At 46.6% G+C, this 55,959-nt stretch carries 59 protein-coding genes (1 of these 59 running past the window's edge); 11 read left to right on the plus strand and 48 right to left on the minus strand.

The genetic code is table 11. The features are described from left to right. Positions 1–563: 563 nt before the first annotated feature. The 3 genes from Dia5BBH33_RS07775 to Dia5BBH33_RS07785 are packed head-to-tail and all read right to left on the minus strand — an operon-like array spanning position 564 to position 1,973. Complete coding sequence (locus Dia5BBH33_RS07775) at positions 564–1,466, minus strand: RluA family pseudouridine synthase (protein ID WP_143332682.1); 903 nt, start codon at positions 1,464–1,466, stop codon at positions 564–566. A gap of 12 nt (positions 1,467–1,478) precedes the next feature. Continuing rightward, positions 1,479–1,721 (minus strand): hypothetical protein, encoded by a 243-nt coding sequence (locus tag Dia5BBH33_RS07780; RefSeq protein WP_143332683.1) that lies wholly within the window; start codon positions 1,719–1,721, stop codon positions 1,479–1,481. A gap of 24 nt (positions 1,722–1,745) precedes the next feature. After that, positions 1,746–1,973: a hypothetical protein gene (locus Dia5BBH33_RS07785; protein WP_022381714.1), complete on the minus strand. Its 228-nt coding sequence runs from the start codon at positions 1,971–1,973 to the stop codon at positions 1,746–1,748. 303 nt (positions 1,974–2,276) lie between these two features. Between Dia5BBH33_RS07785 and Dia5BBH33_RS07790 the strand changes: the two genes are divergently transcribed. Both Dia5BBH33_RS07790 and Dia5BBH33_RS07795 read left to right on the plus strand, forming a co-directional pair. Continuing rightward, entirely contained in the window at positions 2,277–2,924 is a 648-nt protein-coding gene (locus Dia5BBH33_RS07790; protein WP_143332684.1) for a hypothetical protein, read from the plus strand. 180 nt (positions 2,925–3,104) lie between these two features. Continuing rightward, positions 3,105–3,866 carry a hypothetical protein gene (locus Dia5BBH33_RS07795; protein ID WP_143332685.1) on the plus strand — a complete coding sequence of 254 codons (762 nt, stop codon included), beginning with the start codon at positions 3,105–3,107 and terminating at the stop codon, positions 3,864–3,866. Between the two features lie 54 nt (positions 3,867–3,920). On the opposite strand, the gene Dia5BBH33_RS07800 is transcribed toward Dia5BBH33_RS07795, so the two are convergent. The 3 genes from Dia5BBH33_RS07800 to Dia5BBH33_RS07810 all read right to left on the minus strand — a co-directional run bounded on the left by Dia5BBH33_RS07800 (position 3,921) and on the right by Dia5BBH33_RS07810 (position 6,383). After that, positions 3,921–4,463: a flavin reductase family protein gene (locus Dia5BBH33_RS07800; protein WP_143332686.1), complete on the minus strand. Its 543-nt coding sequence runs from the start codon at positions 4,461–4,463 to the stop codon at positions 3,921–3,923. Positions 4,464–4,636: 173 nt separating this feature from the next. After that, positions 4,637–5,302, minus strand: coding sequence for a vWA domain-containing protein (locus Dia5BBH33_RS07805; RefSeq protein ID WP_143332687.1), 666 nt, complete (start codon positions 5,300–5,302; stop codon positions 4,637–4,639). A gap of 115 nt (positions 5,303–5,417) precedes the next feature. Next, positions 5,418–6,383 (minus strand): macro domain-containing protein, encoded by a 966-nt coding sequence (locus tag Dia5BBH33_RS07810; protein WP_143332688.1) that lies wholly within the window; start codon positions 6,381–6,383, stop codon positions 5,418–5,420. A 418-nt stretch (positions 6,384–6,801) separates the two neighbouring features. Between Dia5BBH33_RS07810 and Dia5BBH33_RS07815 the strand changes: the two genes are divergently transcribed. Beyond that, positions 6,802–6,981, plus strand: a complete 180-nt coding sequence (locus Dia5BBH33_RS07815) for a hypothetical protein (RefSeq protein ID WP_143332689.1) — start codon at positions 6,802–6,804, stop codon at positions 6,979–6,981. 48 nt (positions 6,982–7,029) lie between these two features. Further along, the gene (locus tag Dia5BBH33_RS07820) at positions 7,030–7,992 is read left to right on the plus strand and encodes an ISL3 family transposase (RefSeq protein WP_143332690.1); all 963 of its coding nucleotides are present in this window, start codon (positions 7,030–7,032) and stop codon (positions 7,990–7,992) included. 12 nt (positions 7,993–8,004) lie between these two features. On the opposite strand, the gene Dia5BBH33_RS07825 is transcribed toward Dia5BBH33_RS07820, so the two are convergent. The 5 genes from Dia5BBH33_RS07825 to galU (Dia5BBH33_RS07840) form a co-directional block, all read right to left on the minus strand. Continuing rightward, positions 8,005–8,403 (minus strand): hypothetical protein, encoded by a 399-nt coding sequence (locus tag Dia5BBH33_RS07825; RefSeq protein WP_143332691.1) that lies wholly within the window; start codon positions 8,401–8,403, stop codon positions 8,005–8,007. Further along, on the minus strand, positions 8,382–9,488 hold the full coding sequence (locus Dia5BBH33_RS07830; protein WP_143332692.1) for a hypothetical protein: 1,107 nt from the start codon (positions 9,486–9,488) through the stop codon (positions 8,382–8,384). The genes Dia5BBH33_RS07825 and Dia5BBH33_RS07830 overlap by 22 nt, the downstream gene beginning before the upstream one ends. 13 nt (positions 9,489–9,501) lie before the next feature. Then, positions 9,502–10,263 (minus strand): glycosyltransferase family 2 protein, encoded by a 762-nt coding sequence (locus Dia5BBH33_RS07835; protein WP_332835639.1) that lies wholly within the window; start codon positions 10,261–10,263, stop codon positions 9,502–9,504. Next, entirely contained in the window at positions 10,248–10,436 is a 189-nt protein-coding gene (locus Dia5BBH33_RS11390; RefSeq protein ID WP_269776989.1) for a glycosyltransferase, read from the minus strand. The genes Dia5BBH33_RS07835 and Dia5BBH33_RS11390 overlap by 16 nt, the downstream gene beginning before the upstream one ends. A 347-nt stretch (positions 10,437–10,783) precedes the next feature. Then, entirely contained in the window at positions 10,784–11,656 is an 873-nt protein-coding gene (gene galU / locus Dia5BBH33_RS07840) for a UTP--glucose-1-phosphate uridylyltransferase GalU (protein WP_143332693.1), read from the minus strand. Between the two features lie 156 nt (positions 11,657–11,812). Here galU (Dia5BBH33_RS07840) and Dia5BBH33_RS07845 point away from each other — a divergent pair, with 156 nt between their 5' ends. Next, positions 11,813–12,634, plus strand: a complete 822-nt coding sequence (locus tag Dia5BBH33_RS07845) for a DUF5986 family protein (protein ID WP_143332694.1) — start codon at positions 11,813–11,815, stop codon at positions 12,632–12,634. Beyond that, positions 12,631–13,827, plus strand: coding sequence for a helix-turn-helix domain-containing protein (locus Dia5BBH33_RS07850; protein WP_143332695.1), 1,197 nt, complete (start codon positions 12,631–12,633; stop codon positions 13,825–13,827). Before Dia5BBH33_RS07845 ends, Dia5BBH33_RS07850 begins: the two co-directional genes overlap by 4 nt. Before the next feature lie 51 nt (positions 13,828–13,878). On the opposite strand, the gene Dia5BBH33_RS07855 is transcribed toward Dia5BBH33_RS07850, so the two are convergent. From Dia5BBH33_RS07855 to Dia5BBH33_RS07865, 3 genes are read right to left on the minus strand one after another with little or no spacing between them, the layout of a single operon-like run. Continuing rightward, positions 13,879–14,319, minus strand: coding sequence for a protein-export chaperone SecB (locus Dia5BBH33_RS07855; RefSeq protein WP_143332696.1), 441 nt, complete (start codon positions 14,317–14,319; stop codon positions 13,879–13,881). Between the two features lie 11 nt (positions 14,320–14,330). Continuing rightward, the gene (locus Dia5BBH33_RS07860) at positions 14,331–15,032 is read right to left on the minus strand and encodes a type II TA system antitoxin MqsA family protein (protein ID WP_143332697.1); all 702 of its coding nucleotides are present in this window, start codon (positions 15,030–15,032) and stop codon (positions 14,331–14,333) included. Between the two features lie 12 nt (positions 15,033–15,044). Further along, complete coding sequence (locus Dia5BBH33_RS07865) at positions 15,045–15,401, minus strand: type II toxin-antitoxin system MqsR family toxin (protein WP_143332698.1); 357 nt, start codon at positions 15,399–15,401, stop codon at positions 15,045–15,047. A 626-nt stretch (positions 15,402–16,027) separates the two neighbouring features. Here Dia5BBH33_RS07865 and Dia5BBH33_RS07870 point away from each other — a divergent pair. Next, on the plus strand, positions 16,028–17,659 hold the full coding sequence (locus tag Dia5BBH33_RS07870) for an IS1634 family transposase (protein ID WP_143332699.1): 1,632 nt from the start codon (positions 16,028–16,030) through the stop codon (positions 17,657–17,659). Positions 17,660–17,683: 24 nt separating this feature from the next. Here Dia5BBH33_RS07870 and Dia5BBH33_RS07875 read toward each other — a convergent pair whose 3' ends face one another. The 14 genes from Dia5BBH33_RS07875 to Dia5BBH33_RS07940 form a co-directional block, all read right to left on the minus strand. Next, entirely contained in the window at positions 17,684–18,577 is an 894-nt protein-coding gene (locus Dia5BBH33_RS07875; protein WP_143332700.1) for a glycosyltransferase family 2 protein, read from the minus strand. A 347-nt stretch (positions 18,578–18,924) separates the two neighbouring features. Next, on the minus strand, positions 18,925–19,797 hold the full coding sequence (galU, locus tag Dia5BBH33_RS07880; protein ID WP_143332701.1) for a UTP--glucose-1-phosphate uridylyltransferase GalU: 873 nt from the start codon (positions 19,795–19,797) through the stop codon (positions 18,925–18,927). A 136-nt stretch (positions 19,798–19,933) separates the two neighbouring features. Beyond that, the gene (locus Dia5BBH33_RS07885) at positions 19,934–21,184 is read right to left on the minus strand and encodes a flippase (protein ID WP_143332702.1); all 1,251 of its coding nucleotides are present in this window, start codon (positions 21,182–21,184) and stop codon (positions 19,934–19,936) included. Positions 21,185–21,189: 5 nt separating this feature from the next. Further along, the gene (locus Dia5BBH33_RS07890; protein WP_143332703.1) at positions 21,190–22,164 is read right to left on the minus strand and encodes a glycosyltransferase family 2 protein; all 975 of its coding nucleotides are present in this window, start codon (positions 22,162–22,164) and stop codon (positions 21,190–21,192) included. Then, positions 22,149–23,651 carry an O-antigen ligase family protein gene (locus Dia5BBH33_RS07895; protein ID WP_162501779.1) on the minus strand — a complete coding sequence of 501 codons (1,503 nt, stop codon included), beginning with the start codon at positions 23,649–23,651 and terminating at the stop codon, positions 22,149–22,151. The genes Dia5BBH33_RS07890 and Dia5BBH33_RS07895 overlap by 16 nt, the downstream gene beginning before the upstream one ends. Next, positions 23,635–24,774: a glycosyltransferase family 1 protein gene (locus tag Dia5BBH33_RS07900; protein ID WP_143332705.1), complete on the minus strand. Its 1,140-nt coding sequence runs from the start codon at positions 24,772–24,774 to the stop codon at positions 23,635–23,637. Before Dia5BBH33_RS07900 ends, Dia5BBH33_RS07895 begins: the two co-directional genes overlap by 17 nt. A gap of 25 nt (positions 24,775–24,799) precedes the next feature. Next, entirely contained in the window at positions 24,800–25,867 is a 1,068-nt protein-coding gene (locus Dia5BBH33_RS07905) for a glycosyltransferase family 2 protein (protein ID WP_143332706.1), read from the minus strand. A 185-nt stretch (positions 25,868–26,052) separates the two neighbouring features. After that, on the minus strand, positions 26,053–26,820 hold the full coding sequence (locus Dia5BBH33_RS07910) for a DUF4422 domain-containing protein (protein WP_143332707.1): 768 nt from the start codon (positions 26,818–26,820) through the stop codon (positions 26,053–26,055). Positions 26,821–27,047: 227 nt separating this feature from the next. Further along, positions 27,048–27,413: a four helix bundle protein gene (locus tag Dia5BBH33_RS07915; protein ID WP_143332708.1), complete on the minus strand. Its 366-nt coding sequence runs from the start codon at positions 27,411–27,413 to the stop codon at positions 27,048–27,050. Between the two features lie 21 nt (positions 27,414–27,434). Next, positions 27,435–28,556 (minus strand): UDP-galactopyranose mutase, encoded by a 1,122-nt coding sequence (glf, locus tag Dia5BBH33_RS07920; protein WP_143332709.1) that lies wholly within the window; start codon positions 28,554–28,556, stop codon positions 27,435–27,437. 38 nt (positions 28,557–28,594) lie between these two features. After that, the gene (galE, locus tag Dia5BBH33_RS07925) at positions 28,595–29,611 is read right to left on the minus strand and encodes a UDP-glucose 4-epimerase GalE (RefSeq protein WP_143332710.1); all 1,017 of its coding nucleotides are present in this window, start codon (positions 29,609–29,611) and stop codon (positions 28,595–28,597) included. A 58-nt stretch (positions 29,612–29,669) separates the two neighbouring features. Further along, on the minus strand, positions 29,670–30,548 hold the full coding sequence (gene galU, locus Dia5BBH33_RS07930; protein WP_143332711.1) for a UTP--glucose-1-phosphate uridylyltransferase GalU: 879 nt from the start codon (positions 30,546–30,548) through the stop codon (positions 29,670–29,672). Positions 30,549–30,571: 23 nt separating this feature from the next. After that, complete coding sequence (gene wbaP / locus Dia5BBH33_RS07935) at positions 30,572–31,924, minus strand: undecaprenyl-phosphate galactose phosphotransferase WbaP (protein WP_232518030.1); 1,353 nt, start codon at positions 31,922–31,924, stop codon at positions 30,572–30,574. 119 nt (positions 31,925–32,043) lie between these two features. Then, positions 32,044–33,231: an MGDG synthase family glycosyltransferase gene (locus Dia5BBH33_RS07940; protein ID WP_232518031.1), complete on the minus strand. Its 1,188-nt coding sequence runs from the start codon at positions 33,229–33,231 to the stop codon at positions 32,044–32,046. A gap of 646 nt (positions 33,232–33,877) precedes the next feature. Here Dia5BBH33_RS07940 and Dia5BBH33_RS07945 point away from each other — a divergent pair. Together Dia5BBH33_RS07945 and Dia5BBH33_RS07950 are read left to right on the plus strand one after the other, a co-directional pair. Then, a complete protein-coding gene (locus Dia5BBH33_RS07945; protein ID WP_143332713.1) occupies positions 33,878–34,144 on the plus strand; it encodes a transposase family protein in 267 nt (88 codons plus the stop codon). A gap of 9 nt (positions 34,145–34,153) precedes the next feature. Beyond that, positions 34,154–35,068 (plus strand): ISL3 family transposase, encoded by a 915-nt coding sequence (locus Dia5BBH33_RS07950; RefSeq protein WP_143332714.1) that lies wholly within the window; start codon positions 34,154–34,156, stop codon positions 35,066–35,068. A 16-nt stretch (positions 35,069–35,084) separates the two neighbouring features. Here the strand turns inward: Dia5BBH33_RS07950 and Dia5BBH33_RS07955 are convergent, their stop codons facing one another. From Dia5BBH33_RS07955 to Dia5BBH33_RS07980, 6 genes are read right to left on the minus strand one after another with little or no spacing between them, the layout of a single operon-like run. Continuing rightward, positions 35,085–36,038, minus strand: coding sequence for a poly(ethylene terephthalate) hydrolase family protein (locus Dia5BBH33_RS07955; RefSeq protein WP_143332715.1), 954 nt, complete (start codon positions 36,036–36,038; stop codon positions 35,085–35,087). Further along, the gene (locus Dia5BBH33_RS07960) at positions 36,035–36,997 is read right to left on the minus strand and encodes an alpha/beta hydrolase (RefSeq protein ID WP_143332716.1); all 963 of its coding nucleotides are present in this window, start codon (positions 36,995–36,997) and stop codon (positions 36,035–36,037) included. Before Dia5BBH33_RS07960 ends, Dia5BBH33_RS07955 begins: the two co-directional genes overlap by 4 nt. Before the next feature lie 24 nt (positions 36,998–37,021). Beyond that, positions 37,022–37,588 carry a GTP cyclohydrolase I FolE gene (gene folE, locus Dia5BBH33_RS07965; protein ID WP_022382555.1) on the minus strand — a complete coding sequence of 189 codons (567 nt, stop codon included), beginning with the start codon at positions 37,586–37,588 and terminating at the stop codon, positions 37,022–37,024. Positions 37,589–37,590: 2 nt separating this feature from the next. Beyond that, the gene (gene queE, locus Dia5BBH33_RS07970) at positions 37,591–38,274 is read right to left on the minus strand and encodes a putative 7-carboxy-7-deazaguanine synthase QueE (RefSeq protein WP_108850644.1); all 684 of its coding nucleotides are present in this window, start codon (positions 38,272–38,274) and stop codon (positions 37,591–37,593) included. Then, positions 38,264–38,593, minus strand: coding sequence for a 6-carboxytetrahydropterin synthase QueD (gene queD / locus Dia5BBH33_RS07975; protein ID WP_022382557.1), 330 nt, complete (start codon positions 38,591–38,593; stop codon positions 38,264–38,266). Before queD ends, queE begins: the two co-directional genes overlap by 11 nt. A 17-nt stretch (positions 38,594–38,610) precedes the next feature. Next, positions 38,611–39,300 (minus strand): 7-cyano-7-deazaguanine synthase, encoded by a 690-nt coding sequence (locus Dia5BBH33_RS07980; RefSeq protein WP_232518032.1) that lies wholly within the window; start codon positions 39,298–39,300, stop codon positions 38,611–38,613. 166 nt (positions 39,301–39,466) lie between these two features. On the opposite strand from Dia5BBH33_RS07980, the gene Dia5BBH33_RS07985 reads away from it, so the two are divergent. Further along, positions 39,467–39,769, plus strand: coding sequence for a hypothetical protein (locus Dia5BBH33_RS07985; RefSeq protein WP_108850642.1), 303 nt, complete (start codon positions 39,467–39,469; stop codon positions 39,767–39,769). Between the two features lie 70 nt (positions 39,770–39,839). On the opposite strand, the gene Dia5BBH33_RS07990 is transcribed toward Dia5BBH33_RS07985, so the two are convergent. The 13 genes from Dia5BBH33_RS07990 to gyrB all read right to left on the minus strand — a co-directional run bounded on the left by Dia5BBH33_RS07990 (position 39,840) and on the right by gyrB (position 53,928). Next, complete coding sequence (locus tag Dia5BBH33_RS07990) at positions 39,840–40,769, minus strand: alpha/beta fold hydrolase (RefSeq protein ID WP_143332718.1); 930 nt, start codon at positions 40,767–40,769, stop codon at positions 39,840–39,842. Positions 40,770–41,000: 231 nt separating this feature from the next. Further along, entirely contained in the window at positions 41,001–41,786 is a 786-nt protein-coding gene (gene trpA, locus Dia5BBH33_RS07995) for a tryptophan synthase subunit alpha (protein WP_143332719.1), read from the minus strand. Continuing rightward, positions 41,779–42,969, minus strand: a complete 1,191-nt coding sequence (trpB, locus tag Dia5BBH33_RS08000; RefSeq protein WP_108850639.1) for a tryptophan synthase subunit beta — start codon at positions 42,967–42,969, stop codon at positions 41,779–41,781. Before trpB ends, trpA begins: the two co-directional genes overlap by 8 nt. Positions 42,970–42,974: 5 nt before the next feature. Beyond that, positions 42,975–44,390, minus strand: a complete 1,416-nt coding sequence (trpCF, locus tag Dia5BBH33_RS08005; protein ID WP_143332720.1) for a bifunctional indole-3-glycerol-phosphate synthase TrpC/phosphoribosylanthranilate isomerase TrpF — start codon at positions 44,388–44,390, stop codon at positions 42,975–42,977. Next, on the minus strand, positions 44,387–45,400 hold the full coding sequence (trpD, locus tag Dia5BBH33_RS08010; RefSeq protein ID WP_143332721.1) for an anthranilate phosphoribosyltransferase: 1,014 nt from the start codon (positions 45,398–45,400) through the stop codon (positions 44,387–44,389). The genes trpCF and trpD overlap by 4 nt, the downstream gene beginning before the upstream one ends. 25 nt (positions 45,401–45,425) lie before the next feature. After that, positions 45,426–45,992 carry an anthranilate synthase component II gene (locus Dia5BBH33_RS08015; RefSeq protein WP_143332722.1) on the minus strand — a complete coding sequence of 189 codons (567 nt, stop codon included), beginning with the start codon at positions 45,990–45,992 and terminating at the stop codon, positions 45,426–45,428. Beyond that, on the minus strand, positions 45,976–47,457 hold the full coding sequence (locus Dia5BBH33_RS08020) for an anthranilate synthase component I family protein (protein ID WP_143332723.1): 1,482 nt from the start codon (positions 47,455–47,457) through the stop codon (positions 45,976–45,978). Before Dia5BBH33_RS08020 ends, Dia5BBH33_RS08015 begins: the two co-directional genes overlap by 17 nt. A gap of 431 nt (positions 47,458–47,888) precedes the next feature. Continuing rightward, positions 47,889–48,545 (minus strand): trimeric intracellular cation channel family protein, encoded by a 657-nt coding sequence (locus Dia5BBH33_RS08025; protein WP_143332724.1) that lies wholly within the window; start codon positions 48,543–48,545, stop codon positions 47,889–47,891. A 174-nt stretch (positions 48,546–48,719) separates the two neighbouring features. After that, complete coding sequence (locus Dia5BBH33_RS08030; protein WP_022382568.1) at positions 48,720–49,349, minus strand: site-2 protease family protein; 630 nt, start codon at positions 49,347–49,349, stop codon at positions 48,720–48,722. Positions 49,350–49,429: 80 nt separating this feature from the next. After that, complete coding sequence (gene gltS, locus Dia5BBH33_RS08035) at positions 49,430–50,644, minus strand: sodium/glutamate symporter (protein ID WP_022382569.1); 1,215 nt, start codon at positions 50,642–50,644, stop codon at positions 49,430–49,432. A gap of 187 nt (positions 50,645–50,831) precedes the next feature. Beyond that, a complete protein-coding gene (locus Dia5BBH33_RS08040) occupies positions 50,832–51,290 on the minus strand; it encodes an Lrp/AsnC family transcriptional regulator (protein WP_022382570.1) in 459 nt (152 codons plus the stop codon). Positions 51,291–51,343: 53 nt separating this feature from the next. After that, complete coding sequence (locus Dia5BBH33_RS08045; RefSeq protein ID WP_022382571.1) at positions 51,344–51,724, minus strand: type II toxin-antitoxin system HicB family antitoxin; 381 nt, start codon at positions 51,722–51,724, stop codon at positions 51,344–51,346. Between the two features lie 254 nt (positions 51,725–51,978). Next, positions 51,979–53,928: a DNA topoisomerase (ATP-hydrolyzing) subunit B gene (gene gyrB, locus Dia5BBH33_RS08050; RefSeq protein ID WP_143332725.1), complete on the minus strand. Its 1,950-nt coding sequence runs from the start codon at positions 53,926–53,928 to the stop codon at positions 51,979–51,981. A 302-nt stretch (positions 53,929–54,230) separates the two neighbouring features. On the opposite strand from gyrB, the gene Dia5BBH33_RS08055 reads away from it, so the two are divergent. Next, complete coding sequence (locus Dia5BBH33_RS08055; RefSeq protein ID WP_108850632.1) at positions 54,231–55,145, plus strand: transglycosylase domain-containing protein; 915 nt, start codon at positions 54,231–54,233, stop codon at positions 55,143–55,145. On the opposite strand, the gene Dia5BBH33_RS08060 is transcribed toward Dia5BBH33_RS08055, so the two are convergent. Next, positions 55,131–55,959, minus strand: the 3' portion of a protein-coding gene (locus tag Dia5BBH33_RS08060) for a LysR family transcriptional regulator (RefSeq protein ID WP_143332726.1). The gene runs 122 nt beyond the window's last position; only the last 829 of its 951 coding nucleotides appear in the window; the start codon falls outside the window, past its right edge; it ends in the stop codon at positions 55,131–55,133. The genes Dia5BBH33_RS08055 and Dia5BBH33_RS08060 overlap by 15 nt on opposite strands.

Below are 55,959 nucleotides of genomic sequence, written 5' to 3' on the forward strand. Positions count from 1 at the left end.
GTTTTCCAAGTTCGCGTTTGCCGCGGCTATACGGTTTTCCTGCAATAAAAAACTGAGGAAGTATGACGATTCAGGGTTATAGGACAAAACGTGTTGGTAAAAATTTATATTATGCTTGTATTAAGGGCAGAATACGGGGCATACTGAAATACGCCCGAGCTGCACTGTAATCCATCTCATCACAATTAGCAGCTGGAAGCGTAAAAGCGCCTATATTCTCAGCACTTCCAGGTTTGTGTTCAAATGCGCACTTTTCCGCATCAGCAGCAGATAAAGACACAATAAGGGCATCTATTTTTCATAACGATAATCTTTCCAGAAGATTATTCACACTGAAAAGATAAAATCCCATTTTAGCCTGTATTTATCAGGGGTTTGAGGCTTTTTACCAACACGTTTTGTCCACCCTTTAAGAATTACTGAAAGTCTTAAAATGCCGATGGAGCCCGATAAACGCGGGGCTCATCGACTATAAAAACAACACGAAATGTCCTATAAGCCACGATTCATCATTCCTCAGTTTTTTCTCTTTATCTCTTTATATACTTCTCTTTATATATACATTAATAATGCACGCCGGAGAAGTATTTGTGGACGAAGGCTACTTTCGGGAGGCGGATGGTTTTGCCGGAGAGGTAGGACAGGATGCCGCCTTCCTCAGTGAAGTCGAAGGAGAGCTGGTAGGCACAGAGGAGCTGGCCTCTTTCTTTATATTCCTTGTTCAGCGCTTTGAATCCGTATTTGTCGTCGCCTAAGATCGGGTGGCCGATGTGGGCGAGCTGTGTGCGGATCTGGTGGGTCCTTCCTGTGATGAGATGGCATTTCACGAGGGTAAGGTCGCCTGTGGCTGCCATTCTTTCGTATTCGGTGATGGCTGTCTTGGAGCCTTTTATGCGTTCTTCGGAGACGAAGACTTTGTTCTGCTTGGCGTCTTTGAAGAGCTGGTGCTCGAGGCGGCCTTTGCTGTTTTGTACTCTTCCTGTGACGACGGCGAGGTAGGTCTTCCCTATTTTCCTGTCACGGATGAGGCCTTCCAACACATCGGCAGCGGGCCTGTTCTTAGCGAAGAGGAGGATGCCTTCTGTGTGGAAGTCGATGCGGTGGACCGGGATGGCCGGCGCTTTGCCTTTTCCTTCGAGGTACTTATTGACTCTTGTAAGAAGGGTATCCTTTTCCTTTCCTTCAGGATCAAGGGACAGGAGCCCGGCGGGTTTCACGGCCGCCAGAAGGTTTTCGTCTTCATACAGAATGACGGGCTCTGTATTTTTCTTTTCTTCGAGTACATAGGAAACGACATCATCTCTCCTTGAGAGGCGGAAGGATGCGTCTTCTTTCTTTCCGTTGACTTTCAGCTTCTTGGTGCGGATGGCTTTCATGACAAGGGATCTTGGCCAGTGTTTCTTGTCCTGCATGAACTGGTCCAGGCGTTTTCCTTCGTCCTTGGGGCCGATCTTGAATGTTTCCATGCCTTTCCTTTCTTAGTGGACGGTCGGCAGATTGAAAGCGAGCTCGGGCTGCGGGTGGGCCGCATTCGTTTCGGCGAAATCTTTCAATGCGTTGACGACTTCATTTTCGTGTTCTCCTGCGAAGTCAAAAGCGCCGCAGAATGCCTGGGAGTAGGCAGTAATGACGGAACGGCGGAGCGTCTCGTCGATGGATAATGTCACTTTGCCGTCTGCGTTCACGCGGATCTGGACGGCTGCTTCTTTCATATCACTCATGCTTAACCTCTGTCTTTTATTTGTTTATTGGATGCGGGAGCCTTTTTCAAGGTCTTCCCTTCTGTATTCATCAGCGAGAACCTTTAGGAATGCGGAAATGTCTCTTTCATGGGAGGGGTCGATGTTTTCGGCGCGGCAAAGGGCAGCGGCAAGGATTCCTGCTGTTTCTTCACGGCTTGCGGTCGACCGTATGATGAGGTCTTTTCCCTCATGGCTTTCTATCTCGATGAAATGGCTTTTCGTATTTTCCATAGATTTCTCCTTATCTGTTCTATGCTACACGAAAAGGGGCGTCCTGTAAATCCTTCGATACCGGCAAATTTCCTGCCTTTAAAAATAACGAAAATTTGTTATAAGCTATATGCAATTACTGTATTTTTATTATACGTTACTCAGACTTATAATTAAATTAGAAAAAGGAATGATCCAGGTACACCGGTGAATCGCCTGGCATCCCTTATCCGGATTACATTTCAGCGGCTTATCCGCTTCGTTCATACTTTATATAATTTGGTTCCGCTTCACGATGGAACGGGCAGAAAGGAGACGGTTCAAATGACAGTCAATGATTATCTGGAATTCGTAGGTTCGGGCATGATGATGACAGCCCTGAAGGCGTTTGGAAAGAATACGGGCTGCAGCCTGCGTTATGAGTGGAAGAAGTCCAGGGAAGAGGCCGGCGGAATCGGCTCCAAGGGACCGGCCAAAGGCGAAGTCGATACCTTCTACTGGGAATACATGATCTACAGGCTCCATGTGGCAGGAAATGTGATCCGTGACTGCGAGGGCATGGCTCCTTCCTACAAGAAATCCATCCTGAAAGGACTGCATGACCTGATGGATGATATGCCGATGTACCTCAAGGCAATCGCCCTGAAAAAGGCGCTCGACGGCTGCTTCCTCACTCTGGGAAGGAGCTCCGTCATCCTGACAAGGGAGCACGTCCTCACTCGTCTGAATGAGCTCCGCGCTGTGGAGACGAAGTGCTCCGGCGATCCGGTCCGCGCATGCATCGAGAATGTCGCAAAAGCTTCCGGCATGGAAGTCACTGAAGGGCTCCTCGATTACTTCGATGATGAAACGCACGGGTTTGCGGCAGCTGCAGCAGCCAGGATGATGGAACTCACTCCTGACCGCGTATACATGGAAGCCAATGCAGAGAAGAAATTCGAAGGCGGCGGAAAAAGCGACATGTATGCTTGACAAGGTTCCTTCATAATTCAATATAAACGGGGGAAAAGCCATGGGCCGGTGCCTGTGGCTTTTCTCTTTTTGATTTTCTCACTCTTCCTTTGGCTCTTTACTATGCAAGTGAAGGCTTCCCCTGTCCAAAGTACATGCGGCATAGTACAATAAGGTAACTGACGGGAAGGAGGGATTCCCATGGACAGAAGGATGTACTACAGAAGTGCAGGGCTGTCGGCTGCGCGGCGCGCTTTCTACTCTTATACGGCACAGCCACGTGGAAGCTACGGGCTTCCGCTGATTTTCCTGAAGATGCTCAAAGCGCAGAAGGTCATCACGTTCGAAGAAGACAAGGAACGGTGGCGTTCGTTTCTCTGCGATTACATTGTCTTCCGCCTTTACATTGCCAAGTATGTCCTGAAATCGTATGCCAGGGATTACAGCCCTCTCACCGAGCTTTACGCAGGTTTCAAAAATGCAGAAAAGGACTGGCCCGGGTTTATCCGGTCCTCTTCCGATCCGGGCTGGGAAGCGGCGGGGATTTCCTTCCTGCCCAAAGATCTTTCTTCGTATACGGAAAAGGAAATGGACAATCACCATGAATTCTTCGACAGGATTGCCAAAGAGGCCGAGGCGAAGACACAGGACGGCGGCCATGCACTGAAGGGCCTTGTCTCTGAAAGTCTCACGGCAATTTCCAAGAAGAATCACCTCCCCCTCCTGACGCCTGTCTTCTGGTTCTTCGAGAAGGAAACGGCGGCGTATGCGCAGTACCTTTCTTCCTACTACCGGGGACTGATTCCGGATTCGTATTATGAAACGGTCAAGGCGCATCCCTACCGCCTTCCGAAGAAGGAATCGGATCCTTACACGCAGGGCTTCCGCCTCGCAGGCTTCATCCTGCTTTTCATCGCGGTCATCACCGCCTTCCTTCTGGCGGCGCCGGGAATGCATACATAAAAAGAGCTGTGACGAAATGGGCCATCATTTCATTACAGCTCTTTTATAATTCAATTATTCATTTCCAGTGACTGTCTTGATTTCGCCTACGAAGACGATGTGCGGTTCCCATTCGCCTTTTTCATTCAGCGGGAAGGCCTGCGGTCTTCCTTTGTAGTATTCCTGGATGTCCGGATCCAGGTCTTCCTTTGTGAACATGTGCTGGTAGATCTTTCTGCAGACGAAGGAAACTTTTGCTTCCTTGAAGCCAAGTCCGCCTTCGGGAAGTTCTACGGGCGTAAGGCCGGCTGCCTTTGCCTTGTCTTCGTTTCTGCCGGTATGGGAGCCCATGTAGCCCAAAGCTTTCTGGTATTCCTTTTCAAAGAAGCTGACGGTGAAGGTATCTCTTTCCTTCAGCATTTCGCAGGTATAGCGGGACGGATGGAGGTAGACGGTGATCGTCTTGCCGCTCTTCCCCGGTCTTTCCCAGAGAATGCCGAAGCTTCCCCAGCTGACGGTGCATGCGTTGTGCTTTTCCATAGTTCCGGTGGAAACCAATGCCCAGTGCTTGCTGAACAGTTCAAATACAGGATCGTTTTCAAGTGATGTTTTATCCATATCTTTCACTCCTCTCCATACTTCTATTGTAAAACGAATGGCAAGGGAAAAGGGGCTGTGACGAAATGATTAACCATTTTGTCACAGCCCCTTTCGTGCCGGTATATTCGAGAAGAAGACACTGACACAAGTACATTTATGGTGTTTGAAAACCTTGGCGATGCTTCGCCTTCTTACTTCTTTGCTCTGCGTTTCTTTCCGCCGCGTCTGGCAGCGTCTTCGCGGATTCTTTTGAGGGATTCTTTCGGAGCGCATCCGCAGGTGCGGAACTGGGCGACGGCATCGCTCATGGCTGTGTAATTCAGCCTGGTACCTTCTCTGTCGGCGAGGTAGTCGGCAGTGTTGTCTGCATCGATGCCATACTGAGCAGCTGTTTCGACGGCGTCCATGTTCGCGCCGAGGAAGACGAATTCCCATCCTTTTTCCTTTTCGGCTTCAATCATGGATTTCACTTTCTTCGTGGTGTACTCCCGGCTGGCGTTTTCCATGCCGTCGGTGATGATGACGAACATGACTTTTCCTGCGCGGTATTCTTCTGCTGTTGTTTCCTGCACGTGTTCGATCTTGGAAATGGTCCTCCCCACTGCATCGAGGAGGGCTGTCGATCCCCGGACGTGGTAATCTTTTTCTGTGAGGGGTGATACGGCCTGGATATTGATCCTGTCATGAAGCAGTTCATAGTCATGGTCGAAGAGAACGGTCGTCAGGTTGCATTTCCCTTCCACTTTCTTCTGCTTCTCGAGGAGAGAATTGAAGCCTCCGATCGTATCGCTTTCAAGACCTCCCATCGATCCGCTTCTGTCCAGGATGAATACGAGTTCAGTTAAGTTCTTGTCCATTTTAGGTTCCTCCTTCAATCACTTGGAATTTCGTGTATCTTTCCCTTTCTCTTTCTATTTAAAGGATACATCGAAACGGAGGAGCCGTGGTCGCCCTGAAAGCGACATCTAAGGATCAGCCGCCCAGAAGGGGCTGGTCGTAATGGAAGAGAACTTCATTGATTTCATCGATGTCATACTGCCCTTTGATGATGAAGTACTGTACGATGACATCAAATTTCCTGCTCGGCGAGAAGGCATAGCCCGCCTTTGCAAGGAGGTCTTCGGCCTCGTCAAGGTCAAGCTCAAGAGCAATGGCAAGCGCAAGGATGGCCGGTTTCTTGGGTATATAGCCCTTCCCCGTTCGTATTTTGGAGAAATGGCGGCGGTCAATGTTTGCTTTCTTGTACACTTCTGTATCTGTCATGCCCTTATCGTCAATCAGGCGGAGAAGCGCTTCATTGAATGGCTCATCCAGATGATGCACCCAATGATCGAGCCCGGCTGGCATTTTTAAAGCTTTCGGAACAGCTCTTTCCGGCATGGCGTCGTAGAGAACCGGCACACTTTCGTACGCGCCTTCTGCCATGTACTCTTCCACATCGCGGACAAGGTACTCTTCAGGGACGAACGCTGATTTGTCCGGGAAAGCGAGATAGACGTCCATTTCGTGATCTTCCAGAAAATGGCGGATCGCCCAGACGGCAAGAGAAAGTGCTTCGTCCTTGGGATACCCGTAAATGCCGGCGGAAATCAGAGGAAATGCAACGCTCTTCAACCGATGCTCTGCGGCAAGGGCAAGTGCGCTTTGGTATGTTTTCGTCAGAAGAAGCGCGGATTCGGCCAGTTCTCTTTCCTGATACACAGGTCCTGCCGCATGGATGACGTGCCCAGCAGGAAGGGCAAAACCGTCTGTCATCACTGCTTCGCCTGTCCTGATGGGAGAAAGCTTCTGGCAGGCTTCCGTCATCTTTTCCTCGCCTGCTGCATGGAAAATGGCGCCGCAAACGCCGGAGCCCATATGAAGCTCTGTATTCGCCGCATTGACGATCGCATCCACCTTCATCTTCGTGATATCTTCTTTGACAAATAAAAGCGGCATACCGCCATCCCCTTCCTGTCCTTTTTGTTTCATTATAGCATGATGGGATGGAAACTATATATGGAAAAGGGACTGCCGAAATGTGCGGTCATTTCTGCAGTCCCTTTGGTGGGGGTATGTGATTTTTGGAAAAAGCATTTAACGAATTTATTTGGTTCTTCACGCTTTTTTGTGGGATAAAAATAATAACATATAAAATTGGCATTGAAAAAGAGCATTATCTACTCCAAAATGTAAGTTGCCTAAAACTACGCACGGAGGTCGAATAATGCTCTTTTATTACCATAATGAAATCACTTTTAATTGTCAATATTATCGTACAGAAAATATCACTAACCATCCAAATCCTCATTGCCATACCCGAGTTACCAGTCTACGGACTGCCAGAGATTTTTCCTGTCCGCACTGTCACTCCCGTATGTATAGTTATGGGGCTTTTTCTGTACTCATCAAGGATTTTCCAGATTTTCCTAAGCAAAAGAAGTATATAGAGTTCTCGGGGCACAGATTCCGCTGCACATCCTGCGGGGAGACCATAACGGAAGATATCCCCTGCCAATGCCCTTTCACACGCGTTACTTGGGATATGGCCTTGTAAATTATCCATCTGCTTAAGTGTCATACATCCATTTCTGCCATTTCGGCCATGCTCTCTGTACATTGGAGTACCATACAGAAAATACAAAAGCATATCATGGATAAGGCGTTGGCTGCCTTTGAAACCTGCCTGAAGAAAAGTAACTATCGCCCACGGTATTTGGCCGTAGATGAGTTCGCTATCCATAAGGGCCATCGCTATGCCACCTGCGTTATGGATTTGGAAACGGGATTCATCTTGTGGGCCGGCCTGGGCCGCTCCATGGCAGATTTTGAGCACTTCTTTAAGAGCATTGACCTTTCGCTTCTTTCCAGGCTAAAAGCGGTGGCCATGGATATGAACGCATCCTTTAACAGGCTGTTCCAGAAATATTGTCCGAAGGTCCCCATCGTTTATGACCGGTACCATATGCAGGCACAGTTTGGGCGTGATGTTATGGGAGCCGTGCGCCTGGAGGAAGCACAAAAGCATAGGCAGGAAGCAGAAGCATTAAAGAAATATACGAAAGAAACTAATAATCCAGAGCTCCAGAAGATGGCCAGGGAAAAGAGCCATGAAGAAAGGAAGCTTTATACCGAATTAAAGAAATTCCGATGGATACTGTTAAAGAAGGACGACCACCTGAATGAAAGGCAGAAAACTCATCTGTTGGATATCCTGAGCGAGCATAGGGATTTGGCGATTTGTTATGCCATGAAGCAGGAGATGACTCGTCTGTTCACATTGACTGACTATGAAGAAGCTCTTGCCGGATGGGCAAAATGGATTCAGGCTGGACTGGAGAGCGGGATTCCTGCATTGGTGAAATTTGCCCGGCAAAAACAAAAGCGAATCCAAGGCTTAGCTGCCCATGCACTGCATCCGATTAATACAGGGAAGCTGGAAGGGTTCAATAATAAGATCAAGGTACTAAAAAGAATCGGGTATGGGTACCGAAACATGGATTATTTCTTTACCCTTATCCGATTCCATTCTTTGTCTAAAAATTATTCATCCCCCAAATTTCCGTGAAGAGCCTTTATTTTACGGAATAGGAATATGATATTTTTTATTCATATTGATATCAGGGACAATCTGTATGTCGAAAGTTCTTGAAATAATCCCATCGCGATATAAGGTTTGACAAATGTTCTTTCCCATATAATCAGGATGTGGCCAATTGTCCCGATTGTCGCCTTTCGGCACATGCAATTCCAATTCACTAACATTCCTCTGATCTGCTAACTGGATTTGATTAAGGATATCTATATTCACTGCATAGCAATTACGAGGAGATACTCCTACTAAATTACTTTCCATAAATGCACTTCGACCATTAACTGTTTCCACCAGAACCATAACAGCAATCACTGGTGCTGCTAAAAAGCATTTGGGATATTCCTGTATCAGGTAAGCAAGACTCACACCAAAGATAAAAACCAAAACAAAATACCTATTCCCACATCAGCTCTGCCGATATACAAAGGGTTTGCCTTAGAACAGACTAAAACAAGATAAATCAAAACAAAAAACATGCATGTAAAACAGATACGGATAATTTTAAGAACACAAGCTGCAAATGCAGAGTGATTCTGACGTGCTGAATAAATAGTAAATAAAATAGTAACTAGAGAAAAAATCAAAAATATAAAATTAATCTGACGCAGGGATTCACCTAAAATTTTCAGTGTATCAAGCACAGGCGAGATAAATCCTGCTGTTGCTATACTTCTGGCCCGTCCACCGCTAGCTTCAAAAAAGAGTGATATAAACCAGACAATAAGGATAGAGCAATATAACGGATTCTCCTTAAAAATTCGTTTCCACTCCTTAGGGAAAAATAGTCTTTTCCCTTCTTTTCCCAAAAGTAGCACTCCAGTAAAGACAGCCAAAATCACACTTTGAAGAATATTCGAAAATATACCTAAGTATAAGATAAAAATCAAAATACTGTTTTTAACCATATTTTCCGTCCACACATTATCCTTCTTTAATTCATGTCGAAAAAAATAAAGAACTAAAGAAATATTAAGCACGGCAGGAATCAGATAATGAAAATAACAGGTTAAATCGAATGATCTAAACAGATAGTTTGACAAATCGCTTTTCTGCTTAAAGATGAAAAAATGAGATAAAAACAACACAATGCAGATGAGAGCATCCCCATATCGACTCTGATTACCCAAAGTACCTATAAATCGACTAAAGAGATAAATATACATAGTTATAAAACTGCTTACAAGCAGAGCTGATACAATAGTCACCGAAACCACATAATTTTTGACAATAGGTGTGACCACATATCCTGATAAATACCCCACAAGCGGCATTAATGTCTCCGGTAAAATTTTGATAGGATTAAACCCATGCCACATAGGAATAAAATGCCTCATATGTGAAAGATTTGCCCAATCATCGCCATCATAAATTATCAATGGATGTGCGCCTGTAAAAAAAATAAACATGCTGATAAAAATAGCCAGGAAAACACAAATATCCCAACCGTAATGCTTAAATTTGGTCAACATAAACATATTCCCCTTATCTTTCTTCTCTTACAATAAAAATCTGCCGCTTCTTCGTTTCCAAATAAATCTTAGCTATATAAAGCCCCATAATCCCCAGAGCCAGCAGGATCAAACCGCCCAGCAGCGTAATAATGCAGACCAGCGAAGGCCACCCAGCCGCCGGATCCCCATAAAGCAGCGCACGGATAACAATAAAAACCAGTGCAATGAACGACACCCCACACATGAGAATCCCCATGACGGAAGACAAATAAAGCGGAACCGTCGTATAAGCCAGAATACCTTCGATGGAATACTTGAAAAGCTTCCAGAAAGACCACTTCGTCTCTCCAGCGCTCCGCTCCACATTCTCATAGGCCAGCCACTTTGTGTGAAACCCTACCCAGCTGAAAATGCCTTTTGAAAAGCGATTATACTCACTATCTTGAATCACCGCATCCACCATCTGACGGCTCATCATTCGATAATCCCTAGCTCCGTCCACAATCTCTGTATCCGACAGCTCATTGATAATCTTATAAAAAAGGCGCGCAAAAAAAGAGCGGATTTGCGGCTCCCCTTTCCTCGTTGTTCTTCGCGTGGCCACACAATCATAATCCGTATCCGAATTATGAAGTATCTGCCACATTTCAGGCAACAAAGATGGAGGATCCTGCAAATCCACATCCATAGTTACTACATAATTGCCCTTCGCCATCTGAAGTCCGGCATAAAGGGCTGCTTCTTTACCAAAATTACGAGAGAAAGAAATGTAACGGACTACCCCCCCCCCGATTTTTTATTCAGGTCACGCAAAATAGCGAGGGTATTGTCCTTACTCCCGTCATCCACGAAACAATATTCAACTTCTGCATCAATCTGCCCCTTGATTTTCTCTACCGTATCATAAAAAATCGGTATTGTAGCTTCCTCATTAAAGCAAGGTACTACTATAGATAAAAGTTCCAACGCTCTGATCCCCTTAACAACGACCTTGTCATGTTACAAAACATTATAAAACACCTTTGCCATAATAAAAGAAATTGACCAGGGCACTACAAGCAGCATAATTCCCTACACCATCATTTTAAAGGGGCAACATCAGAGCCCACCCTCATTACGTGGCTCCGTTATAATTTGGAAAATAATCCAAAGGCAACACAGTCAACATGAAGTCCGACCGTCTGCAATTCTCCGGCCCACATCAATCCTCAAATCTTTTCCTCAAAACTCCTCTTCCCGTCTCATCGTCTGGAGTCTGAATACCTAGTCATCTGCGGTCTCAAAACTCAAATCTCAAATCTCAATTCTATATATCATATATCCAACGTCTTCAAATACGCCCCGAATTCCTCTCCCAGATCTTCTCTCCGCAATGCAAACTCCACCACCGCTTTCAGATACCCCAGCTTATTGCCTGTATCATATCGCTTGCCGGTAAAATTATAGGCATACACATTCCCGCATCGGGCCATGACACGGAGGGCATCGGTAAGCTGGATTTCTCCACCCTTGCCAGGCTTTGTCTGCTCCAAGATATCAAAGACTTCCGGCGTAATCACATACCTGCCCAAAGCGGCAAACCGGCCGGGTGCTTCCTTGATAGATGGTTTTTCTATCATATCTACTACCTTCAGCAGGTCTAGATTCTCCGTCTTTTCTCCCTGAATAATGCCATAGGCAGATACTTTCTCCTCCGGTACCACCTGACAGCCTACTACTGTACTTCCCGTTTCATAGTAACGGTCCATGAGCTGCTTCAGTGCCGGCTCTCCATTTCCTGTGTATACAATATCATCACCCAGGATAACGCCGAAGAGCTCTCCATCTACAAATTCTCTGGCACAGAGGATGGCATCACCAAGACCTCTCATATAAGGCTGGCGCACGTAGTGCACCTTGATGTCGGAAATCTTCCGGATTTCTTCCAGCTCCTTCAGCTTCCCCGATTCCATCAAGTGCTGCTCCAGCTCCGGAGAAGAATCGAAATGGTCTTCGATAGCCCGCTTTGCATGACCGGAAATAATAAGAATTTCCACGATTCCGCTGGCGCGGATTTCTTCCACAATATACTGGATAGCCGGTTTATCAACAATAGGCAGCATCTCCTTGGGCATAGCCTTCGTTTCCGGAAGGAAACGGGTGCCGAAGCCTGCGGCGGGAATGACTGCCTTACGAATTTTCTGCATACAAATCCGCCCTTCTTATTAGCTTGCATCCCGAATTTCATTTGATTTATTTATTTTATAAAATTGAATTTTTGACAAATTTAAGAAATATATACGTTTTATAGACATTATGGTATAATAGTAATTACATTTGGTATTACCGAAAGGAGTTCAAACATGAATCATCCTCAGCCTTATAATACTCAAGTACTTTCTACGAACCCCCTTAGCCCCAATATCTTATTAATTCTTAAAACGCTAAATAATGTATTTGGATCCATTCTTCCCTCCAGCAAAAAGGATAATCCAACATTTATCAATTCTTCTCGATTCTTTGCAAATGATCTTATCCGCGAAGAATTGGCTAAATCAATTATCAGTAGCACTAGCAATAATGCCATTAAGCTCGTTCCATTTTCCAGATCATCATGGGCTTTGGTTCTTATGCTTGATTCTCTGCATCATATTGCATACTGCATCATTAATAAAACTGCATTAGAACGTCAGCAAAACAATAGAGACAGAGAAAAACCAGGATATATTCAAGCCTTATTAAAACTATTAAATCAAGGACTCACTCCTTCGGAGCCCAGCTTATTTCCCCAAACTAATGAAGAATTATTCTCAAAAGAAACCTGTCAGGCGGAATTTGACAAAATGTTCAGCAATGATGAAAATGCAGAAATTCTTAAGAAGTCAAGGTTGATAATTGTCGAATATACCGCTCCGCATGGACTTTTAATGCAAATATCTGCCCTTTTGTTGAATCAATCGTTTGAGATAGCCAAAAAACTCAATCTTAATAAATATATCTATCATGAACCCTACTACCAGGAAAACAACGATGTTTCAAATATATCTGCCTCATATGAAAAACCTGCTGATATTACACTAAAAGGAAAGCTGCCTTTCGAATCATCAGCAGGCATAAAGCATGATATTCAAGCCCCTGGTTTGTTGTCATTAAAGCAGAAAGATGAAGATGTTGATCAAAAATGAAAGCACAAATTTTTTCTGGAGTACGCCTAAAAAAAGCAAGACTTTTTAATGAAATGACTCTTAGCGATCTTGCCAAAGAAATTAGCGCTATCCCTCATTCAATAACAAAACAGTCATTATCCCTATATGAAAATGGCTCCGTCGCCCCAAAATACGAAACTATCTTGGCATTTGTGAAGGTATTGCAATTCCCCTATGATTATTTTTTCGAAAATGATTCATTTACCAGCAGCTCAGAATCTACCTATTTTCGTTCCCTGCAATCAACCAGCAAACGTATTCGTCTTGCCTACAGAGAACAGGCGGATTTTACACTAGATATCTTCTCTGTTCTTAACAAATATGTAAATTTCCCTCCATTGAGACTTACTCAATTACCTTTTGACGTACCAGACTTATCCGATGAAGAAATATCTGAATCCGAAATTACCAATCAGGAGATAGAAAAAGTAGCTGACCAGCTCCGATTATACTGGAAAATCCCAAATGGCCCCATAAAAAGTATGCAATATCTGGTTGAAAATAACGGTATACTCGTCTCACAAATCTCAGATACTGAAAAAGGTGTTGATGCATTCAGTCAACAGAAAACAATTGACGGTTCCATTCGTCCTCTCATTACTTTAGCCGTTGGGAAAAAGCCGGCATGCCGCATTCGCTTTGATATTGGGCACGAGTTGGGGCATATCATTTTACATCCCTGGAGCGAAAATTTGGAAGAATTATCTCCTGCCAACTTCAGAGAAAGAGAAAATCAGGCACAACGTTTTGCTGGTGCATTACTTTTACCTAGAAATGAATTTGTAAAAGATGTCATGGTTGCGCCATTAGATTTAGATTACTATATAATATTAAAGCAAAAGTGGAATGTTTCGATTCAAGCAATGCTTTACCGGGCGCGTCAGTTGAATATCATTGACCCCGAATTTTATCAAAAACTAATGATTAAATTATCTCGAAAAGGGTGGCGAAAAGAAGAGCCTTTGGACCATGCACCTTATATACTGCCAAACACGATTATGTCTCGTGCTATCCAACTTATGCTAAGCAATAGTTACTCTGCTGAAGATATTCTTTCCGCAATGAAAGTAAATGGCTTAAGTTTATATCCCGAAATGATTGAGCGCCTCTGCTCGCTTCCTCATCGTACTTTAACTCCTAAAACCTCATTTCCACCTTTATCGATAAAATAAAAAAATCCGGCCTCTTTAATTGAAGCCAGATTCTTTTATTTACGTCTTACTTTACTCCTGTGAAGGTTTGGTGTTATTGGTTTCCACATCAGTAAAATCCATAAATGGTAAATTATAAGGCCGCAAGCCTGCATTCACTGTAAGAAACGAAAGCATTGGCCTGATGTAACTATAGAGAACAGCAGGAAAATTAACTTTCAGATAACCTTGTTTAATATCTTCTGGTACACCTTTCCCGATCTCGAACATTGCCTGCATTGTTATGTCCGCAAAGAATGGACATGAATCCGATTTTTCTCCCACAATAGCCTGTAGTGAAGCAACATACTGAAAATTAGAAAGCTCGGTAATCTCTACCTTAGGTTGTATCCTAATTGTAACAGGATGGGGCTTATCAGCTGCCTGAGATATCTGCTGTAAAAAACCTTCATTAGTAACAAATTCACACCTTTTCAGCATTGGATTGCTAAATTTGATGGGACTGCGCTTCATGTCTTTTCCTCCTATGCCGCAATATTAAGGATATTGTCTTCTTTAATACTGCTTTCATTATTCATTCCCCTGTCACAAGCTCCTGAAATCAGATACTCACCTGAAATATGAAATAGCACCGTCTGTGACTCATTTGAATTAGCAGATGCAGTATGGTACTCTCTTTCCATAATTTCATAATCTGAGGAATACACAATCTGAAAATTCTTCAATGTATCAGTAAATTTTCCAACTTCATCTGTATTATTCTGTTTGCAGAGTTCTTTGATTCTCTTAAATAACAAATCGCGGTCTTTAGGGTTTAAGGAGTTTTCATTCATTTGCAAATACTCCTCCATGTGAACAGGATTTCGTAAAAATAACAGTAAAGCATTATGAACGTAATCCTGTAAAGATCCATTTTCATAACGTACAATAGTTTTGTCCCCCCAATTCAACAGTTTTGAAAAAGCTCGTTGACTCAAACAATATTGTTCACGTATTGCTTTGATTTCATTCGGAAAAAGGAGTTTATGCTTTCTTCGATAAATATCATATACCTTCTTTAAGGTCTGGCTGTCAAGCGTCCGAGAATATAACTCGTTTCCACAATGCATACAAACCATTACTTGGGCTTTTACAGGAATCTCATCACCATAAACCGGGTAAACTTCATCCTTATTTACGATTTTCACATCTTCTTCATTATGGCAATAGTCACAGTACTCACGCATTATAATTCCTCCTTATTTACCTCTCCAGGGTTCGTCTAAATGAAATGACATACATTTCACAAACGGTTCAGAACCGTCCTCAACAAGTTTGAGCTTTATATAAAATCTTCTATTATCAATATCTTTCTTAAATTGCCAAATATCGCCAGACCCATATTCATCCATATCATAATCATCTTCCGGACCCCTGAAATAGTTTTCAGATGATAATTCTGTTATGGTGTCCTCTACATCCTCAATCATCAATCCATATCTGGTTAATTCGCGAAGATTAACTCTGGGAAGCAATTGCAGCTGTCCATCATAAACCAGCTTTCGACATCTTGCAAGAAAAGAGTTTATCTCTTCCTTTGACGCTTGGTTGAACATAGACAGCCACCTTTCATTCATAATTACAACTCTGTATACTTCATTATATCGGATGAAGAAAAAAAGTCAAGGAAGATGAGGTCATATGACCTCATCTTCCTTGACTTAAGCAAATATCAAAAAGACACCACCCACCAAATGTAGATGTTACTCTCCTTGGAGTTCACTGACTCTCCAATCGCTTATCGCCTGTCTCCCACGCACGTATTGGTAGACTCTGAAACGGCGTAATATTTAAGCCACTAAACACCACCGAGAGCCACGCGATACGCTGACGGGATCCAATAACTCTTTTCAGCACGATATGCGCTGGAGCTACAACCTGTTGCCAATGTACAATAAGCAGAAAATACCGCTATTATTACAGGTAAATAAGAAGAAAGAAAACCACCTGAAGCGACCGGATCCCTCCTGTGTATTCAGTGGCTTCCCATCGCGTATTCACCGCCCCTATTACGTATCTCATAGCCCTCACGAGTATCCTAGATTCCCGATTTACATAACAAGGATTCAAGAGAGCATTGCCTCAAATTAACGATAAAATCTGATAAAATCCCATATTACGCCTTGAGTTTTTAATGGTTATGTGATATAATTTATTTAGACTACATAACGAGGTAAAACCCATGGCTATAGTTCGACAGCACGATAAACGCAGTGGTATTACATATGTCTACGAATCAACTTCTTACTGGGATAAGGAGAAGCAGCAGAGCCGCTCTCATCGGAAGCTTATTGGCCGTCTTGACCCGGAAACCGGCAAGGTAGTCCCCACTAAAGGTTGGGGAAAGAGGCGGGGCCAGTCAAAGGACAAAGCCCCTGCGCCCAGAAAAAGAGGCCCGGTGCCGTCAATCCACACCAAGCGGCTTTTCTATGGCGCAACTTATCTCTTTGACCAGATTGGAGAGGCTACCGGTGTTGCTGCCGATTTAAAGACCTGCTTCCCCGATTCTTACCGCCAGATTCAGTCCATTGCCTATTATCTTATCCTTGAGAACAGGAACCCTTTATTCCGGTTTGCCGGATGGGCAAAGCTCCATAAGCATCCATACGGTGAGAATATCCCATCTCCGCGGAGCTCCGAGATTTTCCAGTCCATCTCTGAGGAAGCAAAGATGCGTTTCTTCCGTCTGCAGGGCAGGCGGCGTGCAGAGAAGGAGTGCTGGGCTTATGACACGACATCTATTTCCAGCTGCTCCCAGCTTCTGAAGCAGGTGAAATACGGGAAGAACAAGGACAATGACCGGCTTCCGCAGATTAACCTGGCCCTTCTATTCGGCGAGGAATCGGGACTGCCATTCTATTACCGCAAGCTCTCCGGCAATATACCGGATGTGAAGACCGTAAATGAACTGGTACGGGAACTGGATGTTTTTGGCTATGGGAAGATTAAGCTGGTCATGGATCGCGGCTTCTACAGCAGGGATAACATTAACGCCCTGTATCGGCAGCACTATAAATTCATCATAGGCGTGAGGACGATGCTGGGGTATGTTAAAGATTTCATCGCAGAAATCGGGACCGGCAAGGATTCCTACGAGGCATACGATGAGAATCACGACCTCTACGCTTTCTCCAAGACCATCACCTGGGATTACGAGCAGAAACGGCCTTACAAAGGGGATGTGCTTAAGGATGAACGGCGTATGTATCTTCATCTCTACTATAACCCGGAAAAGCGGCTGGAAGATGAAAAGGCGTTAAACCGCAAACTCAGCAAACTCCGGCATGAATTGGAATCAGGGCAGAGAAAGGCGGACTATGAGAGCGAATACGAACGGTATTTCATCATCAAGGAAACACCCAAGCTCGGCTTACAGATTACGGTCAACCAGGAAGCGATTGACAAAGCAAGGGAACGCTATGGTTTCTTCGCTCTTGTGAGCAATGAGGTCAAAGACCCAATTCTGGCCTTGAACATATACCGTACGAGAGATGTGGTAGAAAAGGCCTATCTTGACATCAAAGACCGTCTCAACATGCGCAGGACATTAGTTTCTTCAGAAAGTGCCCTGGAAGGTAAGATTTTTGTCGAATTTGTGGCACTTATTTACCTTTCCTACATCAAGCAGAGGATGTTTAAGGCAGGGCTGTTCGCCAAGTATACCATGGATGAACTACTTGATGAGCTTGACTCTATCGAATGCTTCATAGAGCCGGGAAAAGAACCAATACAGGGAGAAGTCCTGGCTAAGCAGGAACAGCTGTATAGAGATTTAGGGGTTATACCGCTGTTGGCTGCTCCTGAAAATAGATGAGGTTAACTGTGGTCAAATGACTCGTTACGTATTTTGGGAATCCAGGATATAAAGCCCCATAATCCCCAGAGCCAGCAGGATCAAACCGCCCAGCAGCGTAATAATGCAGACCAGCGAAGGCCACCCAGCCGCCGGATCCCCATAAAGCAGCGCACGGATAACAATAAAAACCAGTGCAATGAACGACACCCCACACATGAGAATCCCCATGACGGAAGACAAATAAAGCGGAACCGTCGTATAAGCCAGAATACCTTCGATGGAATACTTGAAAAGCTTCCAGAAAGACCACTTCGTCTCTCCAGCGCTCCGCTCCACATTCTCATAGGCCAGCCACTTTGTGTGAAACCCTACCCAGCTGAAAATGCCTTTTGAAAAGCGATTATACTCACTATCTTGAATCACCGCATCCACCATCTGACGGCTCATCATTCGATAATCCCTAGCTCCGTCCACAATCTCTGTATCCGACAGCTCATTGATAATCTTATAAAAAAGGCGCGCAAAAAAAGAGCGGATTTGCGGCTCCCCTTTCCTCGTTGTTCTTCGCGTGGCCACACAATCATAATCCGTATCCGAATTATGAAGTATCTGCCACATTTCAGGCAACAAAGATGGAGGATCCTGCAAATCCACATCCATAGTTACTACATAATTGCCCTTCGCCATCTGAAGTCCGGCATAAAGGGCTGCTTCTTTACCAAAATTACGAGAGAAAGAAATGTAACGGACTACCCCCCCCGATTTTTTATTCAGGTCACGCAAAATAGCGAGGGTATTGTCCTTACTCCCGTCATCCACGAAACAATATTCAACTTCTGCATCAATCTGCCCCTTGATTTTCTCTACCGTATCATAAAAAATCGGTATTGTAGCTTCCTCATTAAAGCAAGGTACTACTATAGATAAAAGTTCCAACGCTCTGATCCCCTTAACAACGACCTTGTCATGTTACAAAACATTATAAAACACCTTTGCCATAATAAAAGAAATTGACCAGGGCACTACAAGCAGCATAATTCCCTACACCATCATTTTAAAGGGGCAACATCAGAGCCCACCCTCATTACGTGGCTCCGTTATAATTTGGAAAATAATCCAAAGGCAACACAGTCAACATGAAGTCCGACCGTCTGCAATTCTCCGGCCCACATCAATCCTCAAATCTTTTCCTCAAAACTCCTCTTCCCGTCTCATCGTCTGGAGTCTGAATACCTAGTCATCTGCGGTCTCAAAACTCAAATCTCAAATCTCAATTCTATATATCATATATCCAACGTCTTCAAATACGCCCCGAATTCCTCTCCCAGATCTTCTCTCCGCAATGCAAACTCCACCACCGCTTTCAGATACCCCAGCTTATTGCCTGTATCATATCGCTTGCCGGTAAAATTATAGGCATACACATTCCCGCATCGGGCCATGACACGGAGGGCATCGGTAAGCTGGATTTCTCCGCCCTTGCCGGGTTTCGTCTGCTCCAGGATATCAAAGACTTCAGGAGTAATCACATACCTTCCCAAAGCAGCAAAACGGCTGGGTGCTTCTTTAATCGACGGCTTTTCAATCATATCCACCACCTTCAGCAGATCCGGATTTTCCGTTCTTTCTCCCTGAATAATGCCATAGGCAGATACTTTCTCCTCCGGTACCACCTGACAGCCTACTACTGTACTTCCCGTTTCATAGTAACGGTCCATGAGCTGCTTCAGTGCCGGCTCTCCATTTCCTGTGTATACAATATCATCACCCAGGATAACGCCGAAGGGCTCTCCATCTACAAATTCTCTGGCACAGAGGATGGCATCACCAAGGCCTCTCATATAAGGCTGGCGCACGTAGTGCACCTTGATGTCGGAAATCTTCCGGATTTCTTCCAGCTCCTTCAGCTTCCCCGATTCCATCAAGTGCTGCTCCAGCTCCGGAGAAGAATCGAAATGGTCTTCGATAGCCCGCTTGGCATGACCGGAAATGATGAGTATTTCCTGGATTCCACTATGCAGGATTTCTTCCACTATGTACTGAATAGTAGGCTTATCCACAATTGGAAGCATCTCCTTAGGCATGGCCTTTGTTTCCGGAAGGAACCTGGTACCAAAACCGGCAGCTGGAATGACCGCTTTACGAATTTTTTGCATCTTATCATCCTCTTACCCTATAATTAAAACACTAAAACAGATATTTTTACTAATCAATTCAAATTAAGATGGAGATTAGCTACCAGAAACCTACGGCCAAAAGGTATCTACGACCACCACATCTTTAACCATATTCCTAATTTAATAAAATCCTCTTTTTGCACAAAAATACTCCCATGACTACAGTAATGAAAGTTTCTGTTATCATTACACATCCTGCTACACCCAAAGCGCCTTTCCAAAGTATAGCGGGAACAATTAATGCCAAATTTACTAAAGAGGCAGCAATAAGGACCCTGCTATAAATCTGCTGTAACCCTAGTGGAAGCATGGTTTCGTAACCGAATACAGTACTAACTGCTACCATAAATGGCACAAATGCCATAATTTGCAACGGCTCTATGGATGGAATATATTGATCCCCCAATAACCAAGGAACAATAGCAGGCGAGAAGTGTATAACAATCAAGCCCAGAAAAATGCCTCCCATAGCATAGAACAACAGTTGCTTTCGTAAGAATTGATATGCCATTGAAGGAGAATCCTTAAGTTTCTGCGTAATATATGGATAAATAGCATCACTTACCGCTCCAACTCCTCTTCGTATACAGTTAATTAATTTTTCTGAACCGCTATAGTACCCTACAATAACCGGATTTGTCAGAGCACCGAGAATAACCACATCAGACGATGTATATAAATTTACTGCAACGCTTGACAGAAATATCCGCCACCCCTTTTTATATACTGTCCACACATCCTTTATCATAGGAGTTCGTAAGATTCTAGGCCAATTTTTATAAATAATATACCATGAAAATAGACCTGCAAAAACAGTAGTACAAGATTGCAAAAAAGCAGCCTTAATATAATCTTTCGGAGATTGAATTAGATAAAATAATAGTGCCATTGTAATGAGTCGGCCCAAAAGATTCAAAATAGTGATATAACGCATCTCTTGTATGCCCTGAAAGAACCAGACAGGAAATACAACCCCGCCTACCGCAGTCATATAGCAGGCAAAAAACAGTGGAATATCGAGGCTTATCCCAAATAAAATATTTAGAATAAAATATCCAATTCCAAAAACGACACTGCACAATAAAAACAGAAAAAAAGTTCCCCAAAAATATTCAGAAAAAATCCTTGGCAATTCTTCTCTTTCCGCAAGAGCAATATCCTTGGGAGCCGTAAGATTAAACCCATAGTTAATCGCTAAATTAAAGTAGGAGATAATTCCCTGCATAAAAGCAATGGCACCGTAGTTTTCAGGCCCTAATGTGCGTAGCAAATAAGGGACAAGGAGAAAGGCTAAAACGTATTCCATTCCTCTTAAGGTAACCATTGAAAAAATATTTTCAATCAGCTGCCTTCTTTGTTTCATCATATCGATTACCTCAAGTGATAGATATGTCGTAATCCCCGAACCATACGGGGAAAGTACATAAAAAGTAATGATTTTAACTTCATTTTAAGCGGGAATCGTGAATACCCAATCTGATGAATATTTCTCCAAGCCCATTTAGCGGTTTCCTTGTTTTTTAACTGCTCTGCTGTTGAAAGGAAAGAGTATCGAAATAATATAAGGAAATATTCACAGGCAACCAATTCATCCATACGAGAATCTATCTTTCCCCAATACCTTTTAAGTTGTTCTTTTTGTTTTATTCTTGCAAAGAGGGATTCATGAATAATTTCGCCTGCATGTGTTATACTGTCTGGATTCTGAACATAAATATATTCGCAAGAAGAAATAAAATGAACTTTACGTGCTGCATGCAATAAATCAAAAATAATATACATATCTTCATACTTTTTACCTTTTGGATATGTTACACAATCAAAAAGGCAATGATCATATAACTTATTCCATGAATAGGAACCAAAATAGGTGAAAACGCCACTATAATGGCACTGCAACTCATTTCCTATATATAAATTTACAGAATCTTCCGGCTTCATCTCTGCATCAATGGCAGGACATAAATTCCTTTCTCCCGCTTTCTCTGTTTCAAATCCACAAACAGTTATTCCCCACTCTGTACGCTGTTCATATAGTCTCTCATACATCGTAGAACGGATAAAGTCGTCTCCATCAACAAATCCCAGCCATTTCCCGTGTGCCTTTTTAATCCCTGCATTTCGAGCATCAGATAAACCCCCATTTGCTTTATGCAATACTTGCACACGAGCATCTCTCCCTGCCCAACAATCACATAGTTGCCCTGTCTTATCTGTAGAGCCATCATCAACTAAAATAATTTCTAAATCTGAATAGGTCTGTCCAAGAATCGATTCAACGCATCTATCCAAATAACGTTCCACATTATAGCAGGCAACAATAACTGATATTAACTTATTGTCCATCCTTTCTCCTTTTTATCTAGAACCCAATATGTGTACCACAAAATCAACGGATAAGTTAAAAACATTTCTGAACTTAGCATACAGGCCAATTGCCCTGCAAGAGCTACCAATAATCCTATAGTCTCGAAATCGTGTTGCTTTCTATTAATCCAAAGCCCCTTCTTAATAACAGTAAGCGGAGGAAGTAAAAATAGAAACAGACCAGGAATACCTTCCCAAGCCCCAATTGCAGCATACTCATTAAGTATAGGGAGACCAGACTCCAAAAAAGTCTTCTCATGCATATCTTTAATCCAATTTTGAATTTCCTGATTATCTTTGGCAAAATCTGGTATTCTTTCTTCCATATAAGGAGAATGTAATCCCATTCCTACCCCAATCACAGGATTGTCCAGTCCTATCTTTGCAAGAGCTACTGTATTACCAAAACGGGCAGAATTTGAGCGCTTATCTTTGCCAACAACAGAAACTATATTTTCGTTCAAGTACTTTTCTGTTAACCTTCCTACATCACTCTCTGAAGATTTCACAGAAGCCCCTGCAAGACAAGCAGAAAAAGCACCTACAGAGACAATAAGCCAAATTGCTAAAACTTTTTTCCAGCCCGAATATCGGAAGAATAAAGTTAACAAGAAAAAAACAATTCCCTCTCCTAAATATATTACTATAGCCGTTCGTGCTTTGGTCATGAAAATCATAAATACCATAATAAAAAGTAACAAAACCTTCCATGGCCGGAATTGTCTATGCGTGTCAATAGCTAAAAGCGGTACTAAAAATACACTTATAATACCGAAATAAGAAGGTTCCAAACAAAAACTACGCAACTGCCCTGACCATAACAATGGCGGCCACCAGCCATTATAGCGCCCAGGATCATATAGATGCACATTAATGGATGATAATATCCAGGCGCACGTTTCATCTCCTGACCATAACCAGATTACTTCTGGAATGGAATACAAGGCCAAAAGTATACTAAGTCCATAGACTGCACGATACAAATACTTATTCAATTGATCGGCTTTACCGGCCTGAAACACACCTGCAATAATAAAAAACAGACCACAAAACGGAAAGAAAAAATCTCTCAACATATACCAAAAATAAGAAAGAAACATTTTTCCATGCAAAAGTGATGAATTGTATTGGAATGAGGGAAGTATTTCTGATATAAGTACTACCATCTTGCTATTTCTTAAAAAATCATCTATAACTGTATCATAAAATGGAAAGTTCCAAACCCCCAAAATAAGGCAGAACAACGACCATATAAAGAATCCCCCAAAATACCTTTTTCCGTGGATACTCAAACTATGCTTTTTTAAGCTATATGCAACAAAAGATAAAAGCCCAATAAAGAGTAATATATGAGGCAACTTTCCACCAAGTACAGGAAACTGATACCGTTTTGGCAATAAGGTAATCGGCAGAGTTAAAATCATCAATCCAAAGAGAACCTCTATCAAATTAAGTAATCTGTTCATTTTCCCCCTCATAAAACTTCTCCAACTTGCCGATTTCGCACCTAATATCATATCCAGCTTTTATAATTTCTTCTTCCATATTTTTTCTTTTTACTTTGCTTTCGCTTAAAATCATCTCAGCCCATTCTTCTGTTTTCTTCTTTAAGGAAATAAAGTGTGCCAAATCTGTAATCCCCACTTCCCTAGTTATATTAGTCGAAAAAAAACATGGAAGACCTGCAGCCTGTACTTCAATTCCAACAACAGGTAATCCCTCAAAATGAGAAGGCAATATAAAACAATCCATTGCCTGCATCAGTTGTGGAACATCGTTACGCATTCCCATAAATACAACCGAATTGGTTAATCCCAATCTTACTACTTTTTCTTTGGCTTGTTCCAAATATGATAAATCTCCAACTGCATCCCCAACAAGCATTAAAACCGCATTCTCTTGAGTGCGATGAATTTCACTAAAAACATCAATTAAGAACTCATGATTCTTTTGAAAAGTAAATCGGCCAACATGTCCAACAATGAAATGACCTTGAAGATTTAAGGCAGATCTTACTTTATTTCGCATATTTTCATTGAATTTCAATTTACTGCAGTCAATCGCATTAGGAATCACTGTAAAATGGGCATTGTAGCCAAACATCCACTGGCCAGCCAATTTTGAACAGGCAAAATAATCAGTAGCCCCCCATTTCAGCAGAATTCGATTCATAGCCATTATTATTTTCTTGCCAATTCCAATTTTCTGTTCAAACCCTGAGTTATGTGAATGCATGATGCGCATTGGAATACCAAAAAATCTTGCGATGAAAATGGGGAACACATAAGTAATGCTATTAGAGTTCAAGACAATTGCCTTATAGTCACCGGCTATCCTATGCAACAGCTTAATCCATTGCCAATAATGACGTATAGGGTTGGAATGCCTCGAACGGACTCCATAAATCCTTCCCCCAGCTTTTAAAATTTTATCTTTAAAAACAATTTCATGTTCACTGGTAATGTTTACGAAGTCATAAATCACTTTAGATTTATCTAAATGATCAAGTTGCTGCATCAAATAAGTCTCAAGTCCACCAATATTCTTCGTCATTCCAATTTGTAAAACTCGTATAGGATATGATGTCATACTTTTCTTTCCTTTATCAATTCCCTCAATGTTTCATCTTAGCAAATAAGATTGGAAAATCTTCACGTATTTTTTGGATTAATAAAATCAGTATTTTCAATTGCTTTTTATGCTTATTTTTCAAGAAATGGACCAATATCTTCTGTTTAGTCGACAAATCCATAAAGTCTGTAGAAAGAAATTCATCATAAAGAGAATCTTTCCGAATACGCTCGATTACTTTATTCATTTTATCGCTCTTAGTATCAGATAACAATGCATAGACAAAACGAACATACATCCAGAATATTTTTTGCCGTTCTGCATTCATTGGTGCCAATTTTTGGGGAGTAAAATCCAATAGTCCATGAATTTTCATCATTTGGACTTCATAAGCGTATGCCTGATGCTGGTTAGTTAAGCTGCCATTCATTCTTTTAGCATAATGATACCCTGTGCTAGAACTGCAGTAAAGTTGCTTTACAAAGCGAAAATATCTAATATTAAAATCAAAGTCTTCATTAACTTTTAATTTTTCATTCATAAAAATTCCGTTTTCTAAAGCAATTTCTCGTTTATAGAAGCCGTTCCATAAATAACCAAATAATGGTATCGCTTCCATATTTATAATTTGATTATATAGTTCATTCCCTGCTTTATATACTTTTTGATTCAAACTACATTTTCTGGAATACTTTAATTTATTTGTTTGATCATAGTATTCTTCTTGAAGACCAAATTTCAGACAGTCATAATCGTCTTTTTTTAAAATATCATAGGCTGACTGAAATAAATCCGGATCAATGGTGTCATCAGAATCTACAAACCCAAGATAGCGCCCCTTTGCAGCTTTGATTCCTAAATTTCGAGCTGCTGCTGCTCCAGAATTTACTGAAGTCCCCAGCAATTTAACTCTAGAGTCTGTCTCTGCAATTTGATTACAAATCATCTTGCTGGAATCCGTTGAACAATCATCGATCAGCAACAATTCGAAATTGCTAAACGTCTGGGCTAATATACTATGCACAGCTTTTTGAAGGAATTTTTCAGCATTATAAATAGGCATAATAATGCTGAAAAAAGATTTTTCACTTTGCACTTCTCTCTTTTTCACTTTCTCATACCTCGTTTAAATGATGATAGTCATAATCTCTCTTAAGCAAACTATCCTTTTCGATTCATTATTAAAGCCGTCTGTATATCTCTCAGTGTATTATAAAATTCTAATTTTCCGTCATCTATCCTCTTTGCTTAAGTTGAAATTCCAATATTTTATCAAATTTCACTCTGCGCCCTTTACTACTTTTTTCCTAAAAACTTCCGTTTCAAAAACTCAGCAATTTTCTTAGGCCAGTCAATATTTTCCAGAAATACTACCGGCACCTCGCACTTTTTCAGATTCTGTCTTTCCAGCCACACATTAAAAAGCCGTTCCGACATGAAACCGAAAAGCCGAGCCTCATAACTATCATAGCCGGACAAATCCGTCCTCTTCTCCAGTTCAAAAAGAATATCAAAAAGCCAGGTGCAGTACTCATCAAAGAGAGACTTCTTCATGACAAACATATTCAGTATATGCAGCTTTCTCCGGTTCATAACCCTGGTAAAAGCATCGGAATAACCCGGATATTTCTCAGAAATAATCCGCTCTACTTCATCCAGATCCTTCTTATAATGGGCATGTTCATACTGGCTGCGCACGGTCTCAATATAGTAATTTCTCTTCACCGGAAGGATGACATCATACTTCTGAAGCAGCTTTTCATAGTCTTCTCTATGAAAAATAACCCCTTTTTTCTTTTCTATATCCTTCGTGTGCACCTTCCTGCCAAAATACCGGCGATAATGACAGAGCCCTATATACTGACAGTCCACATTTTTCCAGGCCCAGTACAATCCCGTCAGTTCACAGTAATTGGAATTCTTAGAAGAAATATTGTCCCCTGTATTATCCGGTGTATACCCCAGAGGCGCCTTCCCCTCCGCCCCTACCTGAAGAGGCATATACACATCATCCGCAGGCATCCAGTACTTCTTATGCGCCGCTACTAGTATTTTTATATCCATGAGTTCTTTCCTTCCTTATTGAGATTTGAGATTTGAGGTTTGAGGGGTGAGGGACTAGATTGGAGAGTTGAGAATTGAGATTTGAGATGAGTGGTGAGCGCTACCTTCACTTCTATTTCCCTCCCATTCCTCAATTCTCTTTCCTTCTCTTATCTCGATTTTCCCTCCTCAAATCTCTTTCCTCAATTCTTCCCCTCTCAATTCTCAAACCTCTTTCCTCAATTCTCTCATTTCCCTATTCTCTTCCCTATCTTCACAATCATAGTTCCTAGCATTCTGAGGATTTCGTCACAAAGTGATAAGGCCGTCTGAGCATCGTCAGGACTCACATAATGCAAATCTTCAGAAATAAGAATCTGTGTTTCTACTTCAGCAGCAGACCCTTTAGCAATCCGTAAAAAGTGGATAAACTCACGATCAGAACCTCTGCCAAATCCTTCGGCTATATTTGATGGAATGGAAACAACTGCCCTCCTTATTTGATTTGTCAGGCCAAATACTTCATCACGAGGAAAACGACTTGTCAGACGATAAATAATACGTGCCAATTCCATCGACTTCTGCCAGACAATCAAATCCTTGTAATCAGTCATTTTCTCCACCATCCTCAAATCTCAAATCTCAAATCTCTTTCCTGCCAGCTTCAGCGCGCTATCAATGACCGCATCCATATCGTAATACCTATATTCACCCAGGCGCCCACCAAAGATAACTTTATATTCCTTATCTGCCAATGCTTTATATTCCTTATAAAGTTTGCTATTCTTTTCATCATTGACTGGATAATATGGTTCGTCTCCCACTTTCCATTCAGAGGAGTATTCCCGGCTGATAACTGTTTTGGGCAGATCATTGCCATTAGCGTCCTTGCCAAATTCAAACCATTTATGTTCGATAATACGGGTCCATGGTGTTTCTCTGTCTGTATAGTTAACTGCGGCATTGCCCTGGAAGTTTGGCTTATCCAGCACTTCGGTTTCAAAGCGAACACTTCTGTATTCCAACGGGCCCAGATTATAATTGAAGTAGGCATCTATCGGCCCGGTGTAAACCACCTTATCAGCCAGCTTATCCAGTTCTTCCTTGTTTTCCAGATAATCACAATTAAGCTTTACTGCGATTCCCTTAAGCATATTGGCAACCATATTGGTATATCCGCCCACAGGAATCCCCTGATACAGAGCGTTAAAATAGTTGTTATCAAACGTCAGACGAACTGGGAGACGCTTGATAATAAACGCCGGAAGTTCGGTACAGGGACGCCCCCACTGCTTCTCCGTATAGCCTTTTATCAGTTTTTCGTAGATATCTGTCCCAACCAGGGAAATAGCCTGTTCTTCCAGATTCTTTGGATTTGTGATTCCAGCAGCTTTTCTCTGCCCTTCAATCTTAGCCGCTGCTTCGTCCGGAGTGACTACGCCCCACATTTTATTGAAGGTGTACATATTGAAAGGAAGAGAATATAATTCGCCATGATAATTAGCTACCGGCGAGTTAGTGAATCGATTGAATTCTGCGAACTGATTTACATAATTCCATACTGTTCTATTGTTGGTATGAAAAATATGGGCACCATATTTATGCACATGGATTCCTTCCACATCTTCTGTATATACATTACCGGCAATATGAGGCCGTTTGTCTACCACAAGAACGGTTTTCCCAGCTTTTACTGCTTCATGGGCAAATACAGCTCCAAAAAGTCCTGCTCCAACAATCAGATAATCGTATTTCACGGATTATATCCTTTCTATGTACAACATTATTCCTACTATTATTTTTTATATCCTTCTGGATTCTTAGACTGCCAGTTCCATGTATCCCGGCACATGTCTTCCAGAGTTCTTTCCGCATGCCAGCCAAGTACATTCTGTGCCTTGGTTGAATCTGCCCAGAATTTCGGAAGATCTCCCGCTCTTCGTAGACCGATTTCGTACTTCACTTTAACCCCGGTAGCCTTTTCAAATGCATGAATGATATCGAGAACGCTGTAAGGAGTGCCTGTTCCCAGGTTAAACACTTCAACGCCCTTGTGGCTAGCTGCATATTCTACTGCCTTTACATGGCCATTTGCCAGGTCCATCACATGAATATAGTCGCGAAGGCAGGTTCCATCTGGTGTGGGATAGTCTCCTCCAAACACCGTGAGATGGTCTCTTCTTCCCACCGCCACCTGAGCAATATAAGGCATCAGATTGTTGGGAATCCCCTGTGGATCTTCCCCAATCAGACCACTTTCATGGGCCCCAATTGGATTGAAATAACGGAGCAAAATGACGGATAATTTTGGATTCGCTTTAGCGGCATCTTCCAAGATTTGCTCCATCATAACCTTAGTCCACCCGTACGGGTTAGAACAGCTACCTCGATGCATGGTTTCCACATAAGGTGGTGTATTTTCTTCCCCGTACACCGTGGCTGAGGACGAGAATACAAACTGATTAACTCCTGCTTCTTCCATACACTCCAGAAGTGTCAGTGTGGTATCTATATTATTGCGATAATACTTCAGCGGAAGACGGACCGATTCCCCTACCGCCTTAAGACCTGCAAAATGAATGACACAGTCAATGTGATTTTTTGAAAAGATATGACGCATCTTTTCCTTATCCTTGACATCCGCTTCATAGGAGACTACTGACTTTCCTGTAATCTTTTCTATTCTGCGGACAGCTTCCGGACTGCTGTTACTGTAATCATCCACAATTACCACCTGGTGACCAGCATTGAGCAATTCCACTGCGGTATGTGAACCAATATATCCCGCACCACCGGCAAGTAATACATTCATTATGTTCATACTCCTTTACTCAAAATCACACTATCTTATTACCCATATTGGAATAATATCAAGACAGATTTCTTACCACATCAGACAGATAATTTTTAAATGCCGGGCCCAGATCATCCCTGCGAAGTGCATATTCTACGGTAGCTTTAAGGAACCCCAGCTTATTACCTGTATCATAACGCTTGCCCTTGAAATTGTAAGCATATACATTGCTGTTGTGCGCCATAATCCTCAATGCATCAGTAAGCTGGATTTCTCCCCCTTTTCCTGGCTTTGTATGTTCCAGTATCTCAAATACATCCGGGGTAATGACATATCTTCCCAGAGCTGCCAGCCGGCTCGGTGCCTCTTCTATTTTAGGCTTTTCCACCATATCTTCTACAAGAACAAGGTCAGAGTTTTCCGTAAGATTCCCTTTTATGATTCCGTAGGAGGAAACCTGTTCTCTTTCAACCAGCTGACAACCCACAATAGTGCCTCCGGTTTTTTCATATTGTTCAAGCAGCTGTCCCAGGGCCGGTGTATCATCTCCGTTATACACCAGGTCATCCCCCAGAATAACTCCAAAAGGTTCCCCATCAGTAAAATCTTTAGCACAGAGTATAGCATCTCCCAATCCTCTCATGTGCTGCTGCCGAATATAATGTACTTTAATATTCGCTACTTTACGCACTTCGTCCAGTAATTCCATCTTGTTGTGCTCAAATAAATGCTGTTCAAGTTCCGGTGATGAATCAAAGTGATCTTCAATGGCACGTTTTGCATGTCCGCTGATTATCAGTATATCTTCAATTCCACTGTCTAATATTTCTTCCACTATATATTGAATTGTCGGTTTATCTACAATAGGAAGCATTTCCTTTGGCATGGCTTTTGTTTCTGGCAAAAAACGAGTTCCAAATCCTGCCGCTGGAATGACTGCTTTACGAATTTTCAATTTTTATCCATCCTTATATCTGATTAATAAGCACCACGGCTGTGAATTACTGCGAACAATGTGCGCCAGATGAGAATGATATCAAGCCATACACTCCAGTTATGAACGTACCACATATCCATGGCCACGCGCTCAGGATATGTGGTATCACTTCGACCACTCACCTGCCAGAGGCCTGTGATTCCAGGGAGTACCATGTAGTATTCTTTAATATACTGTTCATACCTAGGCACTTCTTTCTGTACAATCGGACGGGGACCTACCAGGGACATTTCCCCCTTCAGTACATTGAGAAGCTGCGGAAGTTCATCAAGACTGGTCTTTCGAAGAAAAGCACCACTTTTCGTAATACGTGGATCATTTTTCAGTTTAAAATCCCGTTCCCATTCTTCTTTTGCCTTTGGATCTGTGGCCAGAAGTTTTTCCAGTCGTTCTTTCGAATCTACGACCATAGAGCGGAATTTGTAGCAGTCGAATTCTTTTCCATCCTTGCCCACCCGACGCTGTTTATAGATTGCCGGTCCTTGCGAATCCGTTTTTATCCATACACAAATTCCAAGAAATAATGGGAGCAGGAATAAACCTCCACTAAGCGTCAGAACAACATCAAATATCCGCTTAATAATCTGATTCAGCCGAAACGCCAAATTATTTTTAATATTTAAGAGCATAATCCGGGTGTCAAAGAAAGATTCCACTTCCACATTTGACATCGGTACGCCTACCAGATTTGGAACTACGCTTACATAGGGAACCAGTGTCTGTGCCCGATAGAGGAGATGATTCATCTGGTCCTGTGGAAGTCCCGGTGCTGTGATGATTATATCCTGAATCCCGGTTTCAGCAATTACCTTTTCCAGATCATTAAAACCTCCAAGAATCGGATATACATCGGCATAGCGGGAAGATGGTTCAAAGTCCTCAAGGAATCCTCCTACCCGATAGTTGATGAATACGTTACTCTTCCCTTCATCAATCGCCGCATCTGCCGTCTTTCCGGCACCTACTACCAGAACAGGAATCTGAAGTCCTGGCATCTTACGGATACATAAGGCGGTAATATATTTTTCAACTACCAGGAACAGGTAGACGATGACCGCAAAAAGCCCTACATACAGACGGGATACCTGTCCAGACACCTGGGTAAGGAACATGAGGATGATGGAAAATGCAATAGCCCCCAGGCAGGCTTTAAACAGTTTTTCCAACATCTGTGCACTGGTATAATGTTTGGAATATATTCCGGCAAATGCCAGCGCCAGAAGGAATACGGCAGGTGTCACTATATAGATGTATATGGAGTTTACCTGAAATATATTGCCCATCAGCAAATTTCTGGTATGGAAGGCTATCCATTCAGCCAATAAAATTCCCACATAATCTCCGCAAAGATATATGGCTTTGCTTATAAGACGAATCAGAGAAGCACTGCGAGGCTTCTTTTTCTGTTTTCTTCCTGCATGGTTAATCCACTGCTGCATGCTTTCCTCCATTGTTAACTAGATATACAAATTTCGACATTCTCGTTATAGTCAAATAGGTATCCCCTTTCTTTAAATTGGAGATACCTATTTCGGTTCGTATTGCTTTCCAGCATATGGTCGAGTATCTGGACGATTTCGAGTGCGCTGTCCTTTTTATCATTGCCACAGGCAAGTGCCATTTGCTTGAGTTTATCTTCATTTTTCAGCAGACCGTCGACTGTGTCCGCCAGTTCATTTTTCCTAATCCAGACGGCACATCCCTGTTCTTCCAGATGCTGGGCGTTTGCCCGTTCCTGTCCGGGAAGGGCGTTGACCAAAACCATAGGCAGATTCATGGTCAGCGCTTCTGTACAGGTGAGCGCACCAGGTTTGGTGACGATGAGTTCACTCTTACTCATCATTTCTGCCACTTTATTGGTATAGCTGTGCAGATCCACCGGATGCCGGAGGCTTGACCGGATAGATGCCACTTCTTCATATAGATTGATATTCTGTCCCGTAGCAATAATAAACTGGCTCACGGAATCAACCTTGTCCAGACGTAGAAGAGTATCTGTAATATTTCCGAGTCCCAGGCCCCCACCCATGATGAGTACGGTCCTTTTTTCTTTAGGACTTGGATTTTTCAGTTCTTCATAGAAGGATTTGCGAACTGGGATTCCCGTGGTGTGAATAATATTTCTCGGCACATTATGGGCTTCCAGTTTACGCGCCACATCCTCGGAAGGGACGCAGTACACATCCAGATGTTTGTACACCCAGAGCTGATGAATATCAAAGTCGGTAATGACTCCGAGAAGAGGGGTATTAATGTCCCCTTCCTTCTTCAGCAGATTGGCTGCACAGGCCGGAAATGGATGGGTAAACAACAGGGCATCCGGTTTCAAGACGGTAATCAGCCTCTTCATCCGCTTTCGGAAACTCCAGGAAAGAAGACTCTGAAACGTTGCTCCTAAATGCCTGTTCTGTGAATTGCTATATAGACTATCGTACATTTCAGGGAATATACGAATCATTTTCAGGTAAGATTCTTTTAAGACGTGATCAATGGAAAGAACATCCCTGGACAGAAAATCCAGCACGCGAACCGCATCATCGGGATGAACCTGTTTGATGGTCTCCGCAATAGCCCGAGCCGCCTGAGAATGCCCCTCTCCAATAGAAGCCGTCATGATGAAAAATTCACGTTTCTTCTGCATTTTTCTCCTCATATACATTTATATATTTTAGCATAAAAGTAAGACTCTGTGCAGGAGAAGATGAGCGGAGTTCAAGGTCGGTGCAAATTCTTAAAAAATTTGCAGGTCGGCAAGAATTTATACTCTAAAAATTGTCGTGCTGCCATTTATCAAGCTTTTTAGCAGACCGGGCTTCCTTTTGTAAAAATCAAGGATTTGAAGTTAGAAATGGCAAACCATTGTCATTTCTCTGCAAGCCTTCGGCTCGGGACAGCAAAATCTTCCATTGGAAGATTTCGAGGGAAAAATTCTGCGAATAGCTTTTTATAAATTCCCCTCATCATCTCCCAAAACATTTCATTTTGTTCAGTTCCTGAATAAGATTGATCTTAGCATTTATTTGGTTCTTCACGCTTTTTTGTGGGATAAAAATAATAACATATAAAATTGGCATTGAAAAAGAGCATTATCTACTCCAAAATGTAAGTTGCCTAAAACTACGCGCGGAGGTCGAATAATGCTCTTTTATTACCATAATGAAATCACTTTTAATTGTCAATATTATCGTACAGAAAATATCACTAACCATCCAAATCCTCATTGCCATACCCGAGTTACCAGTCTACGGACTGCCAGAGATTTTTCCTGTCCGCACTGTCACTCCCGTATGTATAGTTATGGGGCTTTTTCTGTACTCATCAAGGATTTTCCAGATCTTCCTAAGCAAAAGAAGTATATAGAGTTCTCGGGGCACAGATTCCGCTGCACATCCTGCGGGGAGACCATAACGGAAGATATCCCCTGCCAATGCCCTTTCACACGCGTTACTTGGGATATGGCCTTGTGGATTATCCATCTGCTTAAGTGTCATACATCCATTTCTGCCATTTCGGCCATGCTCTCTGTACATTGGAGTACCATACAGAAAATATAAAAGCATATCATGGATAAGGCGTTGGCTGCCTTTGAAACCTGCCTGAAGAAAAGTAACTATTGCCCACGGTATTTGGCCGTAGATGAGTTCGCTATCCATAAGGGCCATCGCTATGCCACCTGCGTTATGGATTTGGAAACGGGATTCATCTTGTGGGCCGGCCTGGGCCGCTCCATGGCAGATTTTGAGCACTTCTTTAAGAGCATTGACCTTTCGCTTCTTTCCAGGCTAAAAGCGGTGGCCATGGATATGAACGCATCCTTTAACAGGCTGTTCCAGAAATATTGTCCGAAGGTCCCCATCGTTTATGACCGGTACCATATGCAGGCACAGTTTGGGCGTGATGTTATGGGAGCCGTGCGCCTGGAGGAAGCACAAAAGCATAGGCAGGAAGCAGAAGCATTAAAGGAATATACGAAAGAAACTAATAATCCAGAGCTCCAGAAGATGGCCAGGGAAAAGAGCCATGAAGAAAGGAAGCTTTATACCGAATTGAAGAAATCCCGATGGATACTGTTAAAGAAGGACGACCACCTGAATGAAAGGCAGAAAACTCATCTGTTGGATATCCTGAGCGAGCATAGGGATTTGGCGATTTGTTATGCCATGAAGCAGGAGATGACTCGTCTGTTCACATTGACTGACTATGAAGAAGCTCTCGCCGGATGGACAAAATGGATTCAGGCTGGACTGGAGAGCGGGATTCCTGCCCTGGTAAAGTTTGCCCGGCAAAAGCAGAAGCGAATCAAGGGACTGGCTGCTCATGCCCTGTATCCTATCAATACGGGGAAGCTTGAAGGATTCAATAATAAGATCAAGGTACTAAAAAGAATCGGATATGGGTACCGAAACATGGATTATTTCTTTACCCTTATCCGATTCCATTCTTTACCTAAAAATTATTCATCCCTCAAATTTCCGTGAAGAGCCATTTATCAATTCACTTTTCAGTCTGTTTTGGCTGGGTCGTTTCCGGGTTCCTTACTTCTGCGTTGTCCCATGCGGGGTTCCTCAGGATTTCGGGGGCTTTGCCTGTGAAGACTCTTTTGGCGTAGATGTCGTCATCGAGCTGCCATCTGAGCCAGGCGGTGATGTAGGCGTCGGCGGCGGTCTGGATGTCCAGGTGGTCTGCGTCTTTTCTTCTTCCCAAGGCGGCTGTCTTTGACTGGATTTTGCTGTAGTTTTCCTTCATTTCATCGAGCGGTGTGATAAGTTTCCTGTCAAGGATGCCTGTGCCGGCTGCCATGAAGACGGGGATAGTGACTTTGGACGGGTCGTAGATCCAGACGGGCAGGTGGAGTTTTTCTCCGATGGATTCCGTGACGCCTGAAACGGTGACCATGGTCTTGAATTTATCGCCGTCTTTCCCTTCAAGTGTATTGTAAGCACCGGCACCTCCCTGAGAGTAGCCTACGATGCCGATTTCCTTTTCATCGATCTGATGATAAAGAGGGCTTTTGGAATCCTGATTGGCCGCAAGGGCCTGATCGAGTGTCCATTCGGCAGAGAAGCCCGTCGCTGTCTGCGCATCCGTATTTCCTGCCACGACGAAGCCCCAGGAGGCGAGATGCCTGAAGATGGGTTCGTCCTTGTCGCAGGATCCGCCGGTGCCGTTCAGGGTGATGACGAGGGGTCGGGGCCTTTCGCGCCCTGCCTGCTGCACGGGATACCAGACTTTGTACTTGTAATTTCCATATTTCGCTTCACCGTCAGAGAGGACGACGGACTTCACCTCGTAGGGCCCGTGCCAGCGGTAGCGCTGCTCGATTTTCCCCGGGTCGTTGTACTTCATGGTGTAATCGGGGTCGATTTCGTAGGCCGCCATGGCAGGCGTGAGATAGAGTGAAGCGGCGAGACAAATGCCCGCCGCCAGAATTTTCTTTATATGTTTCATTCGTTTCCTTCCAAGGGAATTCCCTTGATGCTTTTATCTGTCCAGCCTGCATTCTTCATGAATTCACCGTCTTTTCCAAAGATGGAGGCTGCTTTTTCATCGCCAGAAAGGATCATGCGGAACCATGCTGTCATGTATGCGTCGGCGCGTGTCATGACGCGGAGGTGGTCCTCGCCTTTCATGCGTCCGATGACGGCCGGTCCTTTTACGGCCTGATAAATGCCTTCCATGTCTTCCTTAGGAGCGAGAATGCCATTTTCGATGCCGTCTCCGCCTGAGGCGATGAATACGGGAACCGTAATCTGGGACGGGTCGTATGACCATGCAGCAGCTTTTGCTTTCTCGATGAAGGAAAGCGTCATGGGGCTTGCCAGGTACAGCGCACTGTAATGGTCCTTGTTCTTCGAGATGGTCGCCTGACGGATAGCGCCGGCGCCTCCCTGGAAGTAGCCGATGCCTCCGATGTGATCCAGATCGATGCGGTCATGGAAAAGGCTTCCCTGCTTTTCGTTTTCAGAGAGCATTTTCTCGAGCGTCTTGGCCGCTGTTTCGCCGCTTCCCGAGTTCAGTGCATCGTTGCCGGCTGCAATGAAGCCCCAGGAGGCAAGGTGCTGGAGAATCGCGATAAAAGAGGTGCAGGAGAATTCCATGCCATTGGAAATGATGAGAAGCGGGTATTTCTTCCCTTCTTCCATGGATGCAGGGTACCAGACGTGAATGTTCTGGACGCCTTTGGGATCGGTATTTCCTGTCTTGAAGATTTTCTCTTCGACCTTTTCAGGACCGTCCGCCGCATATTCCATTTCGAGGGCGCCGCGGTTTCTGCTGCCGCGTCCATAGCCCGGGTGCACCGGGGTCTTCATTTCATTAGCATAGGCGTAGTCACAGAAGAGCGCAGCCGATGCGCGTCCGGAGACGAGCTTGACGGCGCGCGCGGTGAATTTCTTGAAAATATCCATAGTCGTCCTTTCCCGGTATGTCCGTTACTTGCCTGCGAGCATGAGGAATTCCTTGCGGAGTTCGATGTCTTTCTTAAAAGCACCGGAGACGGATACCGTCCTGGTGCGGGTGCCCGGCTTCTTGATGCCGCGGGCGGTCATGCAGGAGTGTTCGCCGTCGATCAGGACAGCGACGTCGTCAGAGCCCGTGACTTTCTTCATGATGTCACGGATGTCGGTGCCGATGCGTTCCTGAATCTGGAAGCGGCGGGATACGGCGTCTGCGATGCGGGCGATCTTGGAAAGTCCAATGACGCGGCCTTTCGGCATATATCCGACGGTGACTTTCATATTGTACATGAGAGCGATATGGTGTTCGCAGTGGGAGAAGATTTCAATGTCTTTCACGACGACCATGTCGCTTTCCGGTGATTCGAAGGTCTTGTCGAATTCGCGGGCGATTTCGTCATTGGAGATGCTGCAGTACTTGAACTGTTCTTCCATCATGTCTGCGAAGCGTTTCGGCGTCTCCAGGAGGCCTTCCCTTCCGGGGTCGTCTCCGACTGCTTCAATGATGAGGCGGGCTGCCTCTTCGAGTTTCTTTCGATCCATTTTTATACGCCCCTTCTGTTCGGGTCCCAGATGATCTTGTGAAGCTGCACCTGCACCCTCACGCGGCTCAGCCGGTTTTCCCTGACATACTCTACCAATTCCGCCGGCGTGATTTTCCCCCAGACGGGAGAAACGAAGAATTCCGGATGGTCTTTTCTTTCGAAGTACGTCTTTGTGATTTCCTTCATTTCATCCAGGTCTTCCTTCGAGCCGACGACAAATTTCAACACGTCTTTTTCTTTCAGGATGGGGAAATTTTCTTTCCTCATGGATTCTTTCATGCCGCTTCCCGAGCACTTGAAGTCCATCGTGTAGAAAACGCCGGACGGGCGGTCTTCCCAAAGGGGAACGGCGCCGTTCGTTTCTATATTGATGTCATAGCCTTCTTCGGAGAGTCTTTCGCAGAGATGGCGGAGCGGATGAAGCATCGGCTCGCCGCCGGTCAGTGTGATGTTCTTCCAAGGGAAGGCGTGGATGCGGCGGATGAGTTCATCTTCCGTCAGCGCTTCCTTTGTGTCGGAAAGTTCAAGCGAGTAAGCGGTGTCGCAGTACGTGCAGCGCAGGTTGCAGCCTGCCAGTCTTACGAAAATGGCCATGCAGCCGGTTCTTTTTCCTTCGCCGTCGATGCTGTCGAAGATCTCGGTCACATGGAAAAGTCCGTCGTCATAGCGGTACTCACTTTTCATAGGTGGCCACGTTTCCTTCCGTTTCCTGTACGGATACGCGTACACAGTGCGGGATGCGGTCGCAGAGCCACTTGGCCATGTTTTCGGCGGTCGGGTTGATATCCCCCATGACGTCATTGATGAGGGCGTGGTCGAAGCGGTTCACGATTTCCTTGATCTTGCTGAAATCGACGACCATGCCGTTGTGGTCGACTTCCTCGCTCTGGACGGTGACGGTGATGATCCAGTTATGGCCATGCAGGTTCGTGCACTTGCTTTCATAATCGAGGTGCAGGTAATGCGCCCCGGATACTTCCATTCTCTTTGTTACGGTAAACATAATATTCCTTTCTCGGCTCAGAGGGCCGGGTCTTTAACGCCGTTCGCAGCAAACGCAGCTGCACGGTCTATACAGGTCCCGCAGGTTCCGCAGGGTTTCTCGCCGCCTTCATAGCAGCTCCATGTGAGTTCATAAGGTGTCTTGAGCTTAAGGCCCATAGCTACGACGCCTGCCTTGTTCAGCTTGGCGAAGGGGAATGCCAGATGGACTTTTCCGTATGTGCCGATGGAAACTGCATCTCCCATAGCTTTCAGGAATGGCTCGCTGCAGTCGGCATACGCATCGCCGGCCGCATCATCGGCATGGGCGCCGATATAAATATCTACGTCGTCGTCTTCAAAGAGGCTGGCTGCCAGCGAAGCCGCTGTGGAGAGCATCAGTCCGTTTCTGAAGGGGACGTACGTGGAAACTTTTCCTTCTCCGTTCTTCTCAATCTGCTCGGCATAGCTTTCATGCACGATTTCCTGCGTGGAGCCTTCAAGGAGCGAGCAGTTCGAATACTGGAAGAGGGAGGAAAGATCGAATTCATAATGCCGTAGGTGGTAGTATTCTGCCACTTTGCGCGCGGCCAGGATTTCTTTCTTATGTTTCTGGCCATAAAAAATAGAAGCAGTCACAACATTGTCTGCTCCCAGTCTGTCGACAGCCAGGGATACGCACGTCGTGGAATCGACGCCCCCGCTGGATAATATGATTGCCTTTTTCATCATTCCTCCTGTTTTTTTAAGTTGGTTGACAGCTGACAACTGAATATCGTATTTAACTATTATACCACGACGGGCAAGTGCGAAAAAGGCAAGGGCATCCTACCGCTTCCCGCGGATTTCCTGTATAATAAAGACGTCCAATATAGTTAAGAACAAGGAGGACAATATGCAGGGCGGCGACGCAGATGAATTTATCGACTTTATGAATGACGGGGAAGCTTCCGTCAGGCACAAGAGCTATGTGTACCGTTTCTCGGGGCTGAAGTTCCATCCGGGAAGGGACACTAACAGCATCAGCGTGGAGAAGTACCGCTTCACGGGCGAGCCTTTCGAAGAGTTCATGGAAATGGTGTACTACTACGAAAGTGACGACGCGGAAGATGTGCTGAACCATCTCACCGAAGATATCCTCTGGGATGGCAAGACCTTCTACGAACTGGAAAAAGCACTCACATGGATTGACTGGTGATGAAATGAAAAAAGGCTGCAGCGAGATATATCTTTCGCCGCAGCCTTTTCAAGTGCTTACTTTTAAGTTCTTACATTCCTACTGTTTCATCGAGCGGTTCTTCGCAGAAGAGTTTCATGGCGCCTTCTGCCATCTTGCCGCCTTCGTGGGCAGCGCCTTCTACGACGCCTTTCTTCCAGTTGAAGGGAACGCCGAGTTCTTCGGCTTTCTTCTGGCAGGCATCGAAGTAATGGAGGCAGCGTTCCATGCGGTTCTTGCCCTGTGCATCGGCCTCGGGGGTCGCGCGGAAAGGCTGCTCTCTGGAAACGTCCTCGCTTCCCATCAGCATGATGACGGGGAGAGCAAAGGCAGAAGCCAGACCGGCATCAGAAAGGCCGAGGCCCTTTGTGCCGTACGGGTAGCAGGTGGTATCGTCAGGCATCGTGAACCATCCCGCATTGGCGCAGACGATGGCATCGACGTCCGCTCTTCCATCAAGAAGGCTGTAGCGATGCATGAACTGGCCGCCGGCAGAATGGCCGAAAATGATGACCTTTCCCTTGGCATGGGTTCTTGCGCGGACAGCGGCAACGATATGGTTCACGGCATCGAAGGACCAGTGGTTTCTTGGCTGGATCGTTCCTTCCTCGCCTTCCTTGTCCTGCACGTTTCCTTCCTGATACCAGCGCGCGCCCGGATATTTCTTCGTCGAGAATTCAGGGCATGCGATCAGCATGTTGTACTTCACGGCAAGGCTTTCCATATGGCGTTCGAATTTCTCTGCGCGGCGTGTCACGTCCGGGAAGGAAATGAAGACGGGCTGGTCCTCGGTCCAGGTAGCCGGACGGTAGTAGTAGACCGGAATCGGATCGCGGCAAGTGCCTGTCTGTTCCGCCAGAAAACGGAAGCTCTCTCCCACGGGAAGGCGCTTCTTTTCTTTTCCTTTTTTATGTTTCGGCAGAAGATACGCCGTCAGCGCGCCTGCAGTCAGAGCCGCCAGCGCTTTTATCAATGTGCTCATGAAATGCTCCTTATCACAGGCTTTCACCTGATTGAATGATTTCTGAGAAAGTATCGCAACGCCCTCATTATACCATGAACTCATAGAAATGCTAGAGTGAAAGATTTCTATTTTTCGTTGGTCGAAAATCAGTCACTTCTCTTTATTTGTATATACTTATATATAAGGAAATGGGGAATAAGAAAAAGAGCTGTGGAAGGATTCCTCCCTGCACAGCCCTTTTTATATTGCTTATTTCCCTTCTGCTTTTTCCACGCCGTCTTTCATGGAGCGGATGTATGCGGCAAGCGGCTCGTCTGCTTTGCTGCCATGCTCTTCGATGATCTTGACGATGGCGCTTCCCACGATGGCGCCGTCAGAAGCTCCCGCCATGTCTTCCGCCTGATCGGGCGTTGCAATGCCGAAGCCAACGGCGACGGGAACGTCCGTGTACTTCCTGATCGTATCGGTGATGGCTTTGACGTTCGTCGTGATTTCGCTCCTGACGCCTGTGACCCCCATGGAGGAAACGAGGTAGATGAAGCCTTCTGCATCTCTCGCAATCATGCCGACGCGGCCTTCAGAGGTCGGGGCGATGAGGGAGATGATCTTCACGCCATGCGCTCTGGCGGGTTCTGCGAGTTCTCCTTTTTCTTCATATGGCATGTCTGGAACGATGATGCCGGAGATGCCTGCCTTCTCGCAGCGGGCAAAGAATTTCTCTGCGCCGTAGACGTAGACCGGATTGAGGTAGGTCATGAAGACGAGAGGAATATCGATTTTCAGAGCGACTCTTTCTACCATGTCGAAGATCTTGTCTGTCGTGGTGCCGGCAGCAAGGGCGCGGATGGTCGCTTTCTGGATGACTTCCCCTTCTGCCACAGGATCGGAGAAAGGAATACCAATTTCAATCAGGTCGCACCCGGACTTTGCCATGATTTCTATATACCGCTCGGTATCTTCCAGACTCGGGTCGCCTGCTGTCAGGAAACCGATGAATGCTTTGTGCCCGTCGAAGGCTTTTTCTAATTTATTCATGAATGTCCACCCCTCTGTATCTTGCCATGGCTGCTACGTCCTTGTCGCCGCGGCCGGAAATGCAAATGATCATGATGTCGTCTTTCTTCATCGTCGGTGCCAGCTTGATGGCTTCTGCGACGGCATGCGCGCTTTCGATGGCCGGAATGATGCCTTCCGTCCTTGACAGGTATTCGAAGGCGTCGACGGCTTCGTCGTCAGTGATCGGCACGTATTCAGCGCGGCCGATGTCCTTCAGGTAGGAGTGTTCGGGTCCTACGCCCGGATAGTCGAGGCCGGCGGAAACGGAGTAGACCGGTGCGATCTGTCCGTATTCATCCTGCACGAAGTAGGATTTCATGCCGTGGAAGATGCCTTCGGTCCCCATCGTGAGGGTCGCCGCATGCTTTCCTGTATGGATGCCCCTTCCTGCCGCTTCGCATCCGATGAGGCGGACGCCTTCGTCTGGGATGAAATGGTAGAAGGTGCCAATGGCGTTGCTGCCGCCTCCGACGCAGGCAAGGACAGCGGCCGGGAGTTTCCCTTCCGCTTCCAGGATCTGCGCTCTGGCTTCCTTGCTGATGATGGCCTGGAAATCGCGGACGATCATCGGGAACGGATGCGGGCCGACGGCCGATCCCATGATGTAGTAGGTGTCGTCGAGACGTCTCGTCCATTCGCGGAGCGTTTCGCTGACGGCATCCTTCAGTGTCATGGTCCCGGAGGTGACGGGATGGACCTTGGCGCCGAGGAGACGCATGCGGTAGACATTCAGTGCCTGACGCTCGGTATCTTCCTTGCCCATGAAGACTTCGCATTCCATGCCGAAGAGGGCAGCGGCCGTTGCGGCAGCTACGCCGTGCTGGCCTGCGCCGGTCTCGGCAATGATTCTTGTCTTGCCCATTCTCTTGGCAAGGAGTGCCTGGCCAAGGACGTTATTGATCTTGTGGGCGCCTGTGTGGTTGAGGTCTTCTCTCTTGAGATAGATCTTCGCTCCGCCCAGGTCTTCACTCATTTTCTTGGCATAGTAGAGGAGCGAGGGGCGGCCTGTGTAATTCCTGTTCAGGTCGTCGAGTTCCTTATTGAAATCCGGATCATTCTTGTACTTTTCATACGCTTCCTCGACCTCGAGGACTGCATTCATCAATGTTTCCGGGACATACTGTCCGCCGTGCACGCCGTAGCGTCCTTCTCTTTTCGTCATACCTTTCATCCTTTCCGCAGGCCCGACCGGGCCAAAAGACGGATTACCGCCTGTATTTTCTCTTTATCTTTCATGCCGTCCGTTTCAACGCCGCTGTTCACGTCGACCGCGAAGGGCCTTGCGATGCGCGCTGCCCGGACGATATTTTCACAATTCATGCCGCCCGCCAGAAGGAAGGGCTTCCTTACCGCTCTGGCGAAATTTGGATCGATGCGCTTTCCTGTGCCGCCTCTCTTCCCCATGACTTTCGCATCAAGGAGAAGGGCATCGGCCGGCGAATCGTTCCATGGAAGAATGTCTTCCTCGCTTCCTGCCCGGATGGCTTTCCAGACGGGAAGTCCTGTCCTTTCCTTCACTTCGCGGATCGTTTCAAAATCCTCATCCCCGTGGAGCTGGATGACGGAGAGATGGGTTTTCTTTGCAATGTCTGCTATGGTCTCTGTCGTTTCATTCACAAAGACGCCGACCGCCTTGATCCGTGGATCCAGCAAACTGATGAGGCCGGCCGCTTTATCGGGCGTCACCTTCCTCGGGCTTCTTGCAAAGATGAAGCCTGCGTAATCGGGAAGGGCATCGTTTAAGAAATCGATATCCCTTTCCCTTGAAATCCCGCAGATCTTGCACTGGACCCGTGGCTCTTCCCCGATGAACTCAGCAAGTTTTTCTGCCTTGTCCTCGGCCTTCATCATGGCTTCCCCGATGAGGAAATTTCGGATGCCGGCCGCAAGGAACTCTTCGATGTCTTCCCTCTTCTGTATGCCGCTTTCTGCAATGAAGAGGGTATCTTCGGGGACTAGCGAATGCAGCCTTGCTGCGCGGGTATTGTCGATGGAGAAATCACGGAGGTCTCGGTTATTGACGCCTATGATTCTTGCCCCTGCGAGGACGGCTCTCCGTATTTCTTCTTCCGTCCTTGTCTCGATAAGCGCCGAGAGGCCGAGGCCTTTGGCCGTCCGGATGAACCTTGTAAGCTCTTCATCCGTCAGGATCGAAACGATGAGGAGGATGGCCGAGGCGCCCAGGAGCTTGGATTCGTAGATCTGGACTTCGGATACGATGAAGTCTTTCCGAAGGATCGGAATCTGCACTGCGCGGGAGATTTTCTTCAGGTAGAGCCCGCTTCCAAGAAAGTAGTCCGGCTCGGTCAGGACGGATATGGCGGCCGCCCCTGCCCTTTCGTAGTCCCTGGCTATTTCAAGGTAGGGAAAGTGATCAGCGATGATGCCTTTGGAAGGCGATGCTTTCTTGACTTCGCAGATGATGTTCACGCCTTCTGCCCGGAGATTTCTCTCGAAGGGAAAATCATGGACGTCTTCATCAAGCGCTCTTGCTATCGCCGCTTCCCTGATGCCTTCGCCGTCAGCTTCTTCCAGGACCCTGGCCCGCCGCCTCGCGCCTTTTGCCAGTGTGTCGAGGATCATTGTGCCGCCTCCCTTGAGAGTCTGATGAAGCGTTCCATGAAGGCAAGGGCTTTGCCGCTGTCGATGAGGTCCGCTGCCTTCTGGATGCCTTCAGCAAGGGACATGCCCTCTGCAAGGTGGAAGCTCATGCCAGCATTCAGGAGAACTGCATTTCTCTTCGGTCCCTTTTCTCCGGAGAGGACGGTTCTTGTGATTTCTGCATTTTCCCGGCTGTCCCCGCCCTTGAGGTCGCCCGGATGCGCAAGCTCCATGCCGTAGTCACGGGGATCTAATAGGTACTTCTGGAAGAGGCCGTTCTTGAATTCGCAGACGAGCGTCCTGTCGCAGGCGGTGATTTCGTCCAGCCCGTCCATGCCGTAGACGACAGCGCCTCTCTTGACGCCCAGGTTCGAAAGGACTTTAGCCATCGGTTCGACGAGCTTTTCTTCATAGACGCCCATGAGCTGCATCGTCGCGCCGGCCGGATTTCCAAGCGGTCCCAGGATGTTGAACACGGTGCGGAAACCGAGGGCTTTCCTGACCGGGGCCGCATACTTCATGGAACTGTGGTAGACGGGAGCAAACATGAAGCACATGCCTGCTTTCTTCAAAAGCTCGGTGTTTTCCTTGCCGGTCAAAGCCAGGTTGACACCGAGCGCTTCGAGGCAGTCCGCCGCGCCGCAGCGGGAGGAAACGCTCCTGTTGCCATGCTTGGCGACGGCGACGCCACCGGATGCGATGACGAAGCCGGATGTGGTGGAAATGTTGAAGGTGTCTGCTCCGTCTCCCCCGGTCCCTACGATTTCAAAGACTTCTCCTTCATGGGAGACCGGCACGCATGCGTCTCTCATGGCTCTGGCAAATCCTGTAATTTCCCCGACGGTCTCGCCTTTCAGTGAAAGAGCAGCAAGGAAGGCGCCGATCTGCGCTTCCGATGCTTTCCCGCTCATGATTTCCCCCATGGATTCTCTCGCTGTTTCAAATGGCAGTTCGCTGCCCTTTACGATGGTTTTGATTGCTTCCTGTATCATGATAGATTCCCCCTGATTCACTCATTCACTGCTGTAAGAAATTGCTAAGTATCGTTCCGCCCTTTGGCGTCAATATGGATTCCGGATGAAACTGGACGCCGTAGACTTTTCTTTTGCTGTCTTCGACGGCCATCACCTCGCCGTCATCGGAAACGGCTGTCACCGTGAGGTCTCCCGCAATCGTTTCCGGGTCGATCGCAAGAGAGTGGTATCTGGCCCCTTCGAAGGATGTCCCGAGCCCTTCAAAGAGCGGCGTTTCTTTGATGACTTCTATGTCTGAGGATTTCCCGTGAAGGATTTCCCGAGCGCTTATGACCTTTGCCCCGTAGACTTCGCCGATCGCCTGATGGCCTAGGCAGACGCCTAATATCGGGATTTTTCCCCTGAGCTTTTCAATCACTTCTTCGTAGACGCCTGCATTTTCCGGCCGCCCCGTTCCCGGTGAAAGGATGATGTGGGAAGGATTGAGATTTTCTATTTCCTTCACGGTGAGCTCGTCGCTCCGGATGACTTTGATGTCCGAAGAAAGGCTTCCTACGAGCTGGTAGAGGTTGAAGGAAAAGCTGTCGTAATGGTCAATGAGTAAAATCATAATCCCCCGCCTCCTGTCCTTTCCTGACTGCTTCAATCATGGCTTCTGCCTTGTTCCTTGTTTCCCTGTATTCGCTCTTCGGAACGCTGTCCTTGACGATGCCTGCGCCGGCTCTCACGAATACCCGTCCCCCTTTGGCGGCTGCCATGCGGATGCCGATGCACATGTCCATATTTCCTGTGAGGCTCAGGTATCCGACGGCGCCTGCGTAGACGCCTCTAGGCGATTTCTCCATCCCGTGGAGGATTTCCATCGCCTTGATCTTTGGCGCTCCTGACATCGTGCCTGCCGGAAGCGCGGCGGCCAGGGCATCGAGCGCATCCTTTCCTTCCTGGATCTTCCCCGTGACCAAGGAGCAGAGGTGCATCACGTGGGAGAAGCGCTTCACTTTCCGAAGCTCCCTCACCCTGACGGATCCGAAGCGGCTGATCTTTCCGATATCGTTCCTTCCTAGGTCGACCAGCATATTGTGCTCGGCAAGTTCCTTCTTGTCACTGACCAGCCTTTCTTCGAGTGCTTCGTCTTCCTCGTCTGTCTTTCCCCTTGGCATCGTGCCTGCGATCGGGAAGGTTTCAAGCTCGCCGCCCGTCAGCTTGATGAGCGTCTCGGGCGATGCACCGGCGAGCTCTATGTCGTGGCCTGAAAGGTAGAACATGTAGGGCGAAGGATTGATTGTCCGAAGCACCCGGTAAGCATTGAGGAGGCTTCCTTCAAAAGCGGCGCTCCTGCCGTTGGAAAGGACGGCCTGGAAAATGTCTCCGTCATGGATCCGCTGCTGGATTTCTCTGACGAGCGCTTCGTACTCTTTTTCGGTGAACTCGTCTTTGAAATCGCTGAGGAGCTTTCCTTCCGGAATGTCCGCTTCCTTTCCATAAGCGATGAGCTCTGCCATTTCATCGAGCTCCCTCACCGCTTTTTCGTAATTCGTCTCGATCTCGCTCGTGTCGACGTTTGTGATGAGGATGATCGTTTTCCTGTAATGGTCGAATGCGATGACCTTGTCAAAAAGCATGAGGTCCGCATCGTTGAAGGAAATATCCGGTTCCTTTTCCTCTTTGAAATAGAGTTTCTTCTCCGAGTACCTCGCGTACTCATAGGCGAAGTATCCGACAAGCCCGCCGGTAAATGTTGGCATGCCCGGGATTTCCGGAGAGTGATATTCGTGAAGGACTTTCCTGATGACGGAGGCCGGGTCGTCTGTCTCAAATGTTTCTGTGACGGCGCCCTTGACGGTCATCTTTCCGTTCTTCACGAAGAGCTCAAGCTTTGGATCATATCCCAGGAAGGAATAGCGTCCCCATCGCTCGGTATTGTCCGCGCTTTCGAAGAGGAATGCTGTCCTGCTGACTTTCTTCAGGACTCTCAATGTCCCGATGACAGTGCGGACATCTGCGAAGATTTCCTTAGCGATCGGAACTCTTCTGTAGTCTTTCGCATAGGCTTTGATTCTTTCCAACTGTTCCATCCTGTTTCTCCTTTCCGCTTCCGGATAACAAAAAAGACCCGCCCTCGACAAAAGTAAATTTGTCAAGGACGGGTCTCTATTTCAAAGTCCGGATGCCCGGTACTCATTCATATACACTCGCGGTACCACCTTAATTGGATTTCTCCCTCTCTCGCAGGGTACTAACATACCCCTCATCAATAACGCAGATGATGCGTCGCTGAATACTAGGGATTTCTCCTTTTGACAGCGCCCTCGGCGGTCCATTTAACGGGCTGCGTACTGCGGGTTCCCATCGATCCCCGCTCTCTGGAAGTGCATTTCCTGTTTTTATCTCCGCCTCACCGGTTTGTAAGGTCTTTATTCAGTTTCTTAAGTGATTTCCTTAAGTTGGTTATGATATTACGCTCATCGCAAATGCTTGTCAAGAAAAATTTTTGTAAAGAAATAATTCAGTCCCTCTGGATCCTGCGGAAACGGCGGTGCGGATGATAGAGCTGCCAGTGGTAATGGATGGCAAGAAAACGGAGGAGCAGGACGAAGGCAAAGGAAATCCAGGAGGCGAGCGGCGTGCCCAATGGCTCTCTCAAAGCGCAGAGGAGAAGGCCGCCTGCAATCGATGCGATGGCATAGACGTCCATGTAAAGGACGACGGGCATGCGGCGCGCCATCATATCGCGGATGATGCCGCCTCCGACAGCGGTGATGAGCCCCAGCATAACGGGAAGGACGATGTCGTAGCCAGGATAGCGGTAGAACGCAGTGAGCGCCCCTGTCACGGTGAAAGCGGCAAGGCCGATCGTATCGGACAAGTGGTACAGGATCGTGATGACCCATTTCCCGCTCTTCGGGATGCGGAAAAGAGGATAGCCGAAGCCGACGACAAGCGCCGTCACGATCGACACGATGAGCCCTTCCGGAGAACGGAGGACTGATGGCGGCGTGATGCCACAGAGGACATCGCGGATCATTCCCCCGCCGACCGCCGTCATGACGGAGAGCACCGTGATGCCGAAAATATCCATTCTTTTGTAGAGCCCGACAGCAGCGCCGGAAAAAGCAAAGGCAATCGTCCCTGCCATTTCGAAAATCAGCCAGGTAGTAATCATGATGTCCTCCTTCCACGAGAATTTATTTTTCATTATACATCAGGCGGCGGAAAAAGCATAAAAAAGAGCCGTGAAAATGACGGATCATTTCACAGCTCTTTTTTTGTTTTGCACCTTTTGTCCGGTTCGAAGAGTTTCATCGTCCGTTATGGGAATTAACTCTATTCCCGCCAACTATAGCAGGATGTAGGTAATGTTGTAGCAGAGGGTTACGAAGAGGTTGGAGAGCGGGCTCAGGAATTTGTTGGCAACTCCGGAGAATACAACGACCATGAGGATGATGAAGCCGTATTGTGCGTTGAAGTTTTCAAATTTCCAGGAGAGTTCGCCAGGAAGAAGCATGCTGACGACTTTGGAGCCGTCGAGCGGCGGGACCGGGATGAGGTTGAAGAAGGCGAACCATACGTTGTAAAGCATGATCCAGTAAAGAAACTGGTATCCGCCCATGCCGAGCATGCCGAATCTCTGCAAGAGCCCCATGAGAAAGATGGAAATGAAGCAGAGAAGAAGGTTGCCGCCGGGGCCTGCCAGGGATACTTTGAGGACGCCGGAGCGGTAGTTTTTGTAATAGCGCGGGTCGATCATGACGGGCTTCGCCCAGCCAAATCCGCAGAGGACAAGCAGCAGCGTGCCCACAGCATCAAGGTGCGCCAGCGGGTTCATCGTCAGACGGCCCGTGGCAGAAGGCGTGGGATCTCCGAGCGAGTCGGATACGACGGCGTGCGCGTATTCATGGAAGGAGAGCGCCAGAAGAAGCGCTGGTACGCGGTAGATCAGCGTAGACAGGTCAAGAAAATCGAACATAAGTGTACTCCTTTGGAGAATGCATCATTCAATGGTAAATCATTCTTATTATATCATGAATGAAACCGCCCCGCCGATTGTCACTTCAGGATATTCATGAAGACCATGAGGACGGATGCATTCAGGAAATCGACGACGAAAGCGCCGATGAGCGGAATGACGAAGTAAGCGGTATGCGCCGGGCCGAATCTTTCGCACATGGCGTTCATATTCGCGATGGCGTTCGGTGTGGCACCAAGGCCGAAGCCGCAGCTGCCGGATGCCATGACGGCTGCTTCGTAATTTCTTCCCATGACGCGGAAGATGACGAAGTAAGCGAAGAGGCCCATGATGGAAACCTGCACGATGAGCGTTGCAATCAGCGGAATAGCAAGGTCTGCCAGCTGCCAGAGTTTCAGGCTCATGAGCGCACAGGAAAGGAATACGTTCAGGCAGATGCCGCCAAGGACTTCACTTTCCCTCTGGTAGCATCCGAAAAGCCCGGTCATGTCGGAAATATTCCTGATGACGGCAGCAACGAGCATGGCGCCGATGTATCCCGGGAATACGAGACCGATATTGATGAAGAACTGGCTGACATATGTGCCAAGTCCCATGGCAAGGAGGAGCTGTCCGAAAGCGTACATGAAGCGGTCCATATTGAGGTAAGCGGCTGCATCATCACCTTCGATTTCATGTTCCGTGCGGTTTTCCGGGACTTCATCTCCGTTTTCATCTTCATCGGATTTCAGATGGAAGCGACGGATCAAAAGCTCTCCGACCGGGCCGCCAAGGAAACTCCCCGAGACAAGGCCGAAGGTAGCGGCAGCAAAAGCAATCGTTGTCGCATCCTTAAGACCCAGTGCTTCAAGGACAGGACCGAAGGAGCCGGATGTGCCGTGACCGCCGACAAGCGGTATCGAACCATCTGCAAGACCCATGAGCGGATTCAGCGAGAAGGCATTGGCAAAAGTGACACCGACCAGATCCTGAATGACAATCAGGAGGAAGACAAGAAAGGCCATCTTGACGACAAGGAGTCCGCCCTTCTTGATGAGACGGATGCTTGCCATGTAGCCGATACTGGTGAAGAAGAGCATCATGCACCAGTTCTGCATGACGGTATCCTGCGAATAGTTCCAGATGCCCTGCGTGTAAAGGATGCAGTTCACGATCGAGAAAATCGTCCCGCCGATGACAGGCGCAGGAATGCAGTATTTCCTGAAAATGCTGACCCTGTCCTTCAGGAAGCTTCCCAGGAAGAAGACGGCGACAGCGGCTGCCAGCGTCTGGTACAAATTAAGTTCTATTGTCATAGTATTCCTTCTTTCTATGATAAGTTGTATTTGCTATGCACATTTTGAAAGTATAGCCTAAATAAGAATGATTTGCAAGCATCAGTGCCGGATGGCGGGAGCGGTGCGAAGGCGCCCCGGGTATAAAAAGCAATAAAAAAGGAGGCCCTTCCGAGTCTCCTTATAAATTGTAAAACAGCGTGGATGATCATTCATCTACGGGGTGAAGGCCCTGGATTTCTTCCATGACCTGATGTGTCGTAAGGCGGCCGAATGCGGAAACTTCACGGATGAAGTCCGCTCTGGATTTTTCGCTGTGGAAGTGCGCATCAAGAAAGAAGCGGTATGCGCCGTCCACGCGGTAGCAGTGGAAAATATGGTATTCTGTATGTTTCATGAATTCGAGGAAGCCTTCCCTCGTCTTCTCATCTGTCACGAGCTCGAAGACGCAGTGGATCGTGTAGCCGAAGAGCGGACAGTTCACGTTCACCGTGTAGCGCTCCACGACGCCCAAGTCCTGCAGCCTTGCAATGCGGTTCTTCACGGCCTGGCTCGTCATGAAGACTTCCTTGCCCAGCTCTGTCATAGAAATGCGTCCGTTCTTTCGAAGGGCGTGGATGATTTTCATATCCGTCTCATCCAGTTCCTTCGGAATCATCTCCCACATAGTTTCCTCCCCAGGTCACTAAAAAAACCGCGGCACGAAGCCGCGGCTCTTGATTACCTTAATCCGAAGACTCTTGCCAGAATTCCGACTCGTCTTGTCTTGCGGGCTGTCTCTGCCCATACCGCCGTCTGATGATCGGCGGCTCTTACTTTATATTCACGGTATTCACGGTAGGTTTCCATATTGACCAGAATGGTGCAGCAGCGGCTGCCGCCATAACGGAGACGAAAAAGTCTTTCATCCGATGCCGGCGGAATTTCAAGGCCCTTTTCTTCCATTTCCAGAAGAGAGGCTGCCAGAGCTTCCCTTGCCTTTAGAACTGCTTCCTCAGCAGTGCGCCCCTGCGCCTGACATCCATTCAGATCCGGGAATATGACAGAGAAAATTCCTCCTTTTGCATCATGCTTGACTATTGCAGGATAGAAATATTCCATCACAAATCCCCTTTCCAGTGAATACGTTGACGTTCTCTTTACACCGTTATTATTTTATACCATTTGGCTCGATAGTTCCAATACAAATTACGGTTTTTTCGATAAAATTTTGTTACAACTCTGAATTTTTTTAATCTTTCTTTCTCGTTATCGAAGAATATAAATACAGATTTAAGGATTTTAACCCGTTTTTGTCAAGACATGGAAAAAGGCTGCGGCAAAATGTTTTTGCATTTTGTCACAGCCCCTTCTGATTACAGGTCGAGGTTCGTTACATCCTTGGCGTGTTCTTCAATGAAGAGACGTCTTGGTTCTACTTTGTCGCCCATGAGGATGGTGAAGAGGCGGTCTGCTTCTACAGCATCGGTCAATTCGACTTTCAGCATGACGCGCTGTTCCGGGTTCATGGTGGTGTCCCAGAGCTGTTCCGGGTTCATTTCGCCAAGACCTTTGTAACGCTGGATGGCGCATCCGTCGATGCCGATCTTTGCGAGAAGCTTGTTCTGTTCATCGTCGTCATAGGTATAGTATTTCTGACGGCCTTTACGTACCTGGTACAGCGGAGGCTGAGCGATGTAGACATGACCTTCAGTGATGAGCGGTTTCATGTAGCGGTAGAAGAATGTCAGAAGCAGTGTTCTGATATGAGCGCCGTCGACATCGGCATCGGTCATGATGATAATCTTGTAGTAACGGAGTTTCTTGATATCGAAGTCTTCGCCTACGCCGGTGCCAAAGGCAGTGACCATGGTACGGATGGCGTCGGAATTCAGGACTCTGTCAAGGCGTGCCTTTTCGACGTTCAGGATCTTGCCGCGGAGCGGAAGGATAGCCTGGAAACGGCGGTCACGGCCGGTCTTTGCAGATCCGCCTGCGGAGTCACCTTCGACGATGTAGATTTCAAGGAAGCGCGGATCTTTTTCCGTGCAGTCGGCCAGCTTGCCCGGGAGGCTGGATACTTCAAGCGCATTCTTTCTGCGGGTGAGTTCTCTTGCTCTCTTGGCTGCTTCCCTGGCGCGGGATGCGGTGATGCCCTTTTCAATGACAGCGCGTGCTTCCTGCGGATGTTCTTCCAGGTATGTCTTCAAGCCTTCGGAAACAATGTTGTCGACGATGCCCTTGACTTCAAGATTGCCCAGCTTCGTCTTCGTCTGGCCTTCGAACTGCGGGTTCGGAACCTTGACGGAAATGACGCAGGTCAAACCTTCTCTGACGTCGTCGCCGGACAGGTTGTCTTCGTTCGGCTTCAGGAAATTGTTCTTTCTAGCATAATCATTGATGACACGGGTGAGCGCAGCTCTAAAGCCTGCCAGGTGCATGCCGCCTTCGACGGTATTGATGTCGTTAACGAAGGTGTACATGTTTTCCGTGTACCCGGTCTGGTACTGCATGGCAATGTCGACAATGACCTTGTCCTTTTCGCCTTCAAATGCAATAACGGATGGATCGACGAGGTCCTTGCCTTCGTTCAGGAACTGGACGAATTCGGCGATGCCGCCGGCATAGTGGAACTGTTCGCTTCTGACAGCGCCGTCTCTGTGGTCTTCCAGAGTAATGACGAGGCCCTTGTTCAGGAAGGCCAGCTCTCTCATGCGGACCTTCAGTGTGTCATAGTCGAAGTCGACGCCTTCCTTGAAGATTTCAGCGTCCGGCTTGAAGGTGACGCTTGTGCCTGTTTCATCTGTCTTGCCATAGGTCTTCATCGGCTGGGTCACAATCCCGCGGGACAGTTTTATTTCATGGAACTCGCCCTCTCTCTTGACGACGACCTTCATCCATTCGGACAAAGCGTTGACGACAGAAATACCGACGCCGTGCAGGCCGCCGGAAATCGGGTAGCCGTCGCCGCCGAATTTGCCGCCTGCGTGGAGGACTGTCAGTACGACTTCCATGGCGGGCTTTCCTGTTTCGTGCATGCCAGTCGGGATGCCGCGGCCGTTATCGGTAACGGTGCAGCTGCCGTCGTCATTCAGGACGACTTCGATGTGCGTGCAGTAGCCTGCCAGCGCTTCATCAATACTGTTGTCGACGACTTCGTAGACCAGATGATGCAGGCCGCGTGCCGATGTGGAGCCGATGTACATGCCAGGACGCATGCGAACCGCTTCCAGTCCTTCCAGTACTCGTATATCCTTGGCGCCGTAATCGCTCTTGCCGTTCTCTTCGGCGTGCCGGTCCTGAATTTCATGAATGTCTTCAGCCATACAACTCTCCTTCACATAAAAACGCAGCGGCCTATAATGATGCACCACTGCCAACAGATATCCTATATTTTTCTGATATACAGCTTGTGTAATTATTATACCATATTTTAAGAAATACCGCACTCAGAGACTTTGGAAAGGCATCAGGAAAGATATTTCCCTTTTTATCCTTCGATTGGCAGGAAAAAGCCTTTTAAAATCATCAGGGGCCATTTCTTCCCATTTTTCCCTTTTCTTTTCCTATGATACAATAAAGAACAGAATATCTACGGGAAATATCCCGTTTTCAGGGAAGGAATACAATGAAACGACTTTTCATGCTTATCGTTCTGGCCTGCGCCGTCTACTGGGGTTTCTCTCAGGGAAGCGGCATCGAGAAGTACATTCCGGCCAGTCTTACAGGAAGCGCGCCCAAAGCGGCTTCTTCTGCGCCTTCATCCGCCAAGAAGGATGACTCCCTCTACGGCGAGGTGACGGACATGGTTTCCACCTTCGCATCCGGCGTGACAGGAACGACGGATTCCGGCAAGGTCACAGTCAATAAATCCAAGGACGCACCGAATGCAACGGTCGCCAAGGAGCAGGACATCCAGACGCTCCGCCAGGAATACCACGACCTCACGAATTTCAAGGAAGCACTCGAATCCCGCGTCCACCGCGAGAACTTCGTTCCATTCAAGGACATCCCGCAGTACCTCATCGACGGTGTCGTTGCGACCGAAGACCGCCGCTTCTATGACCATGGCGCCATGGATCCGATCGGCGTCGCCCGCGCGATGGTGACGAACTACATGGCAGGCGAAACGCTCGAAGGCGGCAGCACGATCGACCAGCAGACGGTCAAGAACATTTTCCTCTCGCCGGAGCGCACAATGAGCCGCAAGATTGAAGAGCTCGCCCTTGCCGTCCAGCTTGACCGCTACTACACGAAGCAGGAAATCCTTGAGCTCTACCTCAATACCATTTACTTCGGTCACGGGGCATACGGCCTCAGGGAAGCCAGCCACACGTACTTTGGCAAGGAGCCGAAGGAGCTCGACCTTTCCCAGTGCGCCATGCTTGCAGGACTTCCGCAGGCGCCTTCTGCCTATGATCCCATCGATCACCCCAAGGCCGGCACCGAGCGCATGACCGTCGTCCTGACGCTCATGGCGCAGGAAGGCTACATCACGCACGAGCAGGCAGCGCATGCCGCCGCCAACTTATGGCTTCGCTAAGGGAAACTTCTTCCCGCGGCTTTTGAAAGCCTCTTCTATGAAACGACCGATCATACTCCACCGTTCAGCACTTTTCTGGTACCCGAAGGAAATCTCGTACTTCCCGTCCTCGAAGGTGATGCGGTGGAGTTTTTTTTGCGCGCTTCTCGGAAGGAGCTTCTCCGCCAGACTTTCGGGGCAGAAGTAAGCGCCGGCCCCGTCCACGCAGAGCTTCAGCATCGTGCCCATGCTTTCCGACTCGACAGCAATGACGGGATCGATAGCGGCGTCCCTGAAAAGGCGGCGTGCAAGAGCCCCCGTGATGTCGCTCTCGCTGTTCAAGAGGAAGGGACATTCGGCAAAGGATTCAGGAAGCTCCCTGTTTCTTTCAGAAAGGGAAGAGAGGATTTCTCCCTTCTTCTCTCCCCAGAGCGCCTCCGCCAGATCATCGGAGAGGTAGAGGACGGAATACTCTTCGGCAAAGGGAATACATGCGATGCCGGGAAGCGCTTCCGGCGCACGGGCGAGGACGAGGTCGATCTCATCTCTTGCCAGTGCTGTCCAGAGCATGTCATTTGCCATTTCGACAAGGCGGATGCGGATGCCCGGACAGGATTTCCGGAAGGATTCAATGACGGGCGTAAGGACGACCTGCCCTCTTGAAGGAGCAACGCCGATCCGAAGCGTCCCCCTCCCCATGCCGGCCGCATCGGTCAGCTCCCTTTCAAGCGCCATTTCATTTCTGCGGATGATCCTGGCATAGCGGTAGAAGACGCGGCCTGCGTCCGTCAGCTCAAGCGGCACATGGCGGATGAAGAGTTTGGCGCCTGATTCC

This window comes from Dialister hominis, assembly GCF_007164725.1.
Taxonomy (GTDB): Bacteria; Bacillota; Negativicutes; order Veillonellales; family Dialisteraceae; genus Dialister; species Dialister hominis.

What these genes read in the sequence shown, in the direction of transcription:
- Dia5BBH33_RS07775 (WP_143332682.1), bottom strand. Translation starts at nt 1,466, where the DNA reads ATGGAAACATTCAAGATCGGCCCCAAGGACGAAGGAAAACGCCTGGAC.
- Dia5BBH33_RS07780 (WP_143332683.1), bottom strand. Translation starts at nt 1,721, where the DNA reads ATGAGTGATATGAAAGAAGCAGCCGTCCAGATCCGCGTGAACGCAGAC.
- Dia5BBH33_RS07785 (WP_022381714.1), bottom strand. Translation starts at nt 1,973, where the DNA reads ATGGAAAATACGAAAAGCCATTTCATCGAGATAGAAAGCCATGAGGGA.
- Dia5BBH33_RS07790 (WP_143332684.1), top strand. Translation starts at nt 2,277, where the DNA reads ATGACAGTCAATGATTATCTGGAATTCGTAGGTTCGGGCATGATGATG.
- Dia5BBH33_RS07795 (WP_143332685.1), top strand. Translation starts at nt 3,105, where the DNA reads ATGGACAGAAGGATGTACTACAGAAGTGCAGGGCTGTCGGCTGCGCGG.
- Dia5BBH33_RS07800 (WP_143332686.1), bottom strand. Translation starts at nt 4,463, where the DNA reads ATGGATAAAACATCACTTGAAAACGATCCTGTATTTGAACTGTTCAGC.
- Dia5BBH33_RS07805 (WP_143332687.1), bottom strand. Translation starts at nt 5,302, where the DNA reads ATGGACAAGAACTTAACTGAACTCGTATTCATCCTGGACAGAAGCGGA.
- Dia5BBH33_RS07810 (WP_143332688.1), bottom strand. Translation starts at nt 6,383, where the DNA reads ATGCCGCTTTTATTTGTCAAAGAAGATATCACGAAGATGAAGGTGGAT.
- Dia5BBH33_RS07815 (WP_143332689.1), top strand. Translation starts at nt 6,802, where the DNA reads ATGTATAGTTATGGGGCTTTTTCTGTACTCATCAAGGATTTTCCAGAT.
- Dia5BBH33_RS07820 (WP_143332690.1), top strand. Translation starts at nt 7,030, where the DNA reads ATGCTCTCTGTACATTGGAGTACCATACAGAAAATACAAAAGCATATC.
- Dia5BBH33_RS07830 (WP_143332692.1), bottom strand. Translation starts at nt 9,488, where the DNA reads ATGTTGACCAAATTTAAGCATTACGGTTGGGATATTTGTGTTTTCCTG.
- galU (WP_143332693.1), bottom strand. Translation starts at nt 11,656, where the DNA reads ATGCAGAAAATTCGTAAGGCAGTCATTCCCGCCGCAGGCTTCGGCACC.
- Dia5BBH33_RS07845 (WP_143332694.1), top strand. Translation starts at nt 11,813, where the DNA reads ATGAATCATCCTCAGCCTTATAATACTCAAGTACTTTCTACGAACCCC.
- Dia5BBH33_RS07850 (WP_143332695.1), top strand. Translation starts at nt 12,631, where the DNA reads ATGAAAGCACAAATTTTTTCTGGAGTACGCCTAAAAAAAGCAAGACTT.
- Dia5BBH33_RS07855 (WP_143332696.1), bottom strand. Translation starts at nt 14,319, where the DNA reads ATGAAGCGCAGTCCCATCAAATTTAGCAATCCAATGCTGAAAAGGTGT.
- Dia5BBH33_RS07860 (WP_143332697.1), bottom strand. Translation starts at nt 15,032, where the DNA reads ATGCGTGAGTACTGTGACTATTGCCATAATGAAGAAGATGTGAAAATC.
- Dia5BBH33_RS07865 (WP_143332698.1), bottom strand. Translation starts at nt 15,401, where the DNA reads ATGTTCAACCAAGCGTCAAAGGAAGAGATAAACTCTTTTCTTGCAAGA.
- Dia5BBH33_RS07870 (WP_143332699.1), top strand. Translation starts at nt 16,028, where the DNA reads ATGGCTATAGTTCGACAGCACGATAAACGCAGTGGTATTACATATGTC.
- galU (WP_143332701.1), bottom strand. Translation starts at nt 19,797, where the DNA reads ATGCAAAAAATTCGTAAAGCGGTCATTCCAGCTGCCGGTTTTGGTACC.
- Dia5BBH33_RS07885 (WP_143332702.1), bottom strand. Translation starts at nt 21,184, where the DNA reads ATGATGAAACAAAGAAGGCAGCTGATTGAAAATATTTTTTCAATGGTT.
- Dia5BBH33_RS07890 (WP_143332703.1), bottom strand. Translation starts at nt 22,164, where the DNA reads ATGGACAATAAGTTAATATCAGTTATTGTTGCCTGCTATAATGTGGAA.
- Dia5BBH33_RS07895 (WP_162501779.1), bottom strand. Translation starts at nt 23,651, where the DNA reads ATGAACAGATTACTTAATTTGATAGAGGTTCTCTTTGGATTGATGATT.
- Dia5BBH33_RS07900 (WP_143332705.1), bottom strand. Translation starts at nt 24,774, where the DNA reads ATGACATCATATCCTATACGAGTTTTACAAATTGGAATGACGAAGAAT.
- Dia5BBH33_RS07910 (WP_143332707.1), bottom strand. Translation starts at nt 26,820, where the DNA reads ATGGATATAAAAATACTAGTAGCGGCGCATAAGAAGTACTGGATGCCT.
- Dia5BBH33_RS07915 (WP_143332708.1), bottom strand. Translation starts at nt 27,413, where the DNA reads ATGACTGATTACAAGGATTTGATTGTCTGGCAGAAGTCGATGGAATTG.
- galE (WP_143332710.1), bottom strand. Translation starts at nt 29,611, where the DNA reads ATGAATGTATTACTTGCCGGTGGTGCGGGATATATTGGTTCACATACC.
- Dia5BBH33_RS07940 (WP_232518031.1), bottom strand. Translation starts at nt 33,231, where the DNA reads ATGCAGAAGAAACGTGAATTTTTCATCATGACGGCTTCTATTGGAGAG.
- Dia5BBH33_RS07945 (WP_143332713.1), top strand. Translation starts at nt 33,878, where the DNA reads ATGTATAGTTATGGGGCTTTTTCTGTACTCATCAAGGATTTTCCAGAT.
- Dia5BBH33_RS07950 (WP_143332714.1), top strand. Translation starts at nt 34,154, where the DNA reads ATGGATAAGGCGTTGGCTGCCTTTGAAACCTGCCTGAAGAAAAGTAAC.
- Dia5BBH33_RS07955 (WP_143332715.1), bottom strand. Translation starts at nt 36,038, where the DNA reads ATGAAACATATAAAGAAAATTCTGGCGGCGGGCATTTGTCTCGCCGCT.
- Dia5BBH33_RS07960 (WP_143332716.1), bottom strand. Translation starts at nt 36,997, where the DNA reads ATGGATATTTTCAAGAAATTCACCGCGCGCGCCGTCAAGCTCGTCTCC.
- folE (WP_022382555.1), bottom strand. Translation starts at nt 37,588, where the DNA reads ATGGATCGAAAGAAACTCGAAGAGGCAGCCCGCCTCATCATTGAAGCA.
- queE (WP_108850644.1), bottom strand. Translation starts at nt 38,274, where the DNA reads ATGAAAAGTGAGTACCGCTATGACGACGGACTTTTCCATGTGACCGAG.
- queD (WP_022382557.1), bottom strand. Translation starts at nt 38,593, where the DNA reads ATGTTTACCGTAACAAAGAGAATGGAAGTATCCGGGGCGCATTACCTG.
- Dia5BBH33_RS07980 (WP_232518032.1), bottom strand. Translation starts at nt 39,300, where the DNA reads ATGAAAAAGGCAATCATATTATCCAGCGGGGGCGTCGATTCCACGACG.
- Dia5BBH33_RS07985 (WP_108850642.1), top strand. Translation starts at nt 39,467, where the DNA reads ATGCAGGGCGGCGACGCAGATGAATTTATCGACTTTATGAATGACGGG.
- Dia5BBH33_RS07990 (WP_143332718.1), bottom strand. Translation starts at nt 40,769, where the DNA reads ATGAGCACATTGATAAAAGCGCTGGCGGCTCTGACTGCAGGCGCGCTG.
- trpA (WP_143332719.1), bottom strand. Translation starts at nt 41,786, where the DNA reads ATGAATAAATTAGAAAAAGCCTTCGACGGGCACAAAGCATTCATCGGT.
- trpB (WP_108850639.1), bottom strand. Translation starts at nt 42,969, where the DNA reads ATGACGAAAAGAGAAGGACGCTACGGCGTGCACGGCGGACAGTATGTC.
- trpCF (WP_143332720.1), bottom strand. Translation starts at nt 44,390, where the DNA reads ATGATCCTCGACACACTGGCAAAAGGCGCGAGGCGGCGGGCCAGGGTC.
- trpD (WP_143332721.1), bottom strand. Translation starts at nt 45,400, where the DNA reads ATGATACAGGAAGCAATCAAAACCATCGTAAAGGGCAGCGAACTGCCA.
- Dia5BBH33_RS08015 (WP_143332722.1), bottom strand. Translation starts at nt 45,992, where the DNA reads ATGATTTTACTCATTGACCATTACGACAGCTTTTCCTTCAACCTCTAC.
- Dia5BBH33_RS08020 (WP_143332723.1), bottom strand. Translation starts at nt 47,457, where the DNA reads ATGGAACAGTTGGAAAGAATCAAAGCCTATGCGAAAGACTACAGAAGA.
- Dia5BBH33_RS08025 (WP_143332724.1), bottom strand. Translation starts at nt 48,545, where the DNA reads ATGATTACTACCTGGCTGATTTTCGAAATGGCAGGGACGATTGCCTTT.
- Dia5BBH33_RS08030 (WP_022382568.1), bottom strand. Translation starts at nt 49,349, where the DNA reads ATGTTCGATTTTCTTGACCTGTCTACGCTGATCTACCGCGTACCAGCG.
- gltS (WP_022382569.1), bottom strand. Translation starts at nt 50,644, where the DNA reads ATGACAATAGAACTTAATTTGTACCAGACGCTGGCAGCCGCTGTCGCC.
- Dia5BBH33_RS08040 (WP_022382570.1), bottom strand. Translation starts at nt 51,290, where the DNA reads ATGTGGGAGATGATTCCGAAGGAACTGGATGAGACGGATATGAAAATC.
- Dia5BBH33_RS08045 (WP_022382571.1), bottom strand. Translation starts at nt 51,724, where the DNA reads ATGGAATATTTCTATCCTGCAATAGTCAAGCATGATGCAAAAGGAGGA.
- gyrB (WP_143332725.1), bottom strand. Translation starts at nt 53,928, where the DNA reads ATGGCTGAAGACATTCATGAAATTCAGGACCGGCACGCCGAAGAGAAC.
- Dia5BBH33_RS08055 (WP_108850632.1), top strand. Translation starts at nt 54,231, where the DNA reads ATGAAACGACTTTTCATGCTTATCGTTCTGGCCTGCGCCGTCTACTGG.